Origin of the sequence: Mycobacterium europaeum, from assembly GCF_002102155.1 — a bacterium.
GTDB classification, from domain to species: Bacteria; Actinomycetota; Actinomycetes; order Mycobacteriales; family Mycobacteriaceae; genus Mycobacterium; species Mycobacterium europaeum.
Genome location: NZ_LQOU01000041.1, coordinates 1 through 56,073, shown reverse-complemented (window position 1 = coordinate 56,073; position 56,073 = coordinate 1). Strand labels below are relative to the sequence as shown.

The following is a 56,073-nucleotide window of genomic DNA, read 5'->3' as shown; positions in this document are numbered from 1 at the left end:
ACGTGTTTTCCGCGACCGATTCCAGCGACGCCCGGGTCAGGCCGGGGCCGTCCAGCCAGGCCGGGTCGCGCCCGCACAGCGCCGGCAGCAGCAGGCGCGCCGCGTCGATGTCCCCGCGTGCCAGCAGTTCCGACATTTCCCGACCGGTGCGCGCCAATGTGGTTCCCCCCACCGAGACCCAGGTGGCCGCGGCGGTGGCCGCGATCGAGGCGGGCCGGCCGGCGCGGTCGGCTGCGCGCTGCAGCGCGGCGCCGAGCAAGGCCACGGCCCCGACCAGGACGCCGACGTGCACCACGCCGGCGGCCCGGCTGTCGCGGTAGGTCAACTGTTCCAACCCGGCGGCGACTCGCCCGAACGCCGCGACCGGATGTCCCCTTGCCGGGTCGCCCAGCGCGACATCGGCCAGGTAACCGGCCAGCACGCCGGCCAGCCGGGTCCGCGTCGCAACCACTTCGGCAGCGTCTCACACGTGGTGTACTCGATCCCATGAGGAGCCCGCGATGAAGCGGCCCGCGACCCGCGTCGCCGACCTGCTCAACCCGGCGGCGACGCTGTTGCCCGCCGCGAACGTGATCATGCAGCTGTCCCTGCCCGGCGTCGGCTATGGCGTGCTGGAGAGCCCGGTGGACAGCGGCAACGTCTACAAGCATCCGTTCAAGCGGGCCCGCACCACCGGCACCTACCTGGCGGTCGCCACCATCGGGACCGAGTCCGACCGCGCGTTGATCCGCGGCGCGCTCGACGCGGTGCACCGCCAGGTTCGTTCCACGCCGTCAAGCCCCGTGCCCTACAACGCGTTCGACCCCAAGCTGCAGCTCTGGGTGGCGGCGTGCCTGTACCGCTATTTCGTCGACCAGCACGAGTTCCTCCACGGCCCCCTCGACGACGCGTCCGCCGACGCGGTCTATCTCGACGCCAGGCGGCTGGCCACCACGCTGCAGGTGCCCGAGCGAATGTGGCCACCGAACCGGGCGGCGTTCGACGAGTACTGGAAGCGCTCGCTCGACGAGCTGCGCATCGATCCGCCGGTGCGCGAGCACCTGCGCGGCGTGGCGTCGCTGGCGTTTCTGCCGTGGCCGTTGCGCGTGCTGGCCGGCCCGTTCAACCTGTTCGCGACGACGGGGTTCCTGGCCCCGGAGTTTCGCGCGATGATGCGGCTGGACTGGTCGCGGCGCCAACAACGCCGGTTCGAGTGGCTGCTGTCGGCGCTGCGGCTGGCCGACATGTTCATCCTGCACGACGCGTGGGTGTTCGGTTACCGGCTTTACCTGTGGGACATGCGGTTTCGTGCGCGCCGCGGCCGGCGGATCGTCTAGGGCCGCACCGTCGCGAAGAACGCGCGGACGTCGTCGACGAACAGCTCGGGTTGCTCGAATGCGGCGAAGTGGCCGCCGCGCTCCATGGTCGTCCAATGGGTGATGTTGTAGGCCGGCTCGCACCACGACCGCGGGGCGCCCAGGATCTCTTTGGGGAAAGCCGCGACGCCGGTGGGCAATTCGACCCGATCCATCTGCCCCCAGACCCGGAAGCTCTGCCAGTACAGCCGGGCCGAGGACGCGCCGGTGTCGGTCACCCAATAGACCATGACGTTGTCGAGGAGCTCGTCGCGGGTGAACACGTTCTCCGGGTGGCCGTCGCAATCAGCCCACGCCCAGAACTTCTCGACGATCCACGCCAGCTGCCCCACCGGCGAATCGGCCAGCCCGTAGCCCAGCGTCTGCGGCCGGGTGGACTGCTGCTTGGAATAGCCGGTGCCCCACTTGCGGTGCTCGGCCAGCGCGGCCAGCGCCCGCTGCTCTTCTTCCGTCGGGTTCTTCAGGGACTCCGGGGTGGGCCGCCCGATCGGCATGTTGAGGTGGATCGCCGCGCAGTGGCCCCGGTTCCGGCCGATCTGCGTCGTCACGGCGGCGCCCCAGTCGCCGCCCTGCGCGCCGTAGCGGTCGTAGCCAAGGCGCAGCATCAGCGTCTCCCAGGCCCCGGCGATCTTTTCCACGCCCCAGCCGGTGCGGGTCGGTTTGCCGGAAAACCCGTATCCCGGCAGCGACGGGCACACCACGTGGAAGGCATCCTCGGCGCGCCCGGACGCCGGGTTGGTCAGCGGCTCGATCACCTTGTGGAACTCCACGACCGAGCCGGGCCAGCCGTGGGTGATCAGCAGCGGGAACGCGCCGTCGTGCGGTGACCGCTGGTGGATGAAATGGAGGTCCAGCCCGTCGATCCCGGTGATGAACTGGTCGAAGCGGTTGAGCGCGGCCTCGCGTGAGCGCCAGTCGTAGTCGTCGGCCCAATAGCCGGCCAGCTCGCGGGTGTAGGCCAACGGCATCCCCTGGCTCCAGTCGTCGACGCATTCGGCGTCCGGCCAGCGGGTGCGCGCCAGCCGCGACCGCAGGTCGTCGAGGACGTCCTCGGGGACGTCGATGCGAAACGGTTCCACGGATTCACCATTCACGCCGCGAGCGTAACGCCATGGCGAAAATCGGGGCCGAAAGTCGCCATGGGGTTACGCCCGCGAGTCCCGAACCCAGATTGAGTGGGCGCGGACGGTATCGAACCGCCGACCGCTGGTGTGTAAAACCAGAGCTCTACCACTGAGCTACGCGCCCGTGCCCCGGGGAGGCTACACGCCCGAAGGGCCGCTACTCAAAACTTTCACTCCCGCAAAGCCGCCAGCGCGTCGGTCCACAGCCGCTGGTTGCGGGATTCGCCGGGCTGTTTGCACTCCGCAAACCGGATGATCCCGGACCGGTCGATGACGAACGTGCCGCGGTTGGGGTAGCCGGCCTCGTCGTTGAACACACCGTAGGCCTGGCTGACCTCGCCGTGCGGCCAGAAGTCCGACAGCACCGGGAAGGTGAACCCGCTCTCCAGCGACCAGATCCGGTGGGTGGGCGGCGGGCCCACGGAGATGGCCAGCGCCGCGCTGTCCGCGTTCTCGAAGTCGGGCAGGTGATCGCGCAGCTGATCCAACTCGCCCTGGCAGATGCCGGTGAAGGCGAGCGGGAAGAACACCAGCAGGACGTTCTTGGCGCCGCGATAGGCGCTCAGGGTGACCCGCTGTTGGTTCTGGTCGCGCAGTGTGAAGTCCGGGGCGGTGGCGCCGACGGGCAGCATCAACGCTTCCCTGTTCGGGATTTCGGCTGGACCAGCCGGCTGGCGCTCCAGTCGCCCAGGTTCACCGAGGAGGTCGGCATCAGGCCTGCGGTGGGCGCGGCCTCGGCGATCTCGGCCGGCAACACGTGGCCGGGCTTGCCGGTCTTGGGCGTCAACACCCAGATCACGCCGTCCTCGGCGAGCGGGCCGATCGCGTCCATCAGGGTGTCCACCAGGTCGCCGTCGCCGTCGCGCCACCACAGCAGCACCACGTCGACCACCTCGTCGGTGTCCTCATCGAGCAACTCACCGCCGCACGCCTCCTCGACGTCAACGCGGATTTCGTCGTCGGTGTCCTCGTCCCAGCCCCATTCCTGGACAACTTGGTCTCGTTGGATGCCCAGTTTGCGAGCGTAGCTCGGGGCGTGATCCGCCGCGACCACCGTGGAGCCTCCTTAAACCGTCCCGGGCTGTGCGATGGGAATTATCGTCGCACAGCCGCAACCACGTCGACACTTGCGCCTCACCAGGCGCCTCAGAAGGATGCCAGGCAGAGTTTCAGCGCCTTTGTCTTGGCGTCGTTGAGGCGGTCCACCCGCCGGTTGAACTCCCCCGTCGGCGCGTGGGTGCCGATCGCGTTGGCCACCCCGTGGGCCGCGTCGATGTACGCGTTGAATGCGTCCTTCAGCTGCTGCGAGAGCGCGTCGTTGAAGCTGTTGGCCACCGTGTCGGCGCTGGCGTTCAGCGCGTCGATGGCCGGCCCTTCGGTGGGTCCGGTGCCGCGGCCCGCGTTGAACGCGCCGACGAACACGTTGACCTTGTCGATCGCGTCCTTGCTGGAGGTGGCCAGGTTGTCGCACGACGTGCGCACCGCCCGGGTGGTCAGCGATTGTTGCCGCTGCGATTCGCGGACCCGCGACGTCGCCGACGATGCGGACACCGACGCGGACACCGACTGCCGATAGGCCGGGGCCACCTGGGTGTCGGGCGTGGCCGTGCCGTTGGTGACGGTGGTACACCCCACGATCCCCATCAGCGTCGCCGCGATGCATCCGAGCGCCAGAGCGCCTCGCCTGGGGAAGCTTCCCGCAAGGACGGCACGCCATCCGATGACCACGGTTCATGACGTTACCGGGTGCCTTTCCCGAAAGTCCCGCCACGCACGCGTTCGTGTCGCCCGTGCGAACCCGCGCCGGCTACCGGACGTCGGCTGGCCCCCCGAAAGGCCGGTGCGGCACGATAGAGGCAGACGGTGCACAGCACCCGAGGGCACATCCGCCGCCAACTACAGGAGCAGTGCGTTGACAACCGAGTTCGCGCGCCACGATCTGGCCAAAACCCCTACCAGCGCAAGCGAACCCGACCGCGTTCGGGTGATCCGCGAAGGCGTCGCGTCCTACCTGCCCGACATCGACCCCGAAGAGACCTCGGAGTGGCTGGAGTCGTTCGACGATCTGCTGGAGCGCTCCGGACCGGCGCGGGCGCGGTATCTGATGCTGCGGTTGCTGGAGCGGGCCGGCGAGCAGCGTGTCGCCATTCCGTCGCTGACGTCAACCGATTACGTCAACACGATCCCGACCGAACTGGAGCCGTGGTTCCCCGGCGACGAGGACGTCGAACGGCGCTTCCGGGCGTGGATCCGGTGGAACGCCGCCATCATGGTGCACCGCGCCCAGCGGCCGGGAGTCGGCGTGGGTGGCCACATTTCGACCTACGCGTCGTCGGCGGCGCTGTACGAGGTCGGCTTCAACCACTTCTTCCGGGGCAAATCGCATCTCGGCGGCGGCGACCAGGTTTTCATCCAGGGCCACGCGTCCCCGGGGATCTACGCGCGCGCCTTCCTCGAAGGAAGGCTCAGCGAGGACCGGCTGGACGGCTTCCGTCAGGAGCACAGCCACGTCGGGGGCGGGTTGCCGTCCTACCCGCACCCGCGGCTGATGCCCGACTTCTGGGAATTCCCCACGGTGTCGATGGGACTGGGCCCGCTGAACGCCATCTACCAGGCGCGGTTCAACCACTACCTGCACGACCGCGGCATCAAGGACACCTCCGACCAGCACGTTTGGTGCTTTTTGGGCGACGGCGAGATGGACGAGCCGGAGAGCCGGGGAATGGCGCACGTCGGGGCGCTCGAGGGCCTGGACAACCTGACCTTCGTGATCAACTGCAACCTGCAGCGGCTCGACGGCCCGGTGCGCGGCAACGGCAAGATCATCCAGGAGCTGGAGTCGTTCTTCCGCGGGGCCGGCTGGAACGTCATCAAGGTGGTCTGGGGCCGCGAGTGGGACGCCCTGCTGCACGCCGACCGCGACGGCGCGCTGGTCAACCTGATGAACACCACCTGCGACGGCGACTACCAGACGTACAAGGCCAACGACGGCGCCTACGTGCGCGACCACTTCTTCGGCCGCGACCCGCGCACCAAGGCGCTGGTGCAGAACATGACCGACGCCGAGATCTGGAACCTCAAGCGCGGCGGCCACGACTACCGCAAGGTGTACGCCGCCTACCGCGCCGCCGTCGACCACAAGGGCCAGCCGACGGTCATCCTGGCCAAGACCATCAAGGGCTACTCGCTGGGCGCGCACTTCCAGGGCCGCAACGCCACCCACCAGATGAAAAAGCTTGCGCTGGAAGACCTTAAGCACTTCCGCGACTCGATGCGGATCCCGATCAGCGACGCCCAGCTGGACGAGAACCCCTACCTGCCGCCCTACTACCACCCGGGCCCCGACGCCCCGGAGATCCGGTACATGCTCGACCGGCGCCGCACCCTGGGCGGCTTCCTGCCCGAGCGCCGCACGAAGGCCAAGGCGCTCAAGCTGCCCGGCCGCGACACCTACGCCGCGCTGAAGAAGGGCTCGGGCAACCAGGAGGTCGCCACCACCATGGCGACCGTGCGCACCTTCAAGGAAGTGTTGCGCGACAAGGAGGTCGGCCCGCGGATCGTGCCGATCATTCCCGACGAGGCGCGCACGTTCGGCATGGACTCCTGGTTCCCGTCGCTGAAGATCTATAACCGCCTGGGCCAGCTCTACACCGCCGTCGACGCCGAGCTGATGCTGGCGTACAAGGAAAGCGAAGTCGGCCAGATCCTGCACGAGGGCATCAGCGAGGCGGGTTCGGTGGGCTCGTTCACCGCGGCCGGCACGTCGTACGCCACGCACAACGAGCCGATGATCCCGATCTACATCTTCTATTCGATGTTCGGCTTCCAGCGCACCGGTGACGGCCTGTGGGCCGCCGCCGACCAGATGGCCCGCGGCTTCCTGCTGGGAGCCACCGCGGGGCGCACCACGCTGACCGGCGAGGGCCTGCAGCACGCCGACGGCCACTCGCTGCTGCTGGCGGCCACCAATCCGGCCGTGGTGGCCTACGACCCGGCGTTCGCCTACGAGATCGCCTACATCGTCGAAAGCGGGCTGGCGCGGATGTTCGGCGACGACCCCGAGAACGTGTACTTCTACATCACCATCTACAACGAGCCGTACGTGCAGCCGCCGGAGCCGGAGAACTTCGATCCCGAGGGCCTGCTGCGGGGCATCTACCGCTACCGTCGCGCCACCGAGCAGCGCGCGAACACGGCGCACATCCTGGCCTCCGGCGTGGCGATGCCGTCGGCGCTGCAGGCGGCCGAGATGCTGGCCGCCGAGTGGGACGTCGCCGCCGACGTCTGGTCGGTGACCAGCTGGGGCGAACTCAACCGGGACGGCATCGCCGTCGAGAGGGCGAAGCTGCGCCACCCCGACCGGCCGGCCGGCACCGCCTACGTGACGCAGGCCCTGGCCAACGCCAGCGGCCCGGTGATCGCCGTCTCGGACTGGATGCGCGCCGTCCCGGAGCAGATCCGGCCGTGGGTACCCAACACGTTCGTCACCCTGGGCACCGACGGTTTCGGCTTCTCCGACACCCGGCCGGCCGCCCGGCGCTACTTCAACACCGACGCCGAGTCGCAGGTGGTCGCGGTGCTGGAGGCATTGGCGCGCGACGGCGAGATCGACCCCTCGGTTCCGGTTGCGGCCGCGCGCCAGTACAAGATCGACGACGTGCTGGCCGCGCCCGAGCAGACGTCCGACCCCGGCGTGGCCTGAAGCCCCCGCCGACGACGGCCGCCCGCTCGCCGAGCGTGAAGCTGCCTTCACGTTGGTCGCCGAGCGTGAAACTGGCTTCACGCTCGCGGCCTCAGCCCCTTACGCACCCGCGCCCTTTAGCGGATCCTTCCAGAAAAGTGGCGTAGGTTTTAGGGGTGAATGACAACCCGTTCGCCGGTCCGTTCGCCAAGCAGCCCCGCTCGCCGCTCGAGCTGCTGGACACCGTGCCGGATTCGGTGCTGCGCCGGCTCAAGCAGTACTCCGGCCGGCTGGCCACCGAAGCGGTCTCGGTGATGCAGGACCGGCTGCCGTTCTTCGCCGACCTGGAAGCCTCGCAGCGGGCGAGCGTGGCGTTGGTGGTGCAGACGGCCATCAACAACTTCGTCGAGTGGATGCAGGACCCGCACAGCAACGTCAGCTACACCGCCCAGGCCTTCGAGCTGGTCCCCCAGGACCTGGCCCGCCGGATCGCGCTGCGGCACAGCGTCGACATGGTGCGCGTCACCATGGAGTTCTTCGAAGAGGTGCTGCCGCTGGTGGCCCGCTCCGAGGACCAGTTGACCGCGCTCACCGTGGGCGTGCTGAAGTACAGCCGCGACCTGGCGTTCACCGCGGCGTCGGCCTACGCGAACGCGGCCGAGGCGCGCGGCACCTGGGACAGCCGGATGGAGGCCAGCGTGGTCGACGCGGTGGTCCGCGGCGACACCGGCCCCGAGCTGCTGTCCCGGGCCGCGGCGCTGAACTGGGACACCACCGCCCCGGCCACCGTCGTGGTCGGGGCCCCCGCGCCGGGCCGCGACGGCACCACCGGGCCGGGCGACAGCCAGCGGGCCAGCCAGCACGTCCGCGACATCGCCGCCCGGCACGGGCGTGCGGCCCTCACCGACGTGCACGGCACCTGGCTGGTGGCCATCGTGTCGGGCCAACTGTCGCCTACCGACAAATTCCTCGGGGAATTGCTGACCGCCTTCTCCGACGGCCCGGTGGTCATCGGGCCGACGGCGCCCATGCTGACCGCGGCCTACCACAGCGCCAGCGAGGCGATCTCCGGGATGAACGCCGTCGGCGGCTGGCGGGGGGCGCCCCGGCCGGTGCTGGCCCGGGAACTGCTGCCCGAACGCGCCCTGATGGGGGATGCCTCGGCCATCGTGGCGCTGCACACCGACGTCATGGGGCCGCTGGCCGACGCGGGGCCCACCCTCATCGAGACTCTTGACGCTTACTTAGATTGTGGCGGCGCGATTGAGGCCTGTGCCAGAAAGTTGTTCGTTCATCCAAACACGGTGCGCTACCGGCTCAAGCGGATCACCGACTTCACCGGACGCGATCCCACCCAGCCCCGCGACGCATACGTGCTGCGAGTGGCGGCGACAGTCGGCCAGCTCAACTACCCCACCGCGCCCGCCGGCGTCGCCAGTAAACCGATGCCTCCAGTTCCGCTGCCGGTCAGAGCCGCTATCGTGGGAAATTCCGAGTCGGAGTGATCCAGGCAACAGGTCGCGGCACGGTATCGAACACGTAGCTTACGGAGCTATTTTGTAGGGACTACACAAAAACCTAAGACCAGGTTCATAATCTGTTACACCCGCCAAAACCGTTTCCACAGTGTTCTCTTAAACACGTGATTGCATTGCTTGCGCCCGGACAGGGTTCGCAGACCGAGGGGATGCTCTCGCCGTGGCTCGACCTGCCGGGCGCGGCGGACCAGCTCGACCTGTGGTCGAAGGCCAGCGGCCTCGACCTGGTCCGGTTGGGCACCACCGCGTCGACCGAGGAGATCACCGACACCGCGGTCACCCAGCCCCTGGTCGTCGCAGCCACCCTGCTGGCCCACCAGGAGCTCACCAAGCGCGGGTTGCTCTCCGACGCGGACCTGCTCGTGGCCGGCCACTCCGTCGGCGAGATCGCGGCGTACGCGATCGCCGGTGTGATGGCCGCCGATGACGCCGTCGCGCTGGCCGCCACCCGCGGCGCCGAAATGGCCAAGGCGTGCGCCATCGAGCCGACCGGCATGTCCGCGGTGCTCGGCGGCGACGAGGCCGAGGTGCTGACCCGTCTCGAGCAGCTCGACCTGTTCCCCGCCAACCGCAACGCCGCCGGCCAGATCGTGGCCGCCGGCCCGCTGACGGCGCTGGAGAAGCTGGCTGAGGACCCGCCGGCCAAGGCCCGGGTCCGCGCGCTCGGGGTGGCCGGGGCGTTCCACACCAAGTACATGGCTCCGGCCCTCGACCGCTACGCCGCCGCGGCGGCCGCCGTCGCGACCGCCGAGCCCACCGCCACGCTGCTGTCGAACCGCGACGGGCAGCCCGTCGCCTCGGCGGCGGCGGCGATGGAGGCGCTGGTCGCCCAGCTGACCCAGCCGGTGCGCTGGGATCTGTGCACGGCCACCATGCGTGACCGGGAGATCACGGCGGCCGTGGAGTTCCCGCCCGCGGGCACCCTCACGGGCATCGCCAAACGAGAACTTCGGGGGGTCACCACCCGCGCCGTCAAGGCACCCGCAGACCTGGACGCACTGGCCGAACTCTGAAAGCCGCTTCCAGTACAACCACATAACGCTCTATAAGCACGCTCTGTTCGATCAACACAACACATCACGAAGGGAAGACGCTGTGGCCGTCAGCCAGGAAGAAATCATCGCCGGTATCGCGGAGATCATCGAAGAGGTCACCGGTATCGAGCCGTCCGAGGTCACCCCGGAGAAGTCGTTCGTCGACGACCTGGACATCGACTCGCTGTCGATGGTCGAGATCGCCGTGCAGACCGAGGACAAGTACGGCGTGAAGATCCCGGACGAGGACCTCGCCGGCCTGCGCACCGTTGGTGACGTCGTCTCCTACATCCAGAAGCTCGAGGAAGAGAACCCCGAGGCCGCCGAGGCGCTGCGCGCCAAGCTGGAGACCGAGAACCCCGACGCCGTCGCCAACGTCAAGGCAAGGATGGACGCGGACAAGTGAGCAAGCCTTCCACTGCTAATGGCGGTTACCCCAGCGTTGTGGTAACCGCCGTCACGGCGACGACCTCGATCGCGCCGGACATCGAGAGCACGTGGAAGGGTTTGCTGGCCGGCGAAAGCGGCATCCGCGTGCTCGAAGACGAGTTCGTCACCAAGTGGGACCTGCCCGTCAAGATCGGTGGCCACCTCAAGGAGCCCATCGACGAGCACATGAGCAGGCTCGACTTGCGGCGGATGTCCTACGTGCAGCGGCTGGCCAAGTTGCTGAGCACTCAGCTGTGGGAGACCGCCGGCAACCCGGAGCTCGACCCCGACCGGTTCTCGGTCGTGGTCGGCACCGGGCTCGGCGGCGCCGAACGGATCGTGGAGAGCTACGACCTGATGAACGAGGGCGGCCCCCGCAAGGTGTCGCCGCTCGCCGTTCAGATGATCATGCCCAACGGCGCCGCGGCGGTGGTGGGCCTGCAGCTCGGGGCGCGCGCCGGGGTGATCACCCCGGTGTCGGCCTGTTCGTCGGGCTCCGAAGCGATCGCCCACGCGTGGCGTCAGATCGTCATGGGTGACGCCGACGTGGCCGTGTGCGGTGGCGTCGAGGGTCCCATCGAGGCGCTGCCCATCGCGGCGTTCTCCATGATGCGGGCCATGTCCACTCGCAACGACGAGCCCGAACGCGCATCGCGGCCCTTCGACAAGGACCGCGACGGCTTCGTGTTCGGCGAGGCCGGGGCCATGATGCTCATCGAGACCGAGGAGCACGCCAAGGCCCGCGGCGCCAAGCCGCTGGCCCGCTTGATGGGCGCCGGCATCACCTCGGACGCCTTCCACATGGTGGCCCCCGCGGCCGACGGCGTGCGCGCCGGCCGGGCGATGACGCGGGCGCTCGAGTTGGCGGGCTTGTCCCCCAAGGACATTGACCACGTCAACGCTCACGGGACGGCGACACCGATCGGCGACACGGCCGAGGCCAACGCCATCCGGGTCGCCGGCTGCGAGCAAGCCGCGGTGTACGCACCCAAATCCGCACTGGGCCACTCCATCGGAGCGGTCGGTGCGCTGGAATCTGTTCTCACGGTATTGAGCCTTCGGGACGGCGTGATACCGCCAACACTCAATTACGAAACCCCCGATCCCGAGATCGACCTTGATGTTGTCGCGGGCGAACCTCGCTACGGCGATTTCCGTTACGCCATCAACAACTCGTTCGGATTCGGTGGCCACAACGTGGCACTCGCCTTCGGGCGGTACTGAGCACGGCATCCGGTTCCGCCTCGGGCCGCAATCGGCCCGGGGCGGAACCGGACAAGTACGAAAGGAACGTTCGTAAGACCCATGACAGAGCTGGTTACCGGGAAAACGCTCCCGAACGTGGTCGTCACTGGCATCGCCATGACGACCGCTCTGGCAACTGATGCCGAAACCACCTGGAAGCTGTTGTTGGACAGCCAAAGTGGTATCCGCCGCCTCGAGGACCCGTTCGTCGAGGAGTTCGACCTGCCGGTGAAGATCGGTGGGCACCTGCTGGAGGAGTTCGACAGCCAGATGACCCGCGTCGAGCTGCGCCGCACGGGTTACCTGCAGCGGATGTCCACCATCTTGAGCCGACGGGTCTGGGAGAACGCCGGCTCGCCCGAGGTCGACTCCGACCGCTTGATGGTGTCCATCGGCACCGGCCTGGGCTCCTCGGAGGAGATGGTCTTCAGCTACGACGACATGCGCGCTCGCGGCATGAAGGCGGTCTCCCCGCTCGGGGTGCAGAAGTACATGCCCAACGGCGCCGCCGCGGCGGTGGGCCTGGAGCGGCACGCCAAGGCGGGTGTGATCACCCCCGTGTCGGCGTGCGCGTCCGGCTCCGAGGGCATCGCCCAGGCGTGGCGCAACATCGTCTTCGGCGAGGCCGACATCGCCATCTGCGGTGGTGTGGAGACCAAGATCGAAGCCGTGCCGATCGCGGCATTCGCCCAGATGCGCATCGTGATGTCGACGAAGAACGACGACCCGGCGGGCGCCTGCCGCCCGTTCGACCGGGACCGCACCGGCTTCGTGTTCGGCGAGGCGGGGGCGCTCATGGTGATCGAGACCGAGGAGCACGCCAAGGCTCGCGGTGCCAACATCCTGGCCCGGATCATGGGGGCCGCCATCACCTCGGACGGCTACCACATGGTGGCGCCGGACCCCAACGGCCTGCGGGCCGGGCACGCGATGAGCCGGGCGATCCAGCTGGCCGGCCTGACGCCCGGCGACATCCACCACGTGAACGCCCACGCCACCGGCACCTCGGTGGGTGACGTCGCCGAGAGCAAGGCGATCAACAACGCGCTGGGCGCCCACGGTGGCAACGCCGCGGTCTACGCGCCGAAAGCCGCGCTGGGACACTCGGTCGGTGCGGTGGGCGCGGTCGAGTCGATCCTGACGATCCTCGCATTGCGCGACCAGGTCGTCCCGCCCACGCTGAACCTGGAAAACCTCGACCCGGAGGTCGACCTGGACGTGGTGTCGGGTAAGCCGCGGCCGGGCAACTACGAGTACGCCATCAACAACTCGTTCGGATTCGGCGGGCACAACGTCGCGATCGCGTTCGGGCGGTACTGATCACCGCTTCTCAACCGAGAGCACACCGGAGAACAGGAGACCTTGCGATGACAATCATGGCCCCCGCGTCGGTTGGCGAGTCGCTCGACCCCAGGGACCCGTTGCTGCGTCTGAGCAACTTCTTCGACGAGGGCAGCGTCGAGCTGCTGCACGAGCGTGACCGCTCGGGTGTGCTGTCGGCGGCGGGAACGGTGAACGGTGTGCGCACCATCGCCTTCTGCACCGACGGAACGGTGATGGGCGGCGCCATGGGCGTCGAGGGCTGCGCGCACATCGTCAACGCCTACGACACCGCCATCGAGGAACAGAGCCCGATCGTGGGCATCTGGCACTCCGGCGGGGCCCGGCTGGCCGAGGGCGTCAAGGCGCTGCACGCGGTCGGCACGGTGTTCGAGGCGATGATCCGCGCGTCCGGGTACGTCCCGCAGATCTCGGTGGTCGTCGGTTTCGCGGCCGGCGGCGCCGCCTACGGCCCCGCGCTCACCGACGTCATCGTGATGGCGCCCGAGAGCCGGGTGTTCGTCACCGGGCCGGACGTGGTGCGCAGCGTCACCGGTGAGGACGTCGACATGGCGTCCCTCGGCGGCCCGGAGACCCACCACAAGAAGTCCGGGGTCTGCCACATCGTCGCCGACGACGAGCTCGACGCCTACGAGCGCGGCCGTCGCCTGGTCGGATTGTTCTGCCAGCAAGGGCATTTCGACCGCACCAAGGCCGAAGCGGGTGACACCGACATCCACGCGCTGCTGCCGGAATCGTCGCGGCGGGCCTACGACGTGCGTCCGATCGTGACCGCGATCCTGGACGACGAGACCCCGTTCGACGAGTTCCAGGCCAACTGGGCGCCGTCGATGGTGATCGGGCTGGGCCGGCTGTCCGGCCGGACGGTCGGCGTGCTGGCGAACAACCCGCTGCGGCTGGGCGGCTGCCTGAACTCCGAAAGCGCCGAGAAGGCAGCACGTTTCGTGCGGCTCTGCGACGCGTTCGGCATCCCGCTGGTGGTGGTCGTCGACGTGCCGGGCTACCTGCCGGGTGTCGACCAGGAGTGGGGCGGCGTGGTGCGCCGCGGCGCGAAGCTGTTGCACGCCTTCGGCGAGTGCACGGTTCCGCGCGTCACGCTGGTCACCCGGAAGACCTACGGCGGGGCTTACATCGCGATGAACTCCCGGTCGCTCAACGCGACCAAGGTGTACGCCTGGCCGGACGCCGAGGTGGCCGTGATGGGCGCCAAGGCCGCCGTCGGGATCCTGCACAAGAAGAAGCTGGCCGCCGCGGCGGACCACGAGCGCGAGGCGCTGCACGACGAGTTGGCGGCCGAGCACGAGAAGATCGCCGGCGGTGTGGACAGCGCCATCGAGATCGGTGTGGTCGACGAGAAGATCGACCCGTCGCACACCCGCAGCAAGCTCACCGAGGCGCTGGCCCAGGCGCCGACGCGCCGCGGCCGCCACAAGAACATCCCGCTGTAATCCGCCTTCTAGGGCGAGCAGACGCAAAATCGCACGCGCGGTGCCCGCGCGCTGCGATTTTGCGTCTGCTCACCGGGCTAATCCCCAGGGGTGACTGGCCGATCTGAGTCCGATCTCCGCATGCTCTTGCCGTGCAGAGCGACGCGCGAGAGCTCCTACACCAATCCGGCGGGTTCGCGACAACCGCACAACTGCTGACAGTCATGACCCGTCAGCAACTCGACGTTCAAGTCCGACGCGGTGGGCTTATCCGCGTGTGGCATGGGGTCTACGGGGTCACACAGCCAAACCTTCTCGGGCGCTTGGCTGCATTGGATCTCTTCATGAATCGGCATGCGGTGGCCTGTATGGGCACCGCCGCGGCCTTATACGGGTTCGACACGGAGAACACCACCGCGATCCACGTTCTCGATCCGGGCGTCCGCATGCGTCCTACAGTCGGTCTGATGGTGCATCAACGCACCGGTGCCCTGCTCCAACGAATCGAGGGTCGACTCGCAACGGCGCCGGGATGGACTGCGGTGGAGGTCGCAAGGCAGCTGCCCCGGCCACGAGCCCTGGCAACACTCGACGCCGCATTACGGTCGATGCGATGCAGTCGCAATGACATTGGTGATGCCGTGGCCGAGCAGCGGGGGCGGCGAGGGATCGTTGCCGTGCGGGCTCTGCTGCCTTTCGCGGACGGCCGTGCGGAATCGGCCATGGAGAGCGAGGCCCGGCTCGTCATGATCGACCGGGGGCTACCGCTCCCCGAGCTGCAGCATCCAATCGTCGGACGCGACGGCGAGTTGTGGCGCGTCGACTTCGCCTGGCCGACAACGCGTTTGGCAGCAGAATACGAGAGCATCGACTGGCATGTGGGCCGCGAGGCGATGCTCCGCGACAAAACCCGGTGGGCCAAAATCCAGGAACTCGGGTGGACGATCATCCCTATCGTCGTCGATGACGTTCGGCGAGAACCCGACCGCCTCGCCGACCGCATCGCGACCCACCTGAACCGCCCGCGACTGGCCAGCTGATCCGCGAGCAGACACATAATCGCATCCGTGGAGGCTTCGCAGTGCGATTATGTGTCTGCTCGCGGATCAGCCTAGCGACCGAGGATCGTCGCGAGCGCTTGCCGAAGTTGGCCTTCCGCGTCCGCCGGCGGCGCATCACAGCGCCAGCCGACGAAGTCGTCCGGGCGGATCAGCAGCGCCCCCTCGGGCGCGAGCCCGGTGGCCGCCGCCCACTCGTCGCTGTAGACGCGATGCGCGGTCACCGACGCCGAAGCCGCGGCGGCACACCAGCGTTCGTCACCGCTGAGCACCGTGAATCCTGGGCCCAGCAGGTCCAGCGTCGAAACACCGTCGCGCACCCACACGTGCGGAACCCGGGTGCCGGGTTGGGCGCGCAACTCCGAGACCAGTTGCACCGCGTCCGGCTCGGTCGAGCCGTTCACGATGGCGGGCGAGTGGTAGCGGTATCCGATGAGCAACTCGAACATCGAGCACTCTTCCCCGGCCGGCAGCTGCGGCCGGTCATCGCTCAGCGGCAGCACGGCAAGCGTCGGGCCCGTCAGCGACTGCCGGGCCGCGAACCGCCCCACCGGGTGGCGTTCGGCGTGGTAGGTCTGCAACAACGCCGGATCCGCGGTCCCGTCCAGCACCGCGGCGAGCTTCCACGCCAGGTTGTGCGCACTCTGTATCGCGGTGTTGGCACCCCCGGCCTTGAACGGCGGCATGGTGTGCGCCGAATCGCCGACGAGAAAGACCCGCCCGCACTGGAATTGGTCGGCCACCTGCTCGTAGGGCTGCCACGCCGCGACCTCGATGACGTCGATGTCGATCGGCTCGCCGATCGCCTTGGTGAGCAGGTCGCGGCACCGTTGCGGCGTGAACTGGTCGGCCGTCTCGCCCCTGCCCGGGAAATACATGGTGATGAACATCCCCAGGTCGCCGTCGACCAGCAGAAAGATGCCGTCGACGTCGGCGTTCTTGACCTGCACGCCGTCACCGTCGGCCAGCTGCGAGACGAACTTGGTCCAGGGCGCCCGGAAGTAGATGAAGACCACGTAGATCGGCAGTGCGCCATGACCGGACGTGGTGATGCCCAACCGGTTGCGGACCGGGCTGTGCACCCCGTCGGCGCCGACGAGGTAGTCAGCGCGGACGGTCTCGGACTTCCCCGAGCCCCGGTCGCGCACCACCGCGGTGACGCCCGTTTCGTCCTGCTGGAGCGACGCGAGCTCCGTCCCGTAGCGCACCTCGCCGCCCCGTCGGCGGGTCTCGGCAAGCAGGATCGGCTCCAGCCTGCTCTGCGGGCAGTACTGCGCCGCGGGCTCGGGGCTCAGCGCGTCGAGTCCCGCGAAGACCGCGTTGACATCGATGGCCGGTTTTTCCTCGGGGCTGTTGAGCGCGGGCCTGACCATCAAGGCCGAGACGTGGTCGGCCACCGCGTGCACCTCGTCGCTGAGACCGAGGCCGCGCAGAATCTCCAGGCTGCGGAAGCTCAGGTTGCGAGCCTTCGGATAGATGAAGACCTCATTCCGCTTCTCGACCAGCAGGGAGCGCACCCCGTGCCGGGCGAGCAGCGCGGAGGTGGCGAGGCCGCCGGCGCCGGCGCCGGCGATGAGCACGGGTACGCGCATGGTCGTCATGGTCAAAATGATAGTGACTGTCATTCGATATTTACAATCACAATCTGCGGCGGTGGGGCACTGGGCGTGGTGGAACGCCGCCCCGTACCGGAAGATGACGTCGTGGCCCTTCCCCCGGCGGCGATGATGGACGTCGCGTTCGACGAGGCGCGGACGGGCCTCGCCGAGGGCGGCATCCCGATCGGGGCCGCGCTGTTCACCGCGGACGGGGTGCTGCTCGGACGCGGCCGCAACCGCCGTGTGCAACAGGGCGATCCGTCGTTGCACGCCGAGGTCGACGCGTTCCGGGCGGCCGGCCGACAGCGGGACTATCGCGCCACCGTCATGGTGACGACGCTCTCGCCGTGCTGGTTCTGCAGTGGCCTGGTGCGCCAGTTCAACATCGGTTCGCTCCTCGTCGGCGAATGCCGGACCTTCAGCGGCGGGCACGACTGGCTGGCCGCCAACGGGGTCAGGGTCACCGTGCTCGACGACGACCGCTGCGTGGCGATGCTGTCGGCCTTCATCGCCGAGCACCCCGACGTGTGGCACGAGGACATCGGCGTGGCGCCCTAACCGAACCGCTCCACGAACTCCTCCGCCACCGCGGCCACCCGTTCGCGGTCGGACTCCACCAACCCGATCCGGGTGCGCCGATCCAGGACGTCGGAGGCGTCCAGGGCGCCCTCATGGGTGATCGCATACTCGAATTCCGCGCGGATGACGTCGACGCCCTCGCCGACCGGCTCCGTCGGGCGCTTGCAGGTGGCGGTGGCGACGACCTTGGCCGCCTCGGCGCCGTACCGGCCTACCAGCGACGCCGGCAATCCGCCGACGGGACCCGTACCGGCGGCCCCGGGGTTGCCGGGCGCCCCGATCAGCGGCAGGTTGTGCGTCCGGCACCGCGCGGCGCCCAGGTGCCGGACGCTGACGGCGCGATCCAGCACGTCCTGCGCCATGTAGCGATATTCGGTGAGCTTGCCGCCGATCACGCTGATGATCCCGGACGACGACTCCACGACGGCGTGCTCGCGCGAGACGTCGGCGGTGCGGCCCTCGCCGGTATCGATCAGCGGCCGCAGGCCCGCGTAGGCGCCGATGACGTCGGCCGGCCCGAGCGCCACCCCGAGCGCGGTGTTGACCGTGTCGAGCAGGAACGCGACCTCGTCACCCGACGGCGTGGGGACGTCCGGGATCGGGCCGGGAGCCGCTTCGTCGGTCAGCCCCAAATAGACCCGGCCCAGCTGTTCGGGCATGGCGAAGACGAATCGGTTGAGCTCGCCGGGAATCGGAATGGTCAGCGCCGCAGTGGGATTGCCGAAGGCGGCGGCATCGAACACCAGATGCGTCCCGCGGCTGGGCCGCAGCCGCAACATGTCGTCGATCTCGGCCGCCCACACCCCGGCCGCGTTGATGACCGCCCGGGCCGAGACGTCGAACGACTCCCCGGTGCGCTGGTCGGTCAACCGCACCGCGGTGCCGGTCGCCTTCGACGCCGCGACGTAGGTCAGGATCCGGGCGCCGTGCTGCGCGGCGGTGCGGGCGACCGCGGTGACCAGCCGGGCGTCGTCGATCAGCTGCCCGTCGTAGGCCAGCAGGCCCCCGTCCAGGCCTTCGCGCCGCACGGTCGGCGCCATCTGCACGACGCGCTCGGGGCCGACCCGGCGCGACCGCGGCAGGATCGACGACGGCGTCCCCGCCAGCATCCGCAGCGCGTCGCCGGCCAGAAACCCGGCCCGCACCAGGGCACGTTTGCCCCGGCTCATGGACGGCAGCAGCGGAACCAGTTGCGGCATCGCGTGAACGAGATGGGGAGCGTTGCGGCTCATCAGGATTCCGCGCTCGACGGCGCTGCGCCGGGCGATGCCCACGTTGCCGCTCGCCAGATAGCGCAGCCCGCCGTGGACCAGCTTGGAACTCCAGCGGCTGGTGCCGAAGGCCAGGTCGTGCTTTTCCACCAACGCCACCCGCAGGCCCCGCGAGGCGGCATCGAGGGCGATGCCGGCGCCGGTGATGCCGCCGCCGATCACGACGACGTCCAGCGGCTCGCCCTCGGCGAGTGCCGCGAGGTCGGCGGCGCGGCGGGCGGCGTTCAGCGCGGTGGGGTCGGGCATCACGACAGGTATCCGTTCAGCGAGTAGGCGAGTTCGCCGGCCAGCGTGTCGGCGTCCAGGATCGGTTCGACGATCTGGGCCGACTGAATGGTCGACTGCGCGATCAGCAACACCATCGTGGCCATCTTCAGGGGGTCCCCGGCGCGCACGCTGCCGGTGCGCTGGGCGACCTCGAGCCGGGCGGCCAGGGCCTCGATCAACATGTGCTGGCTGGTCCCCAGGCGCTCGGTGATGTAGATCGGTGCAAGCTCGGAGTGCAGCACCGACATGACGAGCCGGTCCCGTCGCAGCAAGTCGGCCACCGTAACTATCTGGCGCACAAGCGATTCCCGGTCATCACCGAGCAGCGGCGCGGCCCGCATCGCCTCGGTGACGTGCCGGGTCAACAGCGTCGCCACGATCGATCGGGTATCCGGCCAGCGCCGGTACACCGTGGGCCTGCTGACGCCGGCGCGCCGGGCGATTTCGGCCAGGGTGACCCGGTCCACCCCGAAGTCGACCACACAGCTGGCCGCCGCCGCGAGGATGCGCTCCCCCGTGTCCGCCGCGGCGCTGGCGTTACTGATTGACAGCATGTGTAATACTGTAACGCATGACGCGACCCGAGGGCCTCCTCCCCCCGATGAAATGGAACGCCTGGGGCGACCCCGCGGCGGCCAAGCCGCTCTCGGAAGGTATCCGGGCGCTGCTGAAACAGGCTGTGGGCGTGGAGGATTCCGCTGCGGCCGAACTCGCGCCCGAGCAGGTGCGCCTGCGCCCGTCGGCGTTGCCGCAGGCGCACCGCGACGCGCTGGCCGAGCTCGTCGGCGCGGCATATTGCCGCACCGACGACCGGGACCGGCTGCTGCACGCGGGCGGCAAGTCCACGCTCGACCTGCTGCGCCGCAAGGACGCCGGCATGCAGGATGCGCCCGACGCCATCCTGCTGCCCGGCGACGAGGACGCCGTCGCCACGATCCTGCGCTACTGCTCGCACCACCGCATCGCCGTCGTCCCGTTCGGCGGCGGCACCAGCGTGGTCGGCGGCCTGGATCCCATCCGCGGGGAGTTCCAAGCCGTCGTGGCCCTCGACCTGCGCCGCCTCGACCAGCTGATCTCCCTCGACGAGGTGTCCGGCCAGGCCGTCTTCGGGGCCGGCGTCACCGGCCCGGAGGCCGAGCGTTTGCTTGGCGCCCAAGGCTTTTCGCTCGGGCATTTCCCGCAGAGCTTCGAATACGCCACCATCGGCGGCTTCGCCGCGACCCGCTCGTCCGGGCAGGACTCGGCGGGCTACGGCCGGTTCAACGACATGGTGCGGGGGCTGCGGGTGGTCACCCCGGTGGGCACCATGGACCTGGGCCGCGCCCCGGAATCCGCGGCGGGACCCGACCTGCGTCAGCTGATCATCGGCTCGGAGGGGGTCTTCGGGGTCATCACCCGGGTGCGGCTGCGCGTGCACCGGACCCCGGAAGCCGTCCGCTACCAGGCGTGGTCGTTTCCCGACTTCCAAACCGGCGCCGCGGCCCTGCGCGCCGTCACGCAGACCGCCACCGGCCCCACCGTCATCCGGCTTTCCGACGAGGCCGAGACCGGGGTCAACCTGGCGACCACCGAGTCGATCGGCGAAAGCCAGATCACCGGCGGCTGCCTGGGCATCACGGTGTTCGAGGGCAGCGCGGAGCACGTCGAAAGCCGGCACGCCGAGACCAGCGCGCTGCTGGCGGCGCGGGGCGGAACGTCGCTGGGCGAAGCGCCGGCGCGGGCCTGGGAGCACGGCCGGTTCGGCGCGCCGTACCTGCGCGATTCGTTGCTGTCGGCCGGCGCGCTCTGCGAGACGCTCGAGACCGCGACCGACTGGTCCAACATCCCCGCGCTCAAAGCCGCTGTCACACAAGCTCTCACCGATGCGCTGGCCCAGACCGGCACGCCGGCGCTGGTGATGTGCCACATCTCGCACGTCTACCCCACCGGGGCGTCGCTGTACTTCACCGTCGTCGCCGGGCAGCGCGGCAACCCGATCGAACAATGGCAGGCCGCGAAAAAGGCCGCCTGCGACGCGATCATGGCCACCGGCGGGACGATCACCCACCACCATGCGGTGGGCGCCGACCACCGGCCGTGGATGCGTGACGAGGTCGGCGAACTGGGGGTGCAGGTCCTGCGCGCGGTCAAGGCGACCCTGGACCCGGCCGGAATCCTCAACCCCGGCAAGCTGATTCCATGAACCGCCGCGAGATCGCGAAGGTGATCGCGCTGACCAATCCCGTCTCGGGGCATGGCGCGGCGATCCGGGCGGCACAGCTGGCGATCACTCGGCTGCACCACCGCGGCGTGGAGGTCGTCGAGATCATCGGCGACGACGCGCAGGACGCGCGCTATCTGGTGAGCGCGGCGCTGGAGAAGGGGGCCGACGCGGTCATGGTGACCGGCGGCGACGGCGTCGTGTCGAACGCGTTGCAGGTGCTGGCGGGCACCGACGTCCCGATCGGCATCGTCGCGGCGGGCACGGGCAACGACCACGCCCGTGAATTCGGTCTTCCCACAAAGGATCCGGAAGCCGCGGCGGACATCATCGTCGACGGCTTCACCGAAACCGTCGACCTGGGCCTGATCCGGCGCGACGACGGCGGCACGAAGTGGGAGAAGTGGTTCGGCACCGTGGCGGCCACCGGGTTCGACTCCCTGGTGACCGACCGGGCCAACCGGATGAGCTGGCCGCACGGGCGGCTGCGCTACTACCTGGCGATGCTCGCCGAGCTATCGCAACTGCGGCTCTTGCCGTTTCGCATGGTGCTCGACGGGACGCGGGAGATCGACGCCGACATCACCCTGGCCGCCTTCGGCAACACCCGCAGTTACGGCGGGGGCATGCTGATCTGCCCGCACGCCGACCCCACCGACGGCCTGCTCGACATCACGATGGTGCACGAGGCGTCGCGGACGAAATTGGTGCGCCTGTTCCCCACCGTGATGAAGGGCACTCACGTCAACCTCGACGAGGTGAGCACCACGCGGGCTCGATCGGTCCACGTCGAGTGCCCCGGTATCAACGTCTACGCCGACGGCGACTTCGCCTGCCCGCTGCCCGCCGAGATCAGCGCGGTCCCCGGCGCGCTGCGGATCCTGCGCCGAGCCTGAGGACCAATACCGGCTCTGCGAATTTGATATCGCCCGCGATATCAAATTCGCACGTCGAGCATTGCCCTCCAGAGACCCAACCCTGGGCCTAGCCGACGCCCCGGCTGAGCCAGGTCACCTCGCCGACCTCGCCGCCGTCGCGGTACGCCTCGAGGGCGTCGTCCCATGCCGTTCCCAGCACCGTGTCGAGTTCGGCCGCCAGGGTGTCGGCGCCCTGCGCCATCAGCGTCCGCAGCCGCATCTCCCCGACCATGACGTCGCCGTTGGCGCTCATCGCCCCGCTCCACAGCCCGAGCTGCGGGGTGTGGCTGAACCGCTGGCCGTCCACTCCGGGGCTGGGGTCCTCGGTGACCTCGAACCGCAGCACCGACCAGGAGCGCAGGGCGTTGGCCAGCCGGGCGCCGGTGCCCACCGGCCCGACCCAGTTGGTGACCGCCCGCAGCTGTCCGGGCATGGCCGGCTGCGGGGTCCACGTGAGGTTCGCCTTCGCCCCAAGGGTCGACGACAACGCCCACTCGACATGCGGGCACACCGCCGCCGGCGAGGCGTGCACGTACACCACGCCAGTCGTCACGTCGGCGAATTGATTCGACGAACGCATTTCCTGCTCCTTCGGTTCCGCGAGGGACGTCTTCCCCAACGACCTGGCGGGACCCGGCAAGCAGGATGTCTAACTATTTTGTGTGTCGTGCGTGTCTATTGTGCCTTGTGATGCCCGTGTTGCGCTAGTGTGCATTTTCGTTTAGGCGTATTCGGCTAGTACGGCATCGGAAAGCGCCGGCCACGGCCGCCGCGCCCAGTCCCCGAAATCGCGGTTGGTCAAGGCCACCAGCGCCAGGTCCCGTTCGGGATCGGCCCAGATGAAGCCCCCCGCCTGGCCGAAATGGCCGTACGTTCGCGGCGAGTTGCGCGAGCCCGTCCAGTGCGGGGATTTCGCGTCCCTGATCTCGAACCCCAGCCCCCAGTCGTTGGGCCGCTGGACCCCATAACCGGGCAACACGCCGTCCAGGCCGGGAAATTGCACGGTCGTCGCCTCGGCGTGCAACTGGGCCGAGACCGTCGCCGGGCGCAGCAGGTCACCGGCGAAGGCCACCAGGTCGGCCACCGTCGACGTCGCCCCGAACCCGGCTGCGGGGGCGCCGCCATCCAGCCGGGTGGCCGCCATGCCCAGGGGTTCGCAGACGGCCTCGGCCAGGTAGCGGCCGAAGTCGATCCCCGACTCGCGTTCCACCGTCTGGGCCAGCACGGTGAAGCCGTAGTTGGAGTAGATGCGCCGCGCGCCGGGAGCGGCCAGCACGTGATCGTTGTGCATGGTCAACCCCGACGCGTGCGCCAGCAGGTGCCGGATGGTGGCGCCCGGCGGCCCGGCGGCGGCGTCCAGGTCGAGGACCCCTTCTTCGACGGCCACCTGCACGGCGCGGGCCGCCAGCGGCTTGGTCACCGACGCCAGCGCGAACACCCGCCGGGTGTCGCCGTGGCTGGCCAGCACCCCGTCGGGACCGATCACCGCCGCGGCGGCGGCCTCGACCGGCCACTCGTTCAGAGCGTCGAGGGCCGCCATCACTTTCTGGCGATGTAGTAGTTGTTGATCGGGTCGGACTCGATCTCCGTCACCTGAACGTCGCCGAATCCGGCGTCACTCAGCATCGCCGTGGCCAGCTGTGTCCCCCACGCCGCGCCCAGCCCGGCGCCGTCCATAGCCAGCGACACCGTCATGCAGTGCATCAGCGAGGTGGTGTACAGGTAGGTGCTCATCGGCACGCCGACGTTGTCCTCGAGCCGGCTGGACGCCTTGATGTCGGCCATCAGCAGGACGCCACCGGGCCGCAGCGCGCGGTGGATGTTCTCCAGCACCCGGTCCGGCTGGGCCTGGTCGTGGATGGCGTCGAAGACGGTGATGACGTCGTAGGCGTCCCGCTTGTCCAGCTGCGCCAGGTTGTGACTCTCGAAGGTCGCGTTCGCCAGGCCGAGGCCGGCGGCCTCGCGGGCGCCGACGGCGATGGCCTCGTCGGAGAAGTCGATGCCGGTGAAGCGGCTGGCCGGGAACGCCTGGGCCATCACGTTGATCGCATGGCCGCTGCCGCAGCCGAAGTCCGCCACGTCGGCTCCGGAGCGCAGGCGCTCGACGAGCCCGTCGACCAGCGGCAGCACGACGTCGACCAACGCTTTGTCGTACACGACGCCGCTCTGCTCGGCCATCAGCGCGTGGAACCGGGGGAACTCGGCGTAGTGCAGGCCGCCGCCGTCGCGGAAGCAGTCGATGATCTTCTGTTCGACCTCGGCGAGCTGGGGCACGAACAGGGCCACCAGGGCGAGGTTGTCCGGCCCGGCCGCCCGGGTGAGCATGGCGGCGCGGTGCGCGGGCAGCGAGTAGGTGGCGGTGGCGGCGTCGTAGTCGACGACGCGTCCGGTCGTCATGCCGGCCAGCCACTCGCGCACGTAGCGTTCGTTGAGGCCGGCCGCGTCGGCGATCTGCGCGCTGGTGGAGGGCGGGAGCCCGGCCATCGTGTCCAGCAGGCCGGTCTGGTGGCCGATGCTCAGCAGCAGGGTCAGGCTGGCGCCGTCGATGGCCGCGGCGATTCGTCCGGCGAATTCTTTACCGGTCTCGGGTGCCGTCATGGTCAGCGACGGTACACCGTAGGTTGGTGGCCATGAGTCAGACAGTGCGCGGCGTCATTTCGCGAAAGAAGGGCGAACCCGTCGAATTGGTGGACATCGTCGTCCCGGATCCCGGGCCCGGCGAGGCGCTGGTCGACGTCATCGCCTGCGGGGTGTGCCACACCGACCTGACCTACCGCGAGGGCGGCATCAACGACGAATACCCCTTCCTGCTGGGGCACGAGGCCGCCGGCCGGGTGGAGGCGGTCGGGCCCGGTGTCACCGCGGTCGAGCCCGGTGACTTCGTGGTCCTGAACTGGCGGGCCGTCTGCGGCGAGTGCCGGGCCTGCAAGCGCGGCCGCCCGCACCTGTGTTTCGACACCTTCAACGCCGCGCAGAAGATGACGCTGACCGACGGCACGGAGCTGAAGCCCGCGCTGGGCATCGGGGCGTTCGCCGACAAGACGCTGGTGCACGCGGGCCAATGCACCAAGGTCGATCCCGCCGCCGACCCGGCCGTCGCGGGCCTGCTCGGCTGCGGGGTGATGGCGGGCATCGGCGCGGCGATCAACACCGGCGCGGTGACGCGCGACGACACCGTCGCGGTGATCGGCTGCGGCGGCGTCGGGGACGCCGCGATCGCCGGCGCCGCGCTCGTCGGGGCACGGCGCATCATCGCGGTGGACACCGACGACACCAAGCTCGATTGGGCCCGCAAGTTCGGCGCCACCCACACCGTCAACGCCCGCCAGGCCGACGTCGTCGAGGCCATTCAGGACCTCACCGACGGGTTCGGCGTCAACGTCGCGATCGACGCCGTCGGCCGGCCCGAAACCTGGAAGCAGGCCTTCTACGCCCGTGACCTCGCGGGAACCGTTGTGCTGGTGGGGGTTCCGACGCCCGACATGAAGCTCGAGATGCCGCTGATCGACTTCTTCAGCCACGGCGGGTCGCTGAAGTCGTCGTGGTACGGCGACTGCCTGCCCGAACGCGACTTCCCCACTTTGATCGACCTCTACCTGCAGGGCCGGCTGCCCCTGGAGCAGTTTGTCTCCGAGCGCATCGGGCTGGGCGACGTCGAGGAGGCCTTCCACAAGATGCACGGGGGCAAGGTGTTGCGTTCGGTGGTGATGCTCTGATGGTGAACATCGAGCGGGTGGTGACCCACGGCACCTTCGAACTCGACGGCGGCAGTTGGGAAGTCGACAACAACATCTGGCTGATCGGCGACAACTCCAATGTGGTGGTGTTCGACGCCGCCCATGACGCGGCGCCGATCGTCGAGGCCGTGGCCGGCCGCCATGTGGTGGCGGTGGTGTGCACGCACGGGCACAACGACCACGTGACGGTCGCGCCGGAACTCGGCAAGACGCTCGACGCGCCGGTGTTGTTGCATCCGGCCGACGAGGTGCTCTGGCGGATGACGCACCCCGGCAGCGACTTTCGCCCGATTTCCGACGGCGAGACGCTCAGCGTGGGCGGCACGGAGCTGCGGGCGATGCACACCCCTGGCCACTCCCCGGGGTCGGTGTGCTGGTATTCGCACGACCTGGGCGTGGTGTTCAGCGGGGACACCCTGTTCTCCGGCGGCCCGGGCGCGACCGGCCGCTCGTATTCGGATTTCCCGACCATCCTGCAGTCCATCTCCGAGCGGCTGGGCAAGCTGCCCGGCGAGACGGTGGTGCACACCGGCCACGGCGACAGCACCACGATCGGCGACGAGATCGTGCACTACGAGGAGTGGGTGGCCCGCGGGCACTGACGGCCCGTCGCGTTCCACGGTGCCCAGTCGCAGGGGCCACACGGGTGCCTGTCTGGGTACCACCATGTGACCGTGGAATTTGATATCGCCGGTGATATCGAATTCGAGGGTCGCCTATTGGTGGGCAGAGGTTGATCGGCAGAGGTTGATCGGCTGAGTTGCGTCGGCAGAGGTTGATCGGCTGAGTTTCGTCGGCGGCCCGGGGCCGCCGCGACCTAACGCCCCTCGAGGATCCGGCGCTTCTCGGCCTCGAATTCCTCCTGCGTCAACGCCCCCGAGTCCCGCAGCGCGGCAATGGTTTTCAGCCTCTCCAGTCGGACACCCTCGTCGGTCGGTTCGTGCGCCGCGGCGGCGGGGGGCGCCCGCGGGTAGGGGTTCGCCGCGGCCGCCGCCACCGCCCTGCGGCGGGTGCGGGCCAGCCATCGGCCCGACAACAGCGCACCGATCAGCCCCACCACGAACGTGGCTACGAACAGCCACACCACGACGCCGGCGGAGCTCTTGTGCCCGAAGGCCAGTCGCGGGTTGATATACCCGTTGACCTGCCCGTCGGTGGTGATGGTGTAGGTGCCGTCGGCCGCGATGCGGGCGACCCACACCCGCACGTGCGCGTCGTTGTTCACCGTCGTCGTGGTCCCGATGCTTTCGGTCAGCACGGGCTGCGCCACGCCGTCGGGCGGCGCGATCGTGACACCCAGCGGCGGCACCGGCAGTCCGCGGTCGGGACCGCTGATGACGACGGTGTGCAGGCTGACCGTGACGTCACCGGCGGGCAGGTGGAGGCTGCCCGAGCCCGGGACGGGCACCTCGCCGTAGGCGTTGTACCTGTCCAGGACGAACGCGTCGAGCACCAGGGCGAGGATGAAGCCGCCCACCGACACGACCATCACCGCGATGGCAGCGGCCAGCGAGATCTTCGCGACCCGCCGGCTGCTCATCCAGGCAGTGTGGCACCGCGGGCGGGGCGCTGCCAGCGCACGAGCGCGAAGCCGAGGACGACGAAGGCCAGCACCGGTACCCAGTCCCCCAGCCGTTGGTAGGGCGTGACGCGCGCCCCCAGCGGCACGCTCACCACGGTGACGCCCCGAACTTTCGACGGCAACCACGCCAGCCGGTGGCCTTGCGCGTCGAAGGCCGAGCTGTCGCCGGACAGTCCGGCGTGCACGGCCGGGCGGCCCGCCTCCACGGCGCGCACCGCCGGCTGCGCGGCCAGCTGCGGCTGCGCCCAACTCCCCTGGTAGGACGACGTGGAGCTCTGATACACCAACAGCTCCGCCCCGAGTTGTGCCTCCCGGCGGGCGAGGTCGGAGAACAGGGTCTCGTAGCTGACCAACGGCCCGATCGCCAGGGCGCCGGCATGCAACACGATGGGCCCGGTCCCGCGCTGCCGGTCCTCGGCGGCGGCCCTGCTGTGGCGGGTGAGCCAGCCGAAAAGCGGTCGCAGCGGGACGTATTCGCCGAACGGCACCAGCCGGGTCTTCCGGTACGTGCCCGCGGATCCGCCCGGCCCGATCAGCACCGCCGACTTGTAGATCCCGCCGCCGGGCGCGGGAGCGTCGACGTTGACCAACAGGTCCGCGCCCACCCGCCGGGACAATGCGGCGAGCCGCGCCGACACCTCCGGGTGGCTGCCCAGATCGGACCCCACGCTGCTTTCCCCCCAGACCACCAGGTCCAGGCGCTGACCGGCAACCGAAGCGGTGAGTTCCTCGCTGGCGGCCTGCCGCGCGCCGGAATCGGTGATGTCCCCGGGCTGCACCAGCGCCACCCGCACCGTGGGACCGCCCGCGGGCGGCGGGCCCAACAAATACCAGGCCGGGCCGACCGCCGCGAAGGCCGCCGCGCACCCCAGCGCGACAAGCCGGCCCGACGCGCCGCGGTGCACGACAGCGCCCGCCAGCGCCGTATTGACCGCGACCACAAGGAAACTCGTCAGCCACACCCCTCCCAGCGCGGCCGACGCCAGGGTGACGGGCTGGGCGGATTGCGACGCGCCCAGCGCCGCCCATGACCCGCCGAGCGGCGGCCAGGACCGCACGGCGTCGGCCGCCACCCACGCGCTGGGCAACACCACCATGGCGGCGACCGTCCGGCCCAGCCCGGCCGGCGCCGACAGCAACCGATGCGCCAACCACCCCCAGGGCAACCAGAGCGCACCGAAGCCGGCGGCCATCACCGCCAGCAACGGGCCGACGAACGTCACCAGCCAGTACTGCGTGGCCAGCACGAATCCGGCGACGCCGAGCCAGGCCCGCGCGGACGCCTCCCACGGGGTCGGCGCCGCCCGCACCACCAGGAGCAGCGGCACCAGGCCGAACCAGGCCAGCCACCACCACGACGGCGCGGGAAAGGCGAGCGCGGGCAGCGCGCCGACGGCCAACGCGGCCGCCCAGCCACGGGTGCGCTGTCGACGAACCGGCACAAAGAGCACACTATGACGGGGCGCACACGAAGGGAGTGATACGCATGGCCAACGATCTCGTCGCCACGGTGCCCGACCTGTCGGGCAAGCTGGCGATCGTCACCGGCGCCAACAGCGGCCTGGGCTTCGGCCTGGCCCGGCGGCTCGCCGCCGCCGGCGCCGACGTCGTCATGGCGATCCGCAATCGCGCCAAGGGCGAAAAGGCGATCGACGAGATCCGCACCACGGTGCCCGACGCCAAGCTGACCATCAAGTCGCTGGACCTGTCGTCGCTGGCCGCGGTCGCCGCGCTGGGCGAGCAACTCAACGCCGAGGGCCGCCCCGTCGACATCCTGATCAACAACGCCGGCGTCATGACGCCGCCCGAACGCGACACCACCGCCAACGGCTTCGAATTGCAGTTCGGCAGCAATCATCTCGGGCACTTCGCCCTCACCGGCCACCTGCTGCCGCTGCTGCGCGCCGCCGGCAAGGCGCGCGTTGTCTCGCTGAGCAGCCTGGCGGCCCGCCAGAGCGCCAAGATCCACTTCGACGACCCGCAGTTCGAGAAGTCCTACGCGGCGATGTCGGCGTACGGCCAGTCGAAGCTGGCGGTGTTGATGTTCGCCCTCGAGTTGGACCGGCGCAGCCGCGCGGCCGGCTGGGGCGTCATGTCCAACGCCGCGCACCCGGGACTGACCAAGACCAACCTGCAGATCGCCGGGCCGTCGCACGGCCGCGACACGCCCTCGCTGATGGCACGGTTGTACAAGGCGTCCTGGCGGTTCACGCCGTTCCTGTGGCAGGAGATCGACGAGGGCATCCTGCCGGCGCTCTACGCCGCGGCCGCGCCGCACGCCCAGGGCGGCGCGTACTACGGGCCCCGCGGCTTCTACGAGGCCGCCGGCGGCGGGGTCCGCCCGGCCAAGGTCCCCGAGCGGGCCCGCAACGAGGCTGACTGCCAACGGCTTTGGGAACTCTCCGAGCAGCTCACCGGCGTCAGCTACCCGAAGCCCAGCTGACGACTATCGTTGGGCCATGCGGCCTGAACCTCGGATGCCCGAATCGAGCATTGTGGTCCGGCCCGAACCCGTGTACACGCAGTCGTCGCGGCTGCAGGCCGCCGGGTTGGCCCCGGCCATCGCGCTGTTCGAGCGGGCCGCCGAGCAGGTGGCGCTACCCAAGCCCCCGCAGCCCATCGTCATCGCCGACTACGGCACCGCCAACGGGCACAATTCGCTCAAGCCGCTGTGCGCGGCGATCACGGCCCTGCGTCGCCGCACCCGTCATGACCACGCAATCCTGGTGGCGCACACCGACATCCCGGACAACGACTTCTCTGCGCTGTTCCACACCCTGTCCGACGACCCCGAAAGCTACCTGCACCTGGACTCGGCGACGTTCGCGTCGTCGATCGGCCGGTCCTTCTACAACCAGATCGTGCCGTCGCAGACGGTCAACCTCGGCTGGTCATCGTGGGCGACGCAGTGGCTGAGCACGATGCCGGGCGAGGTGCACGACCACGTGCACATCGCCTACAGCACCGACGACACGGCGCGCGCGGCCTACGCCCGACAGGCGGCCCTGGACTGGCACAACTTCGTGGCGTTCCGCGGCCGCGAAATGGCCCCCGACGGGCGGCTGGTGGTGATGACGATCGCCCTCGACGAGGACGGCACGCCGGGTTTTCCGACGCTGCTCGACGCGGTGCTCGCGGCGCTGCGTGAGCAGGTGCGCGACGGCCTGCTGCGCCAGGACGAGGCCCGGCGCATGACCATTCCCACATTTGCCCGCAGCGAGAAGGACTTTCGGGCCCCGTTCTCGCCCAGCGGCCGCTTCGAGGGCCTGTCGATCGACCGGCTCGACTTGTTCACCGCCGAGGACCGATTCTGGGCCCGGTTCCAGGTGGACCACGACGCCGAGGCCTTCGGGGCGCAGTGGGCGGCCTTCGCCCGCGCGGCGCTGTTCCCCGCCCTGGTGCGCGGGCTGGACGGCAGCCTCCGCGACGCACGGGCCGCGGAGTTCGTCGACCGGCTCGAGCGGGCGGTCGCGGAGCAGCTGTCAAGCGCTCCCGAGCCGATGCGGATCCCGCTGGCGCTGGTGGAGCTGGTCAAACGCGAACGATCGTGGTGATGAGAGTTTCGACACAACGCCGCAACGGGTAACCCCCCGAACATCGCGACATGCAATTGCGAGGGGGTTTGATGCATGAGCGTCCAAGACGATAAGTCGGATGATCAGGACACCGATCAAAAACTGACGGAGAAGCCCGAGCCGGACGAGGGCGACAAGAAGAAGGCCGCCGAGATGATGGAGGCCTACAAAGAAAAGCCCACCATCGTGCTGCCCGGCACCGGGGGCAGCGTGTCGGGCACCGCGGTCAACGACTGGTTGGACGAGGACGGCAACCCCAAGCACGAGGTCCCCGAGGGTGCCGATGCCGGCGGCCAGGCGAAAGCCGACGACGATTCGCGCGACGAGCAGGCCCTGCAGGACCAGATCGAAAAGGACAAGGCCCTCAACAAGCGACTCAAAGAGGCCGCGTTGGCGGAGAACAAGGGCGAAAAGGATTGACCTATCGGGTCGTTCCCAGCTGAGGGTCCAATTGGGGGATGCCGCTGATGCCCAAGTCTCCCCCGATGCCCTGAATGATCTGGTTGACCCGGTCGATGCCGGGGATCGGTTCGTTGACACCGGGCACCGCCGGAATGGGCGGGACCTCCGGTACCCGCGGGACGGCCGGGCGCGGCGCGGCCGCCAGCGGCGGGGCCTGTTGCGGTTTGGCTGACGGGACGCTGGTCGACGGCGTCTCGGTGTTGACGGGCGGGTTGGTGCCCGTGGTCGACGGAGCGGGAGCCTCTTCGGCGGGCGGGGGCGGCTGCGCGGTCGCGGTCTGTGCGGGCGGCGCGGGAGCCCGGCTGCTGATCACTCCCGGCGTCTGCGTCGTCGCCGACTTATTCGCCGAGGTCAGCCCGATAGTGACGGCCGTCCCCACCAGCGCCACCGCCGCCGCCGCGCCGACGATCGCGGCCAGGACCGGCAGCCGGAACAGGTGGCTCTTGCGCTTGTCGGACGCGGGCTCGTCGGTGGCCCCTTCGCCGGCCTCTTCCGCGGCGGGGGCGGGCGTGACCTGCGGTTGCTTACCGGTCTGCGACCAGGCCCGCACGGCGGCGACGCCGGTGATCGCCGCCGCCGGGGCGGCCTGCGCGGTCGCCGTGACGGGCGCGGCGGGCGCCGACGCCGTCGCCGCCGCAGGCATCTCGCCGGGACCGTGCGCGGCCCGCAGCGCGGCGCCGGAGGCGGCCGTCAGGTGCGGACGCGGCGTGGTGATGACGGGGACGCGGAAGTACTGCGACAGCGTGGTGGTGATCGCGGGGATGTTCGCCCCGCCGCCAACCGAGACGACCGCCGCCAGGTCCTGGATCCCGTTGCGCGCCAAGGTGTTTTCCAGGACGGCCACGAACCGGTCCAGCGGCGTGCGGATCGCCTCGTCGAGCTCGGCGCGGGTGACCCGGATTTCCCCCGTCAGCCCGTCGGTCACGGTGGTGGCCGTGCTCGACGACAGCTCCTCCTTGGCGCCCCGGCACGCGGTCCGCAGCCGGCTCAGTGAGCCGATCGTCACGGTGCCCGCCTGGTCGAAGGAGGGGGCGGCGGACATGTTGGAGATGACGGCGCTCAGCAGCGCCTGATCGATCACGTCACCGGAGAAGTCGTTCAGCCGCACGGTGGGGGCCAGCGCCTGGTAGTCGCCGTCGGCGCGCATGAAGGTGACGCTGGTGCCGGTGCCGCCGAAGTCGCACACCGCCACGGTCCCCCTGCGCGGTATGCCGGGGCCGCTCCGCACGGCGAGCAGCGCGGCCGCGGCGTCGGGGATCAGCAGCAGCGGCCGCGTGCGGTTGGACCATTCGGCGACCGAACTCAGCGCGGCGCCCACGGCGTCGACGGCCGGGGAGGCCCAGTGGGCGGGGTAGGTCACGGCGACGCTGTCGGGCAGGGGCCGCCCGCCGGCGAGGGCGTAGGCCAGCGCGCGCACGGCGTCGGCGATCAGTTCCTCGCCGCGGTGCACCGAGCCGTCGGCCGCCACCACTCCCCGCGGGTCGGAGACCCGGTTCACGAACCCGGTCAGCACCAGCCCGGGCTGGTCGAGCCGCGGGTTCTCTGCGGGGATGCCCACCTCCGGCGCGCGCTCGGGGTAGAGCGTCAGGACGGCCTTGCGGGTGAGGGCCCGGCCGGCGGACATCGCCGCCAGGTTGGTGGCACCGATCGACAGACCCAGCGCGGTTCCAGCTCCATTGGCCATGTGTCCCTACCCCAGCTTCACCCAACTCGCATCCCAGGCTAGCCGTTATTGTGCCGAAGAATCCTGTACCGCGTCTCAGGGGAACCTAGGTGCCGGCTGTGCGCCGGCCGGTCAGCGGATGTTGCCGGCGCCGGCGATCAGCGGCAGGTCGAGCGGCGTGACCCAGCCCGGCCGCAGGTCGTTGACGGCGGGCACGGCGTTGAGGGCCCGCATTCCGGTCGCCAGGCACCCGGCCGTGGCCGCGTCGCGGCCCGATCCGTCGGTGAACCGGAACGCGGTCTCTTGGAGGACGCTCGGCGTGCCCTCGATCTCCACCCGGTAGACGTCGTTGTCGTGGCCGGAGGGCCAGTCGGGCGCGGCGTCGATGCCGATGCGGTTGACGTGTTCGAGCTGAATCCTGGTCTCGCCCTTGTAGATCCCGTTGATGGTGAACCGGACCGCGGCGACGTGGCCGGGCTTGATCACGCCCTTGACGGTGTTGCGCTCGGTCGGCGTCACCCACTTGTCCCAGGTGGTGGTGATCTCGTCGAGCATGATGCCGGCCGCGTGGGCGATCATCGGGACCGTGGCACCCCACGCGAAGATCAACATGTTGGAGTCTTCCAGCAGCGGGCGGTATTCGGGCTCGCGGCCGATGCCCATCTCGACTTCGTAATCGCCCTCGTAGTTGGTGTAGTCGAGCAGCTCGGAGGCGCGCACCCGGCGCACCTCCGAGCACAGGCCCATCAGCGTCATCGGGAACAGGTCGTTGGCGAATCCGGGGTCGATGCCGGTAGTGAAGCAGGACGATCCCCCCAGCTCGCACGCCTCGGTGATGGGCTGGATCCACTGCGGCGGGTTGAGGTGCATCGTCGGCCACACCCACGGGGTCATCGCGGTCGAGCAGACGTCGACCCCGGCCCGCAGGAAGCGGGTCATCAGGGCGATGTTGTCCTGGGCGTGCATCGCCGTGGGGCCGTAGTGCACCAGTGCGTCGGGCTTCAGCGCGATCAGCGCCTCGACGTCGTCGGTGGCGATGATGCCGACCGGCTCGGGCAGCCCGCAGATCTCGCCGACGTCGCGCCCGACCTTGTCGGGGTTGCTGACGCCCACACCCACCAATTCGAACAGCGGATGCTTGACGATCTCGGCGATCACCATCTTGCCGACGAAGCCGGTGCCCCAAACCACCACACGTTTTGCGCCGTGTTCCGACATACTCACCTTCCCGTGCCAGCCCCCGTGGGACTCACCCTAGAGCGGCGCCGCTTCGTCTGGGCGGAAAGCTTCCGTAGCACCGCGTGTGGTGACACGATGCAAATCATGACGAAGCATCGGCGCGGCCTGAAGATCCTGTTCGCCGTCGGAGTCGGCTGGGCCGCGACGGTCCCGGGGGTGGCCCATGCCATCCCGCAGATGCCCCACGCCCGCTACGAGGTGACCGGCGGCCCCGTCGCGCAGTACATCTCGTACCAGACCGACGCCGGTCAGCTGCACCAGGTCAACGTGCCGCTGCCGTGGTCGACGGAGTTCACCGCCTTCGGCGGGCAGGTGTACGTGATCAGCGCGCAGGGCGCCGGCCCCCTGCGCTGCCGGATCCTGCTCGACGGCAACGTGGTCGCCGACGCGCAGGCGGCGGGCGGCAGGACGGTCTGTGCCCACTAACGGTTTCGCAGGAGGTTCTCGGTGAGTCTGAAGACGGGTATCGCGACACGGACGAATGGGGCGCCACCACCCGAGGTTCCCCTCTCCGACATCCACCTCGACTCGCTGGACTTCTGGGGGCAAGACGACGACTTCCGCGACGGCGCCTTCGCCACCCTGCGCCGCGAGGCCCCCATCTCGTTCTGGCCCGCGATCGAGATGGAGGGATTCGAGGCCGGCGAGGGCTATTGGTCGCTCACCAAGCACGACGACGTGCACTTCGCCAGCCGTCATCCGGAGATCTTCAGCTCCAGCCCCAACATCACGGTCAACGACAACGCGCCGGAGATCGCCGAATACTTCGGCTCGATGATCGTGCTCGACGATCCGCGGCACCAGCGGCTGCGCTCGATCGTCAGCCGCGCGTTCACCCCGAAGGTGGTGGCGCGCATCGAGGCGTCGGTGCGCGAGCGGGCCCGCCGGCTGGTCGCCTCGCTGATCGCCAACCATCCCAACGGGGAAGCCGACCTGGTCACCGAGCTGGCCGGCCCGCTGCCGCTGCAGATCATCTGCGACATGATGGGGATCCCCGAGGAAGACCATCAGCGAATCTTCCACTGGACCAACGTGATTCTCGGGTTCGGCGACCCCGACCTGACGACCGACTTCGACGAATTCCTGAAGATCTCGATGGACATCGGCGCCTATGCCTCCGCGCTGGCGGAGGACCGCCGCGTCAACCACCACGACGACCTGACCACCAGCCTGGTGGAAGCCGAGGTCGACGGCGAACGGCTGTCGTCGGCGGAGATCGCGTCGTTCTTCATCCTGCTGGTGGTGGCCGGCAACGAGACGACGCGCAACGCGATCAGCCACGGCGTGCTGGCCCTGTCGCGCTATCCCGACGAGCGGGACAAGTGGTGGGCCAACTTCGACCGCCTGGCGCCCACGGCGGTCGAGGAGATCGTGCGGTGGGCCTCGCCGGTGGTCTACATGCGGCGGACGCTGACCCGCGACTTCAAGCTGAGCGGCACCAAGATGGCGGAGGGCGACAAGGTCGTGTTGTGGTACAACTCGGCCAACCGCGACGAGGCGACGTTCGCCAACCCGTGGCTCTTCGACCTGGCGCGAACCCCTAACCCGCACTTCGGTTTCGGTGGCGGCGGTGCGCACTTCTGCCTCGGCGCCAACCTCGCCCGCCGCGAGATCCGGGTCATCTTCGACGAGTTGCGCCGCGAGATACCCGACATCGTCGCGGTCGACGAGCCCGCCCGGCTGCTGTCGCAGTTCATCCACGGCATCAAGGCGCTGCCGGTCGCCTGGACCCCGCCCCGGGGGTAGCGCGCACCCGGACGGGATGTCGCGAGCAGACACAAACTCGCACAGCAAGGCGCCAAATTGTGCGACTTTGCGTCTGCTCGCCGGGTTTATCGTTACCTGCATGACGATCCCCGCGTTCCCCTCCGCGGACGTACTTGCCGCCCGCCAGAAGCTCGTGCTCGACCACTTCCACGACGAGGTCCGCCAGGCCTGGGACGACGTGTTGTCGACCTTCCCGCATCCGCGCTACGAGCTGATCCCGCAGATGATCGTCCACGACGGCGATCGGGCGGTGCGCGACTACTACGCCTACACCCGCACCGCGTTTCCCGACCAGGACCACGAGATCATCGCGCTGCGGCACAGCGCCGACGCGGTGATCGTCGAGTTCTGGTTGATGGGCACGCATCTGGGTTACCTGGGCAAGGTTCCTCCGACGGGCAGCCGGTTCCGGGTCCGCATGACCGCCTACTTCGTCTTCGACGACACCGAAACGCTTGTCTGCGAACGCATTTATTTCGACACGCTGACCATGATCAAGCAGCTGCTGGGCGGGCTGGACATGAAGAAGCCCGCCAATTGGCTGCTGGCCGCGCGCTGCGCGCGCGGCTTCCTGTCGATGTCGTCGGAGAAGCCGGACCCGTCGCTGATCAGCAGCCGAGTTGCGTTGCCAGGTCAAGGAAGTCGGACGCGTTGACGTCGAATTCGTCGGAATAGGTCACGTCGGCGTCACCGTCGGCACCGAACTCGAGCGGGCGGGCGACGAAGGCGGTCCGGAACCCGAGCCCGGCCGCGGCGCGGAGGTCGTACTTGTGGCTGGCCACCATCATGATCTCGCCGGCGTCCAGACCCAGGTACGTCGCGGCCATCCGATAGACCGCCGGGTCGGGCTTGAACGCCCCGGCCATCTCCGCGGCGAAGATCGCGTCGAAGGGCAACCCCGCCCGCTTGCAGATGCCGATGACGGCCGACACGTCGGCGTTCGACAGGGTGGCCAGGGTGTGGGCGGCGCGAAGCCGGGTCAGCCCGGGCACCGCGTCGGGCCAGGGCTCGAGCCGCTGCCAGGCCAGGGTCAACTCGTCGCGCTCGGCGCCGGAGAGGGTGATGCCGCGCTCGTCCAGGACGGCGTCGAGGGCCCGCCGATACACCGAGTGCACCGACACCCACCCGGCGCCCCGACGCTCCGCACCGGCCAGCGTCGCGAAGTAGCCTGCGCGCCAACGCCGTACCAGCTCGGGCCAGTCGGCTTCCGGGTGACGCCCGGCGCTGATCCGCCGCGCCTGCTCGCACACCGTCGAATGAAAATCCGTCGCCGTGCCTTGCACGTCGAACAGCAGCGCCTTGACCACAGCCTTCATCATGCAACGATGTGCCTCGTGGCCGACACCGACAGCGCCGAAGAGCACGAGCCCGACTACCGCTTCACCTTCGCCAATGAGCGGACTTTTCTGGCGTGGCAGCGCACGGCGCTGGGCCTGCTCGCGGCGGCGGTGGCGCTCGTGCAGTTGGTCCCGGAACTGGGGGTCCCCGGTGCGCGCCGGGTGCTCGGTGGGGGGCTTGCGCTGCTGGCCATTCTGACCAGCGGGATGGGCTTGCTGCGTTGGCAGCAGGCGGATCGCGCCATGCGCCACGGGACCCCGCTGCCACGGCATCCCTCGCCGACCTACCTGGCGGTGGGCCTGACGGCCGTCGGGCTCATCGCGCTCGCGTTGGTGATCGCGAAGGCGGTCATGGCTTGAGCGACTCGCCGGCGGACCGCGGGGGCCAGGCCGAGCGGACGACGCTGGCCTGGACCCGGACCTCGTTCGCGTTCCTGGCCAACGGCGCCCTGCTGATGATCAGGAACCTGCACGGGTCCGTCCGCCCGGCCGACTTGGTCCCCGCCGGGCTGGCCGGCGCCGTCGCGTTGGGGACGTTCCTGATCGCCGTACGCCGCCAGCACACCCTGCAGCAGCGGCCCCTGCCGAAGCGATTGACACCCCGGCGCCAGGTGCACGTCATCGGCGTGGCCGTGCTGGCCCTCATCGTCGTCACCACGCTGGCCCAGCTGACCTAGCTACTCGCCCAGCAGGGCGCGCACCGCCGGCCGGGGCCCCGTCGGCCGCAGCAGCGCGCTGGCGGGGCGCGGCCGCACCGTCAGCGGCCACCAGAACCAGCGGCCCAGCAGGGCGGCGATGGACGGGGTCATGAACGCGCGCACCACCAGGGTGTCGAACAGCAGGCCCAGGCCGATGGTCGTGCCCACCTGGCCGAGCACCCGAAGGTCGCTGACCGCCATGGAGGCCATGGTGAAGGCGAACACCAGGCCCGCGTTCGTCACCACCTTGCCGGTACCCCCGACCGCCCGGATGATGCCGGTGTTGAGCCCGGCGCCGATCTCCTGCTTGAACCGGGCGACCAGGAGCAGGTTGTAGTCCGACCCCACGGCCAGCAGGATGATCACCGACATCGCGAGCACCAGCCAGTGCAGCTCCATCCGGATGAGGTACTGCCACAACAACACTGAGAGCCCGAACGAGGCGCCCAGTGACAGCGCCACCGTCCCCACGATCACCACGGCCGCGGCCAGGCTGCGGGTGATCACCAGCATGATGATGAAGATGAGGCACAGCGAGGAGATCGCCGCGATCATCAGGTCGTAGGTGGCACCGTCGGAGATGTCCTTGAACACCGCCGCGGTGCCGCCGAGGGAGATTCTGGCGTTTTCCAGCGGGGTGGTCTTCAGCGCCTCCTCGGCCGCGCTCTTGATCGCCTCGACCCGCGCGAAACCCTCGGGTGTCGCCGGGTCGCCGCGGTGCAGGATGAACAGGCGCGCGGCTTTGCCGTCCGGCGACAAGAACATCTCCATGCCCCGCTTGAAGTCTCGGTTGTCGAAGACTTCCGGTGGCAGGTAGAAGGAGTCGTCGTTCTTGGCTGCGTCGAAGGCCTGGCCCATGGCGCCGGGGTCCTTGCCGTTCTCGTCGAGCTGGCCGAGCACCCCGGACATGGTGCTGTGCATCGTCAGCATCATCGTCCGCATGCTTTCCATGGCGTCGATCATCGGGGGGAGCTGGGCGATCAGCTCGGGCAGCAGCGCGTCGAGCTTGTCCAGGTCGGCGACCAAATCGCCCAGCCTGTCGGTGATTTCGTCCACGCCGTCGATCGCGTCGAAGATGGATCGCAGCGACCAGCAGACGGGGATGTCGTAACAGTGCCGTTCCCAGTAGAAATAGCTGCGCATGGGGCGCCAGAAGTCCTCGAAATCCGAGATGCGGTCCCGCAATTCGGCCGTGATCGCTTGCATGTCGTGGGTTTCGCCGGTCAGGTGGTGGGTCGTGGCGGCCAGCTGCGACATCAGCTCGTGCATGCGCCGCATGATGGCGATCATCTTCGCCAGCTCGTCGGCCTGCCTGAGCAGGTCGTCCATGCGTTGCCTCTGGAAGGCGCTGTTTTCGGCCAGGACGGCGTTTTGCGCGCCGATCATGAAGGGCAGCGTGGTGTGCGGGAGCGTGGTCCCGTCGGGCCGGGTTATCGCCTGCACCCGGGAAACGCCCGGCACGGCGAGCACGCCTTTGGCTAACTTGTTCAATACCAACATGTCCGCCGGGTCGCGCAGATCGTGGTCGGCCTCGACCAACAAGATCTCCGGCTTCATCCGCGCCTGGGAGAAGTGGCGGTCCGCCGCGGCGTATCCCGCGTTGGCCGGCAGGTCCGCGGGAACGTATTGCCGGTCGTTGTAGCTGGTCTTGTACCCGGGCAACCCGAGCAGCCCGACGAGGGCGACGCCGCACGTCGCCGCCAGAACCGGCGCGGGCCAGCGGGTGACCACCGTGCCCATCCGTCGCCAGCCGCGAACCTTGATCATCCGCTTGGGGTCGAAGAGGCCGTAGCGACTGCCGACGGTGAGAACCGCGGGCCCCAGCGTGAGCGCCGCCGCCACGGCGACGAGCATGCCGGCCGCGCAGGGTATGCCGAGGGATTGGAAATAGGGCAACCGGGTGAAGCTCAGGCAGTACGTCGCGCCCGCGATCGTCAAGCCGGACCCCAGGATGACGTGGGCGACCCCGTGGTAGGTGGTGTAGTAGGCGGTCTCCCGGTCCTCGCCGGCCTGACGTGCCTCTTGGTAGCGGCCCAGCAGGAAGATCCCGTAGTCCGTTCCGGCCGCGAGGCTCAGCGAGGTGAGCAGGTTGATGGCGAAGGTGGAAAGCCCGATGACGCCCAGGTCGCCGAGCAACGCCACGGTTCCGCGCGCGGCCACGAACTCGACACCCACCAAGAGCAGCAGCAGCACGACGGTGACGATCGAGCGGTACACCGCGAGCAACACGACGAAGATCACCAGGATGGTCGTCGCGGTGATCAAGACGAGCGACTTGTCGCCGCTGGCGTGCATGTCCGCGATCAGCACCGACGGCCCGGTCAGATAGACCTTGAGCCCGGCGGGCGGGGGCGTTCGGGCGACGATGCCCCGGACGGCGTCGATCGATTCGGCCGCCAGGGCCTCGCCCTGGTTACCGGCGAGGTCCAGTTGCACGTAGGTGGCCTTGCCGTCGGCGCTTTGCGCGCCCGCGGCGGTGAGCGGGTCGCCCCAGAAATCCTGGATGTGCTGGACGTGTCGCGGATCGTCCCTGAGCTTGCGGATCAGGGCGGCATAGAACGTGTGCGCCTCGTCGCCGAGCGGGCGGTCGCCCTCGAGGACGATCATCGCCGCGTTGTCGGAGTCGGATTCGGCGAAAACCTTGCCCATCCGCTTCATCGCCTGGATCGACGGCGCTTCTTCGGGCGTCATGGACACGGAGTGTTCTTGTCCGACTTTTTCCAGCGATGGGACGCCGAGGGTAACGACGACCGTGATTGCCAGCCACCCGAAGATGATCGGGATCGAAAGTCGGCGGATGGCGCGTGCGATGAATGGCTGTTCCGGATGTGCGGTGGCCGTGCGATTCTTGGTCACGCGGATTTCAATTATTACCCTTTGCCCCGAGGTTTCTCGTAACGTACACGGTGCAGCTCAGCACGGACGCCGACTTTGGAGATGGCGCGTTACGCGGTAAACGTACGCTACGGCGGGCGGTGACGACTGCGAAATCGAATAATTGCCGGCTGCTCGCCCGCCGGCCGCATCCGGCGGCGGCCGCAGGGGGATCCGGCGGGCCGGTGACCGGCGACACACCGACGCCGCGTACCGTGCAGGTTAGCCTGCCCAAAGTTGCCAGTCCCCATGCGCGGCGGGGCTTTTCGTTTTCTGGACTGTCGAGCAGCGGCCGGGGCGCATGGCCGTCGAAGCCGAGCGGAATGCCACGACCGGCAGTAAACTGCACTCCCACGTGCTCAACGTAGACACGTGTTGAACAAGTCGCCCTTCCGGGGTTAAGGTTTCGAGAAAAGAAGCGATATTCGGAGGCAGGCCGGGCCGCGGTTGCCATAGGGTCCGAATCAATGAGCGTGGCGAATTCTTGCGGTGAGTAATTCGGCGCGCACGTTCCACCGGCGCAGGGTCGGGGCCAATGCCAGATTCCGATTCTGCGCCTTCGCAGATTGGTCTCTGAGCAATGGCCCAACAGCCGTCCGTCGCGATCGTCATTCCGGCTTATAACGAGGAACGTTATATCGGGAAATGTCTGGCATCGTGCCTCGACCAGACGTCGGCACCCGAGGAGATCATCGTCGTCGACAACAAGTCGACCGACAACACCGCGGCGATCGTGCGCCGGTATCAGGCCGAGAACCCGCACATCGACATTCAGCTGATCGAGCAAAACGACCATCAGGGCATTGCCCCGACGCGCAACCAGGGCTTCGATCACGCGCGAAGCGACATCATCGCCCGGACCGACGCCGACTCCGTCATCGCCAGGGACTGGGTCGAGACCATTCGCCGCCGGTTCGAGGATCCCGACGTCGACGCGGCCAGCGGCCCCATCGGCTTTCACGACATGCCGCTGCGGGGGTTCCTGTTCTGGACCGACGCCACCCTGCGCGGCAAGGTGCACAAGTACGCGAAGAACGAGCGGTTCCTCATCGGCGCCAACATGGCGATTCGCGCCCAGGCGTGGAAGTCGGTGCGCCATCTGACGCAGCTGGACCTCGAAGACCGCCTGCACGAGGACGTGGATCTCGCGCTGACCTTGTTCAAGAACGACTTCGAGATCGCCTACGAGCCGGGCATGGTCGTCGCCATGTCGGCCCGCCGGGTGGAATCGTCACCGCGAGAGTTCTACCGGTATGTCACGCGCTATACCAGGACGACCGACCTGCACGGCGTCAGGAGTCCCGCGGGCTACACGGCGATCACCACGCTGCTGCTGCTGTACTTCCCGTTCCGGACGATGCGGTTCTTCTACGATCCCGACAACCTGCACTTCACCTCGGCGAAGGCGCGCGACAAGCTGCGCGCGATGCGCGCCGGGCGGCGCCCGGTTCGCTGGCCCGGCGCGTCGCGGCGATGACCGCCGGAGGCGAGCTGGCGGATCCGGCCCCGGCCGGCAACCCGCCACCCGCCGACCCGGGCGGCTGGGATGTCCCGCGCTCCGGCGGGCCGATCGCCGGCCTCCGCAGGCAGGTATCGATGGTCGCGGGATTCGGGTTGGCCCTCCCGCTCGCCGCGGGCGCGCTGGGGGTGGGCCTGCTGAGCCGGAGCCGCCGACACGGGGTCAACTTCTTCACCTCCACCTGGCCCAAGGTACTGCTCGCCACCAATGGCATCCGCATCAATGTCGTTGGCGCACACAACCTCACGGCGGAGCGCCCGGCCGTGTTCCTCTACAACCACCGCAACCGGGTCGACCCGTTCGTCGCCGCCGCGCTGATGCGCGACAACTGGATCAAGATCGCCAAGAAGGAGCTGGCGCGCGACCCGATCATCGGCACGCTGCTGAAGTTGAACGACGGGGTGTTCCTCGACCGCGACGACACCGCCGCGGCGGTGGAAACCCTGCACCAGGTCGAAGAGCGCGCGAAGGAGGGGCTGTCGATCCTGATCGCCCCGGAGGGCACGTCGCTGGAGACCACCGGGGTGGGGCCGTTCAAGAAGGGCGCGTTCCGGATCGCGATGGCGGCGGGGGTTCCGATCGTGCCGATCGTGATCCGCAACGCGGAGATCATCGCCGCGCGCGAGTCCATGGAGATTCACCCGGGCACCGTCGACGTCGCGGTCCTTCCGCCGATCCCGGTCGACGACTGGACGCTCGACGCGTTGCCCGATCGCATCGCCGAGGTGCGCGGGCTGTATCTGGACACGCTGGCCGATTGGCCGGCCGGGCCCTAGGCGATTGCACGCAGCCCGGAAACCGTCGAGCGCATCGGGCGCAGCGACGACAGGAACATCACTCCATAGCCGTTGGCGCGCAAGCTGACTCGCAGGTCCGCGCTCGGCGTGTTCTGCTCGAACCACTGGGCCAGGGCGGGGCGGTGCTGGTAGGCGGAGGCGTTCTGGACGCCCAGCAGCCGCAGGAGGGCCGACAACGTGTTGGGCTGGCTGGGCCCGGTGGCGATGGTCAATGTGTTCCTTCCGGCGGTTGGGCGTGCGTGGGCAGCAGTTGCTGTGTGGTCGAGTCGGCCACCGAATGCGCGGGCGCATCGATGCCACCCAGCGCGAAGGCGAAGGTGATCGCCAGGAAGGCACATCCCCGGCACAGTGTTTCCATTGGGCCCCATCGGCTTTCGCATCGGTAGCGGACGGAGAGTCCGCGTGTCTGCTTCAGGCCCGATTACCCCGCTCCGGCGCGCGCAAACGGGACCGGGGGTGTTTTCACCGAATCGCCGACGTCCCATCGGCGACACGCGTCACTGGACCGGCCGTCTCCGCCAGGGGCTGTGTGACGGGTGTTGCGTTACGCGATCACGTAGTCGGTGAGCGGGAACGTCGCGGCCTCCCGCACCGAGTTCAGCGTCGATGTCGGCCGCAGCAGCGACGCCTCACCGCTGGGGCTGAAGTAGTAGGACCGCGACGTGGCGCAGTTGCCGGAGTAGAACACCGTGTTGTCCAGCCGTTTGGTCATCCGCGCCATGAACCGGTCGTTGGCCTCCTCGGTCACCTCGAAGGTCGTCGCGCCGCGGCGCTTGACCTCGCCGAGCAGCCGGTCCATGTGCCGCATCTGGTATTCGATGGTGTGGAAGAAGGACAGTCCGGAGAAGGCGAACGGGCTGGCCAGGCTCAGGAAGTTGGGGAAGTACGGCATGGTGACGCCCTGGTAGGCCTGGAACCGGGTCTCCCGCCACCACTTGCCGAGGTTGCGGCCCTTGCGGCCGACCACCTCGATGGCCGGGAAGTTGGCCTCCCACAGGTCGAAGCCGGTGGCCAGGACCAGGGTGTCCACGACGGTCTTGCGCCCGTCGGTGGTGACGACGCCGTCCGCCTCGATCCGCGCGATCGAGTTGGTCTCCAGGTGCACGTTGGGCTGGGTGAATGCGCGGTAGAAGGCGTTGGAAAAGGTCGGCCGCTTGCAGCCCAAGTCGTAGTCCGGCGTGAACTTCTTGCGCAGTTCCTTGTCGCGGATCCACCGGAAACGGTTGATCTTGGCCAGGTCGGAGGCGGAGATGTTGCCCCGTCCGTGGGACTCTTTGAAGTGCAGCGCCCCGACGACCATGATGATCTCGAGCAGGACGTCGGTCACCCACCGCAGCGCACGCTGGGCCGCCGGCACCCGGGCGAACAGCCGCCGCACCCCCGGGGAGAACCCGAAGTCCAACTTCGGCAGCACGTGGGTGGCCGTGCGCTGGTAGACGGTCAGCTCCGCGGCCTTTTTGGCCAGCTCCGGAATGACCTGCACCGCCGACGCCCCGGTCCCGATGACCGCGATGCGCTGTCCCCGATAGCGGTGTCCGTGGTCCCACGCGGTGGTGTGGACCACCTTGCCCTCGAAGCTGGCGACGCCCGGGATGTCCGGCATGCGCGGCTGGGACAGGAAGCCCGTGGCGGTGATCAGAAAACGGGCCGTCAGGGTCTCCCCGCCGGCCAGCGCCACCCGCCACACCGCGGCGTCCTCGTCCCACTGGGCGCCTTCCACCGTGGTGTTGAACCGCATCTTGTTGCGCACGTCGTACTTGTCGGCGACGTCCCCGGCGTACTTCTTCACCTCGGCGCCCGGCGCGAACAGCCGCGACCAGTCCGGGTTGGGCTCGAACCAGTAGGAGTAGGTGGTCGACGGGATGTCGACGGCGATCCCCGGGTAGTGGTTGACGTGCCAGGTACCGCCCAGGTCGTCCTCGCGCTCGACGATGACGAAGTTGTCGTACCCGAGGCGCTTGAGCTGGATCGCGGCACCGATGCCCCCAAAGCCCGCGCCGACGATGACGGCGTCAAAAAGGTTCGTGTTCACACCCTGCTCCGTGCTCACTTGCTCTTGCTCCGCGCTTACCCACAAAGAACTTTCATTTATCTTACGAAATTCTAATAGAGCTGTGCGTAGGGCGCGTGCGTGTTTGCCGGCATGTGACCTTGCCGACATCAATGTGCGAGCCTGGCAATCGGCGATCGCGTCGCGATCGTGCCGCACAACGACCGCCATGCCATGCAGCTGACGCAGGGAAGACGGCCGTTCGGGAGGACGGTCGTGCGGATGGCGGAGCGCATGACCGCCCTCCGACTAAAGTTCTTGCCGCAGGGGCGAACCTGCGACGCGGCGCGTTGCCGGTGTTCTCACCGTGCGGCCGGCCCGGCCGGGGCCGTCGTCTGCAGGCGGCCCAGGAACTCGTGGCAGCGCCGGGCACGCTCGGAATCCTGGGCCATCATCTCGCTGAAGAACGATGCGACGTCGTCCATGCCTGCGTTTTTCGCGTCGCGCACGTATTGGCCGTAGTCGTGTCCCGCCTTCAGCGAGTGGTACTGCACCGAGATAAGATCGAACGTCACGTCGTCGAAACCCGTTTCATCCGTAGCCATGTCATCACCTATCCGTCTCGTCAGCGTGTCCGCCGGACCGGCTACCCTCGTAAGCCGGCACCAAACGGCGGCCCGGGGCGGTTTCGGTAGATGGCGGTTGTCCTCCGGACCGTTCGCTGGACGACGTAATCGGTGGCCCGACACGCGGCGCTCATCCGACGCTTGTTGCGGCGCCTAGGTATACAGGAAACAATGACGATTGTTCGCCAGGTTGACAGTTTGGGAGGGGTCCGCATGGGCATCAGTCGCGGCATGATCGCACGTCACTTCGTCCGTTCCCTAGCTCCAGCAGTCGCCGCCGCCTCCGGCCTCGGCGCGTCGGCCCTCGTCGGTTCCGCCCTGCCCACCGCCGCCGCCCAATGTCCGGACGTCCAGGTGGTCTTCGCCCGCGGCACCGGCGAAGCCCCCGGCGTGGGCCCCACCGGACAAGCCTTCGTCGACGCGCTGCACTCGCGCGTGGGCGCCAAGTCCTTCGACGTCTACCCGGTCAACTACCCCGCCAGCGACCAATGGGACACCGGCGTCGACGGCATCAGAGACGCCGCGGCTCATGTCAATTCGATGGCCCACGACTGCCCCAACACCAGAATGGTGCTCGGCGGCTACTCCCAGGGCGCGGCCGTGATGGGCTTCGTCACCTCACCGTCGGTGCCCGACGGCGTCGACCCCAACACCGTGCCCAGGCCCCTGGACCCCTCGGTGGCCAGCCACGTCTCCTCGGTCGTGCTGTTCGGCATGCCCAACGTGCGCGCCATGAACTTCCTCGGCGAGCCGCCGGTGGTCATCGGCCCGGCGTATCAGGACAAGACCATCAAGGTCTGCGCCACCGAAGACCCGGTCTGCTCCGACGGCATGAACTTCGCCGCCCACAACACCTACGCCGACGACGGCGCCATGATCGACAAAGGCGTCGCCTTCGCCTCCAGCCACCTCGACGCGGGCACCAGCGGCGCCGGGGCGCCCCCGGTCCGGGGCTTCAGCGGCTGAGCGACCGCTCGGCTACTCGGCGCCTTTGGCGTTCAGAAAGTTGACGATCCCCTGGGTGACCGCGGCGGCGTACCGCGCCCGGCCGTCGGGGCTTTGCATGCGCGCGGCGTCCTCGGCGTTCTTCATGTTGCCGAGTTCGACCAGGACGGCCGGGTACTGGGCCAGGTTCAGCCCCGCCAGGTCGTCGCGGCCGTACAGGCCGCCCGACCCGATGTAGTTGGCGGGCTGGAACCCGGCCTGCGACAGCGCATCCCGCATGGTGGTGGCCAGCTGGACGGCCGGGCCGGCCTGGACGTCGTTCAGCGGCGGGCTGGAGTAGTTCACGTGGAATCCGCTGCCCGAGGCCGGTCCCCCGTCGGCGTGGATGCTCACGATCGCGTCCGGGCGCATCGCGTTGGCGGCCGCCGCGCGTTGGTCCACGCACGGGCCGACGGAGTTGTCGTTGTCGCGGGAGAGTTGGGTGCGCACGCCCATCTGGTTCAGCGACTCGCTGATCAGCGTCACGACGGCCCAGGTGAACGCGTGCTCGGGGTAGCCGTCGGCGGTGGCGGCGCCGGAGGTCTGGCAGGCCTTGGTCCCGCCGCGCCCGTTGGGGACCTGCTGGTTGATCGAGGCGTCGTTGACGCCGTTGTGCCCGGGGTCGAGGAAGACGGCCGCCCCGGCCAGGCCGGCGTGGGCGCAGGGTGCGCTCAGCAGCGCGCCGGCACCGAGCAGCGCCGGCGCGAATCTCAGCACGTCGCGGCGCGAAACGGGTCCGAGACTCACCGCGCGATGGTAGCAATCGGCGCGGCGTCACCGACCGCTCAGACGTCGGTGAGCGCCCGCGCCGCGGCGCGGAACATCGTCTGTTTGATCGCGCCGAGCGTGCCGGGGTCCTTGCCGCCCAGCGGGCGCAGCAGGCCGGTCGCCGCCTCGGTCACCTCGCCCTCGGCGGCGGTCGCGTCGACGATGCCGAACTCGGCCGCCTCGTCCCCACCGAACCGCCGCCCGGTCGTCATCGAGGCGACCGCGGCGCGGGGCGTGAGCTTGGCCTGAATCAGCGCGGCCATGCCATCGGTGAACGGGATGCGGATGTCGACCTCGGGGAAGCAGAAGAATCCCCGGTCGGCGCGCATCACCCGCACGTCGTGGGCCATGGCCAGCATGGCGCCGGCGCCGAAGGCGTGCCCGGTGATCGCGGCGGCGGTCGGCATCGGGAAGGTCAGGACGCGGGCCAGCAGCGCCTGCACCCGCGCGACGTAGTCCCGGGTCTGCTCGGCGTGCGCGCCCAGCCAGTCCAGATCCAGCCCGTTGGTGTAGAACTTGCCGCCCGCGGTGGTGACCAGCCCCTGGGCGCCGGCCTTCTCGATCTCGTCGAGGTGCTCGGTGACGGCGTCGAGAAACTTTGGGGAGAACCGATTCTCGTCCTCGCCGAGGTGTAGCACCGCGATCTTGTCGTCCCAACCCAACATCGGTGTCATGTCCCGTCCTTTCCTCTGGTGTGGCGCCGGGGTTCCCCGGCGCCGAGCACGGCGGTGACCGCGGCGCGCAACCGTGCGCGCGCGTCGGGGTCGTCGATTCGGTTGCGGCGCAACAGGATCGCTGTCGGCAGGTCGACGAGGCACATGGTGACGACGTCGACGGCCGCCGCGTCCTTGCGGTCCCACAGCAGGCGGGCCAACCGGATCATCGACTCCACCAGCAGTCGGTCCAGGTCACGCAACTGTGCGGCGATGTCGGGCGGCGTCTGCGGGCCCAGCAGCTCCTCGCGCCGCACGGTCAGCAGCAGCCGCGACGACGCCGGGTGGTCGTGGGCGAAGACGGCCGGGGCCTCGGCCGCGGCCACCACGGCGGCCACGGCGTCGCCCCGCGGTGCGGCGTCGATCAATTCGGCTTGCACGCCCAGGAATCGGTGCCCGGCCCGCAGCCACGCTCGCCCGACGAGCCCCGCCCGCGAGCCGAACGCGTGATACAGCGCGCCGTTGGACACGCCGGTCGCGTCGCCGACGGCCCTGATCGTCACCGCGGCGGGCCCGGCCTGCACGGCCAGCCGTTCGACGGCATCCAGGATCTGATCCTGGTCGTGAACCCGGGGACGCGGCACGCCCACCACAGTAACAGAGCGGTTGCTCTGTTATTTCGTGGTGTACGACGTGCGCGAAATCCGGAAGAAGTGGCCGGTGGAGGAGTCGGTGCAGGTGATGGCGGCGGCCTCGCTCGTGCAGCTGAGCGCGGCCACGGACCGCGTCTCACCGACCGGGAGCGTCGGCAGCCCGATGCCGCGCGTGGTGTCCGTGTGGCAGACCATGGCCGGTGAGCTGCCCTGCACCAGGTCGATCTGGTCACCGAACGCCCCGACGCAGGACCGCGGGCGGGGCGGCATCACGTAGCTGGGTTCCGCCACCCCGCAGGACGCGCGGGGCGCGTCGCCTCCGAACGCCGCCATCACGCACGTGACGTCGCCCGAGGGCGACTGGAACTGCTCGAACGGATCCGCGTGCGCGACGGCCGCCGGCCCCGCCGCGACCGCGACCAACACCGCCGCCAGGCGCTTGGCTTTCATGCTGCAGTTGTAGCCCTTTTCGGCCGACAACGGTACCTGGACCGTACTTAAAAGTATGGTACGGTCGGCGCCATGTCCGTGATCGACGACCGGCAGCTGCACGGCATCACCGACGACTTCGTCGCCCGGCTGGCCGAGCGCGCCGAGGAGGCCGAGCGGCTGCGCCGGCTACCGGCGGCGACCGTCGACGAGTTCCGGCGGACCGACCTGTTCCGGCTGCTGCTGCCGGCCCGCTTCGGCGGCATCCAGGCGTCGTTTCCCGAACTGCTGCAACCGATTCGGCGCATGGCGCACGGCTGTGCGTCCAGCGCCTGGACGCTGGGGTTCTACGCCCTGCACAACTGGATGCTCTCGCTGTTCGACCTGCGGGCCCAGGAGCAGGTGTTCGCCTCGGGGCCGGTGCTGGCGCCCGCTCCCCTGGCCCCCACCGGCCGCGGCACCCCGGCCGACGGCGGCGTGCGCCTGACCGGCCGGTGGTCGTGGGCCACCGGCGCGATGGACGCCGACTGGGTGATGGTCGGGGCGCTCGTCGAGCGGCCCGACCGGATCGATCCGGCGCTGGTGCTGGTGCCCGCTGGCCAGGTCGAGGTCGCCGACACCTGGCACACCGCGGGCATGCGGGGCACCGGCTCCCACGACGTCGTCGTCACCGACGTGCTCGTCCCCGAGCACCACCTGGTCTCGGTGGCCGACATCTACGCCGGGACGGCGCCGGGCGCACGGACCCACGACGCCCCGACGTATCGGTGGCCGATGGTGCCGGCCCTGGCGCTGGTCGCGTCGATGCCGGTGCTCGGCGCCGCCGAACGGGTCACCGAGCTGTTCGCCGAACGGCTGGGCGGCCGGGTCCTGGCGTACAGCGGTGCGGCGCAGAAGGATCAGCCGGCCGCACAGATCCGGCTCGCGAGCGCGCGCGTGCGGCTGCGCGCGTTGCGGGCGCTGGTCGACGAGACCGCCGGCGGCATCGAGGACCTGGTGGTCCGCGGCGAACGGGTGAGCCGGGCGGTGCGGGCCGACGCGCGGCTGGCGGCCGCGCACACGGTGCACGAGAGCAAGGCGATCATCGCCGACCTCGTCGAGGCCTCCGGCGCCAGCGCGCAGTTCCTGTCCAACCCGATGCAGCGCTTCAAGCGCGACGTGGACATCGCGGCCGGGCATGTGGTGTTCGACTACGACGTGAGCCGAGAGTTGGCCGGGGCGTTGGCGATTGGCGCCAAGATCTCCCCGATCGCGATGGTCTAATCCTTGAGCATCAGCTCGAGGAATTCCTCCCGCTGCGCCGCCTTTTGCGCCTGCTGGGCCGAGTCGGCCAGGTGCAGCAGCCCGATGCCGGCGGCGAAGGTCAGCTGGGCGCGCAGCCTGGCGTCGTCGGGGCTGAAGCCGTAGTCGCTGTATGCCTTCGTCACGGCGCGCAGCAGGCGCCGGTCGGCCGCGCGGACGTTGGCGGCGGCGGCCGGGTCGGTGCGGGCCCATTCGCGCATCGCGCGTTCCAGCGTCCAATGCCCCGGGCTGGTCAGCGCCGCCATCATGGCCGACAGGCGTTCCCGCGGCGGCAGCGCGTCCAGCTCGGCCAGCGACTGCCGGTCCTGTTCCAGGAAGGTGTTCCACGAGTCGACCAGCGCGGCGCGGTAGCTGTCCATGTCGTCGAAGTGCCAGTAGAAGCTCCCGCGGGTGACCCCGGCCTGCTGGCAGAGGCGCTCGATCTTGAGCGCGCGCACCCCCTGCTCGGCGAGCAGCGTGTAGCCCGCCTGCAGCCAGTCCTCCACGGACAGGCGGGGGGTCCTACTCGCGGGCACACCTGAAGGTTACGGGTGATTTGCTCGCTCGCAGAGTGGGTTATCCGGCGGGGTCTAGGGTTTGCTCGCGGCCGTCGCTGCAGGCCGGCTCCCGGCGTCGGTGAATTCCTGCCAAACACACGGCGAAGGGAAGCGGTGTGCCCGGCACAGGGGTGTAACGTCCCGATTTGCTAGCCGACAAATTCCTGTTAACTGTTGGCCGCATTTGCCAGGCCGAAGGATCAGGGGGCGCCGTGAGCACGACCGACATGTTCGACGTGTCGGCCGGGACCGATGCCGACGAGGTCGTGGTCGCGCTGCACGACGAGGCGCTGCTGCTGGGCGGGGACCCCGCCGCCGTCGAGTCCTACCTGACGCGGCTGCGTTCCATCGCCGGGCCGGGCATGCGGGTCGCCGGGATCGACGCCGCCTCGCTGGCGAGCGGGCTCGTCGGGGTGGCCGCCCTGCTGGCCGACTGCGGCAAGTACGTGCAGCTGCATCGCGACGCCGTGGACGCGCTGAAGGAAGGCAACCTGGTTCCCCTCGGCGAGGGCTTCTTCCGGCTGGCGACGGGCGTCGACGCCGGGGAGCTGCTGGCCTCGCTGCAGTGGCAGCCCGCGGTGCTGGGCGCTGAGGCGATGATGTCGGCGCAGATGATCGCCGTGCAGGTGGCGCTGAAGTCGGCGGTCGCGCAGGTGGAGGACGCGGTCCGCCGGGTGGAGGACAAGGTCGAAGCGGTGCTCGACGTCGCCCGCGCCCAGCGCGCCGGAGATGTGCTGGGCAACCACCTGACCATTTCGCGGATGGTCGACTCGCTGGAGAAGTACGGCTCGCTGCCGGAGGCGTACTGGGATTCGGTGGCCGCCCTGGGCCCGGCGCTCAACGTCACCGTCGAGCAGCTGCGCAACCATGTCAGCCGCATGCTGGCGTCCTTCGACCCCGGGCTGCCCGTGCAGCAGCGCGCCGAGCGGCTGCGTAATGCGTTCGAGGACAACCGGCTTGGCGACGCGCTGAGCCTGCTGGTGATCACCGAGGAATCGCTGCACAAGTGGCAGCGGCTGAACCTCGCGCGCATCGAGTCGACGCAGCCCGAGCACCTGCTGCGGGCGATCGACGAGGCGCGCGAGCTCGTCGACCATCACCTGCGCGAGGACATCGAGATCTACCAGAAGGCGAAGGAAATCCTCGACCGGTTCGCGAAGTCCCATGCGGTCGACGGTTTTCGCATCCGGTCGGTGCGCGAGCTGGCCAAGCAGCGCGACGCCCTGCGCGACGAGCTCGACCGTTTCGCGGAGGCCCGCCGGCACCAGGTCGAGACCTGGGAGGACTTCCACATTCCGAGCTTCTTCGACGCCGCCGTCGCCACCTTGGAAGCCGCCGGTTCCATTACCGGCCAGGCGCTGGTTGGCGTGGGCCGGGGGCTCCTGTGGTTGGGCACGCAGGTGGTCGAGCCGTTCCGGGGCAAAGCCACCGAGGAACCGCCTCAGACCAGCAGCTCTGGACTCGAGGAACATCAGTCGGCATCCTGACCGGGCGGCGACGCTTTCGGGCGGGCGCGGTGAGTCGTCGTTGACTGCGGGCGAGGCCGCCTTGATACTCCACCAGTACGGCCGTTCCGCGGCTGAACCGGTTGGGGCGCAAAGGAGGTCGGCGTGATCGATTTGGGGCTCTCGGGTAAGCGTGCGGTGGTCTCCGGTGCGGGCTACATCCCCGAGCGCGCGGGCCACGGCTGGTTCACGTCGCTGGCCCTGGCCGAGGCCGGTGCCGCGGTGGCCTGCATCGACATCGACGAGGCGCGCGCGGAGCAGGTTGCCGGCGAGATCGTCGGCCGGGGCGGCACCGCCGTCCCGATCGTCGCCGACATGACCGATCCCGAGCAGGTCGGGCGGGCGATCGACGACGTCGAGGCAGCGCTGGGCGGTATCGACGTGTGCGTCGACATCATCGGGGGCGCGAACTGGTCGAAGGTCGAGGACTTCACCACCGAATTGTGGGACGCGGCAATCCACTACAACCTGACCCAGGTGTTCTACCTTTTTCAGGCCGCGGCACGCTACATGATCGGCCAGGGCAGCGGTGGGTCGCTGGTGGCGATCGCGTCGGTCGACGGCATCGCCTCGGCGACCTACCACGCCGCCTACGGCGCCGCCAAGGCCGGCGTCATCTCGCTGGTGAAGACCTTCGCCGACGAGCTGGGCCGGTACGGCATCCGCGCCAATGCGGTCGCGCCGGGCAACGTGGGCTCGGGCAACGAGGATCAACCGCCTGGTGAGTACAACGTCAACGGGATCAACCCGCTGGCGGCGCCCCGCGCGCATGACATCGCCAACGCCGCGCTGTTTCTGTCCTCCGAGCTGGCCGCCCGCATCACCGGCCAGACGCTTGTGGTGGATGGCGGTGCCACCATTCGGCAGCTGTGGGGACTGGGCGAGTCGATGATCCCGGCCGACCCGCAAGCGGCGATGCCGGACTTCATGCGGCCCGGGCCGTCGGGGGGCTAGCGCTGGTGGATTATCGGCAGGCCGGGCACCGAGCTTCTGCCCTTGAGCACATATGGCGTCGTGATCGAGCCGATGTAGATGTCGCGCATGTCCTGCCCGCCCCAGGCGATGCTGGTCGGGCCGTTTAATAGCGCGCCGTCGGGATCGTCGAGGACGACCGTCGCCGTGCCGTCCGGGCGGATCGCCACGATCCTGTTAGCCAAAACGAGTGTGACCCAGAGGTTTCCCTCGGCGTCGAACGCGCATCCGTCGGCCATCCCCCACCGCCGGCCTACGTCCGGGTCACCCATGAACCGGCCGGCGTCGGGGCCGTACTCGTCGGGGCGCCTGTCCCCCAGCGGCGGGCCGTATTGCTCTGGCGGGCCGAGTGTTTCGCCGTCGATCGGAAACCGCACCACGTCGGCGGTCAGCGTGCGAACCACATACAGGTAGTCCTCGTTGCGATCCAGCGCCATACAGTTGGGGAAGTTCACCCCGTCAGCGACCACGTGCACCGATTGGTGATCCGGCGCGACCCGGAAGATGAACCCGTCGGCCGTTCCGCGCCCGATGGTATCGAGAAGATCGTCTGCCACCGTGCTCACCGAACACCACAGGGCACCAATCGAATCCACGCACGCAAAGTTTAGCCACTTCAGCGGGCGTCCATCGAGTTGGTCGGCCAGCACCGCCGTGATGGCGCCGGTCGTCGGGTCGAGGTCCTGCAGCGCGCCCAAGCCCCAATTGGCAATCAGGAAGTGGCCGTCGCGGTCGAGCGCGATGCCGTTCGGCTCGCCGCTGGCCTGGCCGATGTGCCGGACGGTGTGCTCATCGATGAGTTCTGCGACAGCTGAGGACTTGTCGGAGGCGAACACCCGACCGTCGCTGGCCACCAGAACGTGTTCCGGGCGATCCACGCCGCGTCCGACGGGATGCAAGCCGATCACCGCGATGGTGGTCTTGCCCGTTCCGTTCATCGATCCCCTTTGAACGTCTAGCTGTCCAACGCTAACCCGAGTCGTGATCCGGATTTGGCTTGCAGTGGGCAGTTTGACAAGCATGGGTCTGCTGCACGAATAGGTGACAGCTTCTTCACGCGGCCTGGCTGGCCGGTGTGGTCATGATTGCTTCGTATTCGATCGGGGTCAACCGGCCGAGGGCGGCCTGGCGGCGTCGGCGGTGGTAGGTGCGTTCGATCCAGGTGACGATGGCGATGCGCAGTTGCTCGCGGGTGTCCCAGCGGCGGCGGTTCAGCACGTTTTTCTGTAGCAGGCTGAAGAACGATTCCATCGCGGCGTTGTCGCCGGCTGCGCCGACGCGGCCCATCGATCCCGTAGCGGCCCAGAGCGTGGACGAATCGTCGGCTTCGAAATTGACTGCCCCTGTCGGTGTGGACGATGCAGCCGGCGACGTCACCGCGGCGTGCGACAGCGCCGGCCAGGGCTTGGGTGGCTAGTCGTGATTTCATGCGCGAGTCGATCGAGTAGCCGACGATGCGGTTGGAGAACGCGTCTTTGATCGCACACAGGTAGAGCTTGCCCTCGCTGGTGCGGTGCTCGGTAATATCGGCCAGCCACAATCGATTTGGCACCTCAGCGGTGAAACGGCGACCGACCAGGTCATCGTGGACCGGCGGGCCGACCTTCCCGTTCTTACCGCGTCTGCGCTTACCGAACGCACTCCACCAGCCGTTGTCGGCGCAGATCCGCCAGGCAGTGCGCTCGGCCATCGGATGCCCGGCGTCGCGGGCCTCCTCGACTAGGAATCGGTAGCCGAACTCGGGGTCGTCGGCGTGGGCGTCGAACAACGCGTTGGCCCGATGTGCGGCAACGTATTCGGAGTCGGTCACCGGATCGGCCAGCCAGCGGTAATAGGGCTGGCGGGCGAGCTTGAGGACCCGGCACGTCACCGCAACGGGAATCCCGTTGGCGGCGAGCTCTTTCACGAGCGGGTAAAGCCTTTTCCCGGCAGATTGGACTGCGACAAATACGCCGCGGCCCGGCGCAGCACTTCGTTCTCCTGCTCAAGCAGCTTGATCCGTCGACGGGCCTCCCGCAGCTCCGACGACTCGCTGGTCGTCGTGCCCGGCTTGGCGCCCTCATCGACGTCGGCCTGGCGCATCCAGTTCGACAGCGTGACCGGATGCACCCCGAAATCGGCGGCGATCTGCTCGAGTGTCACCCCGTTCTCACGATTGCGGGCGACCCGTACGACATCGTCGCGGAACTCCTGGGGATACGGGCGTGCCATAGTGACATCCTCTCAGCCCGCCCAGTCTGGGCAAGCGAGCTCGGTGTCACCTGTGAAACGCCCTGGAAATCCCGGAGGCTCCTGACCTTGGAAACGAGGATGCAGGTATGCCCACGGAATCGTCGTCGGG

At 69.1% G+C, this 56,073-nt stretch carries 54 protein-coding genes, 1 tRNA gene and 2 pseudogenes (1 of these 57 only partly in view); 28 read left to right on the top strand and 29 right to left on the bottom strand.

Annotated features, from left to right (window positions below):
* Positions 1-451, bottom strand: the beginning of a protein-coding gene (locus tag AWC03_RS19090) for a cobalamin biosynthesis protein (protein WP_085242282.1). 497 nt of this gene lie to the left of the window's left edge; 451 of the gene's 948 nt are visible here — the first part of the coding sequence; its start codon is at positions 449-451; its stop codon lies beyond the left edge, outside the window.
* Between the two features lie 49 nt (positions 452-500).
* On the opposite strand from AWC03_RS19090, the gene AWC03_RS19085 reads away from it, so the two are divergent.
* A complete protein-coding gene (locus tag AWC03_RS19085; protein WP_085242281.1) occupies positions 501-1,316 on the top strand; it encodes an oxygenase MpaB family protein in 816 nt (271 codons plus the stop codon).
* Here AWC03_RS19085 and AWC03_RS19080 read toward each other — a convergent pair.
* From AWC03_RS19080 to AWC03_RS19060, 5 genes are all read right to left on the bottom strand, one after another.
* Positions 1,313-2,434 carry an epoxide hydrolase family protein gene (locus AWC03_RS19080; protein WP_085242330.1) on the bottom strand — a complete coding sequence of 374 codons (1,122 nt, stop codon included), beginning with the start codon at positions 2,432-2,434 and terminating at the stop codon, positions 1,313-1,315. The two genes, AWC03_RS19085 and AWC03_RS19080, sit on opposite strands and share 4 nt — an antisense overlap.
* A gap of 97 nt (positions 2,435-2,531) precedes the next feature.
* Positions 2,532-2,603: transfer RNA gene (locus AWC03_RS19075), tRNA-Val, on the bottom strand.
* Between the two features lie 46 nt (positions 2,604-2,649).
* Complete coding sequence (locus AWC03_RS19070) at positions 2,650-3,111, bottom strand: peroxiredoxin (protein ID WP_085242280.1); 462 nt, start codon at positions 3,109-3,111, stop codon at positions 2,650-2,652.
* Entirely contained in the window at positions 3,111-3,533 is a 423-nt protein-coding gene (locus tag AWC03_RS19065) for a DUF3052 domain-containing protein (RefSeq protein WP_085242279.1), read from the bottom strand. Before AWC03_RS19065 ends, AWC03_RS19070 begins: the two co-directional genes overlap by 1 nt.
* A gap of 92 nt (positions 3,534-3,625) precedes the next feature.
* A complete protein-coding gene (locus AWC03_RS19060; protein ID WP_085242278.1) occupies positions 3,626-4,207 on the bottom strand; it encodes a hypothetical protein in 582 nt (193 codons plus the stop codon).
* Between the two features lie 184 nt (positions 4,208-4,391).
* On the opposite strand from AWC03_RS19060, the gene aceE reads away from it, so the two are divergent.
* The 8 genes from aceE to AWC03_RS19020 all read left to right on the top strand — a co-directional run bounded on the left by aceE (position 4,392) and on the right by AWC03_RS19020 (position 15,214).
* Positions 4,392-7,181: a pyruvate dehydrogenase (acetyl-transferring), homodimeric type gene (gene aceE, locus AWC03_RS19055; protein ID WP_085242277.1), complete on the top strand. Its 2,790-nt coding sequence runs from the start codon at positions 4,392-4,394 to the stop codon at positions 7,179-7,181.
* Positions 7,182-7,336: 155 nt separating this feature from the next.
* On the top strand, positions 7,337-8,665 hold the full coding sequence (locus AWC03_RS19050) for a PucR family transcriptional regulator (RefSeq protein WP_085242276.1): 1,329 nt from the start codon (positions 7,337-7,339) through the stop codon (positions 8,663-8,665).
* 137 nt (positions 8,666-8,802) lie between these two features.
* Positions 8,803-9,711 carry an ACP S-malonyltransferase gene (locus tag AWC03_RS19045; RefSeq protein WP_085242275.1) on the top strand — a complete coding sequence of 303 codons (909 nt, stop codon included), beginning with the start codon at positions 8,803-8,805 and terminating at the stop codon, positions 9,709-9,711.
* An 82-nt stretch (positions 9,712-9,793) separates the two neighbouring features.
* Positions 9,794-10,138, top strand: coding sequence for a meromycolate extension acyl carrier protein AcpM (acpM, locus tag AWC03_RS19040; protein WP_067917886.1), 345 nt, complete (start codon positions 9,794-9,796; stop codon positions 10,136-10,138).
* Positions 10,135-11,385 carry a 3-oxoacyl-ACP synthase KasA gene (kasA, locus tag AWC03_RS19035; protein ID WP_085242274.1) on the top strand — a complete coding sequence of 417 codons (1,251 nt, stop codon included), beginning with the start codon at positions 10,135-10,137 and terminating at the stop codon, positions 11,383-11,385. The genes acpM and kasA overlap by 4 nt, the downstream gene beginning before the upstream one ends.
* 81 nt (positions 11,386-11,466) lie before the next feature.
* Positions 11,467-12,726: a 3-oxoacyl-ACP synthase KasB gene (gene kasB / locus AWC03_RS19030; protein WP_085242273.1), complete on the top strand. Its 1,260-nt coding sequence runs from the start codon at positions 11,467-11,469 to the stop codon at positions 12,724-12,726.
* Positions 12,727-12,773: 47 nt separating this feature from the next.
* Positions 12,774-14,195 carry an acyl-CoA carboxylase subunit beta gene (locus AWC03_RS19025; protein WP_085242272.1) on the top strand — a complete coding sequence of 474 codons (1,422 nt, stop codon included), beginning with the start codon at positions 12,774-12,776 and terminating at the stop codon, positions 14,193-14,195.
* A gap of 131 nt (positions 14,196-14,326) precedes the next feature.
* The gene (locus tag AWC03_RS19020) at positions 14,327-15,214 is read left to right on the top strand and encodes a hypothetical protein (RefSeq protein ID WP_085242271.1); all 888 of its coding nucleotides are present in this window, start codon (positions 14,327-14,329) and stop codon (positions 15,212-15,214) included.
* 71 nt (positions 15,215-15,285) lie between these two features.
* Here AWC03_RS19020 and AWC03_RS19015 read toward each other — a convergent pair whose 3' ends face one another.
* Positions 15,286-16,833: an FAD-dependent monooxygenase gene (locus tag AWC03_RS19015; RefSeq protein WP_085242270.1), complete on the bottom strand. Its 1,548-nt coding sequence runs from the start codon at positions 16,831-16,833 to the stop codon at positions 15,286-15,288.
* 123 nt (positions 16,834-16,956) lie between these two features.
* Here AWC03_RS19015 and AWC03_RS19010 point away from each other — a divergent pair, with 123 nt between their 5' ends.
* Entirely contained in the window at positions 16,957-17,388 is a 432-nt protein-coding gene (locus tag AWC03_RS19010) for a nucleoside deaminase (protein WP_085242269.1), read from the top strand.
* On the opposite strand, the gene AWC03_RS19005 is transcribed toward AWC03_RS19010, so the two are convergent.
* Positions 17,385-18,926: a glycerol-3-phosphate dehydrogenase/oxidase gene (locus AWC03_RS19005; RefSeq protein ID WP_142278435.1), complete on the bottom strand. Its 1,542-nt coding sequence runs from the start codon at positions 18,924-18,926 to the stop codon at positions 17,385-17,387. The two genes, AWC03_RS19010 and AWC03_RS19005, sit on opposite strands and share 4 nt — an antisense overlap.
* The gene (locus AWC03_RS19000; protein WP_085242267.1) at positions 18,926-19,501 is read right to left on the bottom strand and encodes a TetR/AcrR family transcriptional regulator; all 576 of its coding nucleotides are present in this window, start codon (positions 19,499-19,501) and stop codon (positions 18,926-18,928) included. Before AWC03_RS19000 ends, AWC03_RS19005 begins: the two co-directional genes overlap by 1 nt.
* A gap of 47 nt (positions 19,502-19,548) precedes the next feature.
* Between AWC03_RS19000 and AWC03_RS18995 the strand changes: the two genes are divergently transcribed.
* Positions 19,549-21,129 (top strand): FAD-binding oxidoreductase, encoded by a 1,581-nt coding sequence (locus AWC03_RS18995; protein ID WP_338067435.1) that lies wholly within the window; start codon positions 19,549-19,551, stop codon positions 21,127-21,129.
* Positions 21,126-22,043, top strand: coding sequence for a diacylglycerol kinase (locus AWC03_RS18990; RefSeq protein ID WP_085242265.1), 918 nt, complete (start codon positions 21,126-21,128; stop codon positions 22,041-22,043). Before AWC03_RS18995 ends, AWC03_RS18990 begins: the two co-directional genes overlap by 4 nt.
* A gap of 88 nt (positions 22,044-22,131) precedes the next feature.
* On the opposite strand, the gene AWC03_RS18985 is transcribed toward AWC03_RS18990, so the two are convergent.
* The 3 genes from AWC03_RS18985 to AWC03_RS18975 all read right to left on the bottom strand — a co-directional run bounded on the left by AWC03_RS18985 (position 22,132) and on the right by AWC03_RS18975 (position 24,662).
* Positions 22,132-22,644, bottom strand: coding sequence for a DUF3145 domain-containing protein (locus AWC03_RS18985; RefSeq protein WP_085242264.1), 513 nt, complete (start codon positions 22,642-22,644; stop codon positions 22,132-22,134).
* 141 nt (positions 22,645-22,785) lie between these two features.
* Positions 22,786-23,604: a serine hydrolase domain-containing protein gene (locus tag AWC03_RS18980; protein ID WP_085242263.1), complete on the bottom strand. Its 819-nt coding sequence runs from the start codon at positions 23,602-23,604 to the stop codon at positions 22,786-22,788.
* Positions 23,604-24,662 carry a class I SAM-dependent methyltransferase gene (locus AWC03_RS18975; protein WP_085242262.1) on the bottom strand — a complete coding sequence of 353 codons (1,059 nt, stop codon included), beginning with the start codon at positions 24,660-24,662 and terminating at the stop codon, positions 23,604-23,606. Before AWC03_RS18975 ends, AWC03_RS18980 begins: the two co-directional genes overlap by 1 nt.
* 32 nt (positions 24,663-24,694) lie before the next feature.
* Between AWC03_RS18975 and AWC03_RS18970 the strand changes: the two genes are divergently transcribed.
* Positions 24,695-25,780, top strand: coding sequence for an S-(hydroxymethyl)mycothiol dehydrogenase (locus AWC03_RS18970; protein ID WP_085242261.1), 1,086 nt, complete (start codon positions 24,695-24,697; stop codon positions 25,778-25,780).
* The gene (locus tag AWC03_RS18965; protein WP_085242260.1) at positions 25,780-26,403 is read left to right on the top strand and encodes an MBL fold metallo-hydrolase; all 624 of its coding nucleotides are present in this window, start codon (positions 25,780-25,782) and stop codon (positions 26,401-26,403) included. Before AWC03_RS18970 ends, AWC03_RS18965 begins: the two co-directional genes overlap by 1 nt.
* 215 nt (positions 26,404-26,618) lie before the next feature.
* Here the strand turns inward: AWC03_RS18965 and AWC03_RS18960 are convergent, their stop codons facing one another.
* Complete coding sequence (locus AWC03_RS18960) at positions 26,619-27,341, bottom strand: SHOCT domain-containing protein (RefSeq protein ID WP_085242259.1); 723 nt, start codon at positions 27,339-27,341, stop codon at positions 26,619-26,621.
* Entirely contained in the window at positions 27,338-28,783 is a 1,446-nt protein-coding gene (lnt, locus tag AWC03_RS18955; RefSeq protein WP_085242258.1) for an apolipoprotein N-acyltransferase, read from the bottom strand. The genes AWC03_RS18960 and lnt overlap by 4 nt, the downstream gene beginning before the upstream one ends.
* Before the next feature lie 86 nt (positions 28,784-28,869).
* Between lnt and AWC03_RS18950 the strand changes: the two genes are divergently transcribed.
* The 3 genes from AWC03_RS18950 to AWC03_RS18940 all read left to right on the top strand — a co-directional run bounded on the left by AWC03_RS18950 (position 28,870) and on the right by AWC03_RS18940 (position 31,378).
* Positions 28,870-29,826: an SDR family oxidoreductase gene (locus tag AWC03_RS18950; RefSeq protein WP_085242257.1), complete on the top strand. Its 957-nt coding sequence runs from the start codon at positions 28,870-28,872 to the stop codon at positions 29,824-29,826.
* Positions 29,827-29,842: 16 nt separating this feature from the next.
* A complete protein-coding gene (locus AWC03_RS18945) occupies positions 29,843-30,937 on the top strand; it encodes a class I SAM-dependent methyltransferase (RefSeq protein WP_085242256.1) in 1,095 nt (364 codons plus the stop codon).
* A gap of 75 nt (positions 30,938-31,012) precedes the next feature.
* Positions 31,013-31,378 carry a hypothetical protein gene (locus tag AWC03_RS18940; RefSeq protein WP_085242255.1) on the top strand — a complete coding sequence of 122 codons (366 nt, stop codon included), beginning with the start codon at positions 31,013-31,015 and terminating at the stop codon, positions 31,376-31,378.
* 1 nt (position 31,379) lies between these two features.
* On the opposite strand, the gene AWC03_RS18935 is transcribed toward AWC03_RS18940, so the two are convergent.
* Entirely contained in the window at positions 31,380-33,104 is a 1,725-nt protein-coding gene (locus AWC03_RS18935; RefSeq protein WP_085242254.1) for an Hsp70 family protein, read from the bottom strand.
* A gap of 111 nt (positions 33,105-33,215) precedes the next feature.
* The gene (locus tag AWC03_RS18930) at positions 33,216-34,301 is read right to left on the bottom strand and encodes an NAD(P)H-dependent amine dehydrogenase family protein (protein ID WP_085242253.1); all 1,086 of its coding nucleotides are present in this window, start codon (positions 34,299-34,301) and stop codon (positions 33,216-33,218) included.
* 105 nt (positions 34,302-34,406) lie between these two features.
* Here AWC03_RS18930 and AWC03_RS18925 point away from each other — a divergent pair, with 105 nt between their 5' ends.
* From AWC03_RS18925 to AWC03_RS18915, 3 genes are all read left to right on the top strand, one after another.
* A complete protein-coding gene (locus tag AWC03_RS18925) occupies positions 34,407-34,748 on the top strand; it encodes an MmpS family transport accessory protein (protein ID WP_208859416.1) in 342 nt (113 codons plus the stop codon).
* A gap of 21 nt (positions 34,749-34,769) precedes the next feature.
* Positions 34,770-36,068 carry a cytochrome P450 gene (locus AWC03_RS18920; RefSeq protein WP_085242251.1) on the top strand — a complete coding sequence of 433 codons (1,299 nt, stop codon included), beginning with the start codon at positions 34,770-34,772 and terminating at the stop codon, positions 36,066-36,068.
* A 100-nt stretch (positions 36,069-36,168) separates the two neighbouring features.
* Complete coding sequence (locus AWC03_RS18915) at positions 36,169-36,744, top strand: ester cyclase (RefSeq protein WP_085242250.1); 576 nt, start codon at positions 36,169-36,171, stop codon at positions 36,742-36,744.
* Here the strand turns inward: AWC03_RS18915 and AWC03_RS18910 are convergent.
* Entirely contained in the window at positions 36,698-37,408 is a 711-nt protein-coding gene (locus AWC03_RS18910) for a haloacid dehalogenase type II (RefSeq protein ID WP_085242249.1), read from the bottom strand. The genes AWC03_RS18915 and AWC03_RS18910 overlap by 47 nt on opposite strands.
* Positions 37,409-37,414: 6 nt before the next feature.
* Here AWC03_RS18910 and AWC03_RS18905 point away from each other — a divergent pair, with 6 nt between their 5' ends.
* Together AWC03_RS18905 and AWC03_RS18900 are read left to right on the top strand one after the other, a co-directional pair.
* Positions 37,415-37,786 (top strand): YidH family protein, encoded by a 372-nt coding sequence (locus tag AWC03_RS18905; protein WP_085242248.1) that lies wholly within the window; start codon positions 37,415-37,417, stop codon positions 37,784-37,786.
* Positions 37,783-38,103: a DUF202 domain-containing protein gene (locus AWC03_RS18900; protein ID WP_085242247.1), complete on the top strand. Its 321-nt coding sequence runs from the start codon at positions 37,783-37,785 to the stop codon at positions 38,101-38,103. The genes AWC03_RS18905 and AWC03_RS18900 overlap by 4 nt, the downstream gene beginning before the upstream one ends.
* Here the strand turns inward: AWC03_RS18900 and AWC03_RS18895 are convergent, their stop codons facing one another.
* Positions 38,104-40,980 (bottom strand): MMPL/RND family transporter, encoded by a 2,877-nt coding sequence (locus tag AWC03_RS18895; RefSeq protein ID WP_276328779.1) that lies wholly within the window; start codon positions 40,978-40,980, stop codon positions 38,104-38,106.
* A gap of 598 nt (positions 40,981-41,578) precedes the next feature.
* Here AWC03_RS18895 and AWC03_RS18890 point away from each other — a divergent pair.
* A complete protein-coding gene (locus AWC03_RS18890) occupies positions 41,579-42,475 on the top strand; it encodes a glycosyltransferase family 2 protein (protein WP_085242245.1) in 897 nt (298 codons plus the stop codon).
* 35 nt (positions 42,476-42,510) lie between these two features.
* Positions 42,511-43,281, top strand: a pseudogene (locus AWC03_RS18885) (lysophospholipid acyltransferase family protein); the annotation flags it as partial.
* An 8-nt stretch (positions 43,282-43,289) separates the two neighbouring features.
* On the opposite strand, the gene AWC03_RS18880 reads toward AWC03_RS18885, so the two are convergent.
* The 4 genes from AWC03_RS18880 to AWC03_RS18870 form a co-directional block, all read right to left on the bottom strand.
* Positions 43,290-43,526, bottom strand: a complete 237-nt coding sequence (locus AWC03_RS18880) for a hypothetical protein (protein ID WP_085242243.1) — start codon at positions 43,524-43,526, stop codon at positions 43,290-43,292.
* Positions 43,523-43,672, bottom strand: coding sequence for a hypothetical protein (locus AWC03_RS27305; RefSeq protein WP_158089981.1), 150 nt, complete (start codon positions 43,670-43,672; stop codon positions 43,523-43,525). The genes AWC03_RS18880 and AWC03_RS27305 overlap by 4 nt, the downstream gene beginning before the upstream one ends.
* A gap of 186 nt (positions 43,673-43,858) precedes the next feature.
* Positions 43,859-45,346 carry a flavin-containing monooxygenase gene (locus AWC03_RS18875; protein WP_085242329.1) on the bottom strand — a complete coding sequence of 496 codons (1,488 nt, stop codon included), beginning with the start codon at positions 45,344-45,346 and terminating at the stop codon, positions 43,859-43,861.
* 320 nt (positions 45,347-45,666) lie between these two features.
* On the bottom strand, positions 45,667-45,909 hold the full coding sequence (locus AWC03_RS18870; protein ID WP_085242242.1) for an acyl carrier protein: 243 nt from the start codon (positions 45,907-45,909) through the stop codon (positions 45,667-45,669).
* 234 nt (positions 45,910-46,143) lie between these two features.
* Here AWC03_RS18870 and AWC03_RS18865 point away from each other — a divergent pair, with 234 nt between their 5' ends.
* Entirely contained in the window at positions 46,144-46,896 is a 753-nt protein-coding gene (locus AWC03_RS18865; RefSeq protein ID WP_085242241.1) for a cutinase family protein, read from the top strand.
* A 12-nt stretch (positions 46,897-46,908) separates the two neighbouring features.
* Here the strand turns inward: AWC03_RS18865 and AWC03_RS18860 are convergent, their stop codons facing one another.
* The 4 genes from AWC03_RS18860 to AWC03_RS18845 are packed head-to-tail and all read right to left on the bottom strand — an operon-like array spanning position 46,909 to position 49,438.
* Positions 46,909-47,661: an Rv3717 family N-acetylmuramoyl-L-alanine amidase gene (locus AWC03_RS18860; protein ID WP_085242240.1), complete on the bottom strand. Its 753-nt coding sequence runs from the start codon at positions 47,659-47,661 to the stop codon at positions 46,909-46,911.
* 38 nt (positions 47,662-47,699) lie between these two features.
* Positions 47,700-48,356: an enoyl-CoA hydratase-related protein gene (locus AWC03_RS18855; protein ID WP_085242239.1), complete on the bottom strand. Its 657-nt coding sequence runs from the start codon at positions 48,354-48,356 to the stop codon at positions 47,700-47,702.
* Positions 48,353-48,979 carry a TetR/AcrR family transcriptional regulator gene (locus AWC03_RS18850; RefSeq protein ID WP_085242328.1) on the bottom strand — a complete coding sequence of 209 codons (627 nt, stop codon included), beginning with the start codon at positions 48,977-48,979 and terminating at the stop codon, positions 48,353-48,355. The genes AWC03_RS18855 and AWC03_RS18850 overlap by 4 nt, the downstream gene beginning before the upstream one ends.
* A 30-nt stretch (positions 48,980-49,009) precedes the next feature.
* Positions 49,010-49,438 (bottom strand): DUF6636 domain-containing protein, encoded by a 429-nt coding sequence (locus AWC03_RS18845; RefSeq protein WP_142278434.1) that lies wholly within the window; start codon positions 49,436-49,438, stop codon positions 49,010-49,012.
* 72 nt (positions 49,439-49,510) lie between these two features.
* Here AWC03_RS18845 and AWC03_RS18840 point away from each other — a divergent pair, with 72 nt between their 5' ends.
* On the top strand, positions 49,511-50,680 hold the full coding sequence (locus AWC03_RS18840) for an acyl-CoA dehydrogenase family protein (RefSeq protein ID WP_085242237.1): 1,170 nt from the start codon (positions 49,511-49,513) through the stop codon (positions 50,678-50,680).
* Here AWC03_RS18840 and AWC03_RS18835 read toward each other — a convergent pair.
* A complete protein-coding gene (locus AWC03_RS18835; RefSeq protein ID WP_085242236.1) occupies positions 50,677-51,234 on the bottom strand; it encodes a TetR/AcrR family transcriptional regulator in 558 nt (185 codons plus the stop codon). The genes AWC03_RS18840 and AWC03_RS18835 overlap by 4 nt on opposite strands.
* 248 nt (positions 51,235-51,482) lie before the next feature.
* On the opposite strand from AWC03_RS18835, the gene AWC03_RS18830 reads away from it, so the two are divergent.
* Both AWC03_RS18830 and AWC03_RS18825 read left to right on the top strand, forming a co-directional pair.
* Entirely contained in the window at positions 51,483-52,742 is a 1,260-nt protein-coding gene (locus AWC03_RS18830) for a hypothetical protein (RefSeq protein WP_085242327.1), read from the top strand.
* Positions 52,743-52,865: 123 nt separating this feature from the next.
* A complete protein-coding gene (locus tag AWC03_RS18825) occupies positions 52,866-53,714 on the top strand; it encodes an SDR family NAD(P)-dependent oxidoreductase (RefSeq protein WP_085242235.1) in 849 nt (282 codons plus the stop codon).
* Here the strand turns inward: AWC03_RS18825 and AWC03_RS18820 are convergent.
* Together AWC03_RS18820 and AWC03_RS27060 are read right to left on the bottom strand one after the other, a co-directional pair.
* Complete coding sequence (locus AWC03_RS18820; protein WP_158089980.1) at positions 53,711-54,670, bottom strand: SMP-30/gluconolactonase/LRE family protein; 960 nt, start codon at positions 54,668-54,670, stop codon at positions 53,711-53,713. The two genes, AWC03_RS18825 and AWC03_RS18820, sit on opposite strands and share 4 nt — an antisense overlap.
* A 115-nt stretch (positions 54,671-54,785) precedes the next feature.
* Positions 54,786-55,943, bottom strand: a pseudogene (locus AWC03_RS27060) (IS3 family transposase).
* Positions 55,944-56,073: the final 130 nt, after the last annotated feature.

Bases quoted from the DNA above. Each gene is read 5' to 3' on its own strand.
- AWC03_RS19085 (WP_085242281.1), top strand. From the start codon at position 501: ATGAAGCGGCCCGCGACCCGCGTCGCCGACCTGCTCAACCCGGCGGCG.
- AWC03_RS19070 (WP_085242280.1), bottom strand. From the start codon at position 3,111: ATGCTGCCCGTCGGCGCCACCGCCCCGGACTTCACACTGCGCGACCAG.
- kasB (WP_085242273.1), top strand. From the start codon at position 11,467: ATGACAGAGCTGGTTACCGGGAAAACGCTCCCGAACGTGGTCGTCACT.
- AWC03_RS19025 (WP_085242272.1), top strand. From the start codon at position 12,774: ATGACAATCATGGCCCCCGCGTCGGTTGGCGAGTCGCTCGACCCCAGG.
- AWC03_RS19015 (WP_085242270.1), bottom strand. From the start codon at position 16,833: ATGACGACCATGCGCGTACCCGTGCTCATCGCCGGCGCCGGCGCCGGC.
- AWC03_RS19010 (WP_085242269.1), top strand. From the start codon at position 16,957: ATGATGGACGTCGCGTTCGACGAGGCGCGGACGGGCCTCGCCGAGGGC.
- AWC03_RS19005 (WP_142278435.1), bottom strand. From the start codon at position 18,926: ATGCCCGACCCCACCGCGCTGAACGCCGCCCGCCGCGCCGCCGACCTC.
- AWC03_RS19000 (WP_085242267.1), bottom strand. From the start codon at position 19,501: ATGCTGTCAATCAGTAACGCCAGCGCCGCGGCGGACACGGGGGAGCGC.
- AWC03_RS18995 (WP_338067435.1), top strand. From the start codon at position 19,549: ATGAAATGGAACGCCTGGGGCGACCCCGCGGCGGCCAAGCCGCTCTCG.
- AWC03_RS18990 (WP_085242265.1), top strand. From the start codon at position 21,126: ATGAACCGCCGCGAGATCGCGAAGGTGATCGCGCTGACCAATCCCGTC.
- AWC03_RS18985 (WP_085242264.1), bottom strand. From the start codon at position 22,644: ATGCGTTCGTCGAATCAATTCGCCGACGTGACGACTGGCGTGGTGTAC.
- AWC03_RS18980 (WP_085242263.1), bottom strand. From the start codon at position 23,604: ATGGCGGCCCTCGACGCTCTGAACGAGTGGCCGGTCGAGGCCGCCGCC.
- AWC03_RS18975 (WP_085242262.1), bottom strand. From the start codon at position 24,662: ATGACGGCACCCGAGACCGGTAAAGAATTCGCCGGACGAATCGCCGCG.
- AWC03_RS18970 (WP_085242261.1), top strand. From the start codon at position 24,695: ATGAGTCAGACAGTGCGCGGCGTCATTTCGCGAAAGAAGGGCGAACCC.
- AWC03_RS18965 (WP_085242260.1), top strand. From the start codon at position 25,780: ATGGTGAACATCGAGCGGGTGGTGACCCACGGCACCTTCGAACTCGAC.
- AWC03_RS18960 (WP_085242259.1), bottom strand. From the start codon at position 27,341: ATGAGCAGCCGGCGGGTCGCGAAGATCTCGCTGGCCGCTGCCATCGCG.
- AWC03_RS18950 (WP_085242257.1), top strand. From the start codon at position 28,870: ATGGCCAACGATCTCGTCGCCACGGTGCCCGACCTGTCGGGCAAGCTG.
- AWC03_RS18945 (WP_085242256.1), top strand. From the start codon at position 29,843: ATGCGGCCTGAACCTCGGATGCCCGAATCGAGCATTGTGGTCCGGCCC.
- AWC03_RS18940 (WP_085242255.1), top strand. From the start codon at position 31,013: ATGAGCGTCCAAGACGATAAGTCGGATGATCAGGACACCGATCAAAAA.
- AWC03_RS18935 (WP_085242254.1), bottom strand. From the start codon at position 33,104: ATGGCCAATGGAGCTGGAACCGCGCTGGGTCTGTCGATCGGTGCCACC.
- AWC03_RS18930 (WP_085242253.1), bottom strand. From the start codon at position 34,301: ATGTCGGAACACGGCGCAAAACGTGTGGTGGTTTGGGGCACCGGCTTC.
- AWC03_RS18925 (WP_208859416.1), top strand. From the start codon at position 34,407: ATGACGAAGCATCGGCGCGGCCTGAAGATCCTGTTCGCCGTCGGAGTC.
- AWC03_RS18915 (WP_085242250.1), top strand. From the start codon at position 36,169: ATGACGATCCCCGCGTTCCCCTCCGCGGACGTACTTGCCGCCCGCCAG.
- AWC03_RS18910 (WP_085242249.1), bottom strand. From the start codon at position 37,408: ATGATGAAGGCTGTGGTCAAGGCGCTGCTGTTCGACGTGCAAGGCACG.
- AWC03_RS18905 (WP_085242248.1), top strand. From the start codon at position 37,415: ATGTGCCTCGTGGCCGACACCGACAGCGCCGAAGAGCACGAGCCCGAC.
- AWC03_RS18890 (WP_085242245.1), top strand. From the start codon at position 41,579: ATGGCCCAACAGCCGTCCGTCGCGATCGTCATTCCGGCTTATAACGAG.
- AWC03_RS27305 (WP_158089981.1), bottom strand. From the start codon at position 43,672: ATGGAAACACTGTGCCGGGGATGTGCCTTCCTGGCGATCACCTTCGCC.
- AWC03_RS18870 (WP_085242242.1), bottom strand. From the start codon at position 45,909: ATGGCTACGGATGAAACGGGTTTCGACGACGTGACGTTCGATCTTATC.
- AWC03_RS18865 (WP_085242241.1), top strand. From the start codon at position 46,144: ATGGGCATCAGTCGCGGCATGATCGCACGTCACTTCGTCCGTTCCCTA.
- AWC03_RS18855 (WP_085242239.1), bottom strand. From the start codon at position 48,356: ATGACACCGATGTTGGGTTGGGACGACAAGATCGCGGTGCTACACCTC.
- AWC03_RS18845 (WP_142278434.1), bottom strand. From the start codon at position 49,438: ATGAAAGCCAAGCGCCTGGCGGCGGTGTTGGTCGCGGTCGCGGCGGGG.
- AWC03_RS18840 (WP_085242237.1), top strand. From the start codon at position 49,511: ATGTCCGTGATCGACGACCGGCAGCTGCACGGCATCACCGACGACTTC.
- AWC03_RS18830 (WP_085242327.1), top strand. From the start codon at position 51,483: ATGTTCGACGTGTCGGCCGGGACCGATGCCGACGAGGTCGTGGTCGCG.
- AWC03_RS18820 (WP_158089980.1), bottom strand. From the start codon at position 54,670: ATGAACGGAACGGGCAAGACCACCATCGCGGTGATCGGCTTGCATCCC.